The organism is Aeromonas sp. 600774, from assembly GCF_049175075.1.
Classification (GTDB): Bacteria; Pseudomonadota; Gammaproteobacteria; order Enterobacterales; family Aeromonadaceae; genus Aeromonas; species Aeromonas veronii_A.
In genome coordinates this window covers 1-57,671 of the sequence record NZ_JAAKUJ010000007.1, presented here as the reverse complement: position 1 = coordinate 57,671, position 57,671 = coordinate 1, and the positions used below count along the sequence as shown (strand labels likewise).

51 protein-coding genes are annotated in these 57,671 nt (G+C 54.8%); 38 read left to right on the top strand and 13 right to left on the bottom strand.

All coding sequences use genetic code 11. The features are described 5' to 3' along the window. Positions 1 to 65: 65 nt before the first annotated feature. On the top strand, positions 66 to 1,043 hold the full coding sequence (locus G5171_RS09255; protein ID WP_216979029.1) for an AraC family transcriptional regulator: 978 nt from the start codon (positions 66 to 68) through the stop codon (positions 1,041 to 1,043). Between the two features lie 95 nt (positions 1,044 to 1,138). On the opposite strand, the gene G5171_RS09250 is transcribed toward G5171_RS09255, so the two are convergent. From G5171_RS09250 to G5171_RS09240, 3 genes are all read right to left on the bottom strand, one after another. Beyond that, the gene (locus G5171_RS09250) at positions 1,139 to 3,520 is read right to left on the bottom strand and encodes a beta-glucosidase (RefSeq protein WP_421260078.1); all 2,382 of its coding nucleotides are present in this window, start codon (positions 3,518 to 3,520) and stop codon (positions 1,139 to 1,141) included. Between the two features lie 422 nt (positions 3,521 to 3,942). Next, positions 3,943 to 4,404 (bottom strand): serine protease chaperone, encoded by a 462-nt coding sequence (locus tag G5171_RS09245; protein WP_421260118.1) that lies wholly within the window; start codon positions 4,402 to 4,404, stop codon positions 3,943 to 3,945. A 15-nt stretch (positions 4,405 to 4,419) separates the two neighbouring features. Then, positions 4,420 to 6,297, bottom strand: coding sequence for a S8 family serine peptidase (locus G5171_RS09240; protein WP_421213346.1), 1,878 nt, complete (start codon positions 6,295 to 6,297; stop codon positions 4,420 to 4,422). 440 nt (positions 6,298 to 6,737) lie between these two features. Here G5171_RS09240 and G5171_RS09235 point away from each other — a divergent pair, with 440 nt between their 5' ends. After that, positions 6,738 to 7,550: a MetQ/NlpA family ABC transporter substrate-binding protein gene (locus G5171_RS09235; RefSeq protein WP_216979026.1), complete on the top strand. Its 813-nt coding sequence runs from the start codon at positions 6,738 to 6,740 to the stop codon at positions 7,548 to 7,550. Between the two features lie 90 nt (positions 7,551 to 7,640). Here the strand turns inward: G5171_RS09235 and G5171_RS09230 are convergent, their stop codons facing one another. Together G5171_RS09230 and G5171_RS09225 are read right to left on the bottom strand one after the other, a co-directional pair. Beyond that, positions 7,641 to 9,491 (bottom strand): DUF3413 domain-containing protein, encoded by a 1,851-nt coding sequence (locus G5171_RS09230; RefSeq protein WP_005344698.1) that lies wholly within the window; start codon positions 9,489 to 9,491, stop codon positions 7,641 to 7,643. A 48-nt stretch (positions 9,492 to 9,539) separates the two neighbouring features. After that, positions 9,540 to 9,767, bottom strand: a complete 228-nt coding sequence (locus G5171_RS09225; protein WP_005344699.1) for a YejL family protein — start codon at positions 9,765 to 9,767, stop codon at positions 9,540 to 9,542. A 73-nt stretch (positions 9,768 to 9,840) separates the two neighbouring features. Here G5171_RS09225 and yejK point away from each other — a divergent pair, with 73 nt between their 5' ends. The 5 genes from yejK (at position 9,841) to G5171_RS09200 (ending at position 16,303) form a co-directional block, all read left to right on the top strand. Continuing rightward, a complete protein-coding gene (gene yejK, locus G5171_RS09220) occupies positions 9,841 to 10,890 on the top strand; it encodes a nucleoid-associated protein YejK (RefSeq protein ID WP_337073030.1) in 1,050 nt (349 codons plus the stop codon). Between the two features lie 395 nt (positions 10,891 to 11,285). After that, a complete protein-coding gene (malE, locus tag G5171_RS09215; protein ID WP_005344703.1) occupies positions 11,286 to 12,467 on the top strand; it encodes a maltose/maltodextrin ABC transporter substrate-binding protein MalE in 1,182 nt (393 codons plus the stop codon). Positions 12,468 to 12,542: 75 nt separating this feature from the next. Further along, positions 12,543 to 14,195 carry a maltose ABC transporter permease MalF gene (gene malF / locus G5171_RS09210; RefSeq protein ID WP_005344704.1) on the top strand — a complete coding sequence of 551 codons (1,653 nt, stop codon included), beginning with the start codon at positions 12,543 to 12,545 and terminating at the stop codon, positions 14,193 to 14,195. A gap of 12 nt (positions 14,196 to 14,207) precedes the next feature. Beyond that, entirely contained in the window at positions 14,208 to 15,098 is an 891-nt protein-coding gene (malG, locus tag G5171_RS09205) for a maltose ABC transporter permease MalG (RefSeq protein WP_041209357.1), read from the top strand. A gap of 68 nt (positions 15,099 to 15,166) precedes the next feature. Beyond that, complete coding sequence (locus G5171_RS09200; RefSeq protein WP_164537072.1) at positions 15,167 to 16,303, top strand: ABC transporter ATP-binding protein; 1,137 nt, start codon at positions 15,167 to 15,169, stop codon at positions 16,301 to 16,303. A gap of 100 nt (positions 16,304 to 16,403) precedes the next feature. On the opposite strand, the gene ppk2 is transcribed toward G5171_RS09200, so the two are convergent. Then, positions 16,404 to 17,219, bottom strand: coding sequence for a polyphosphate kinase 2 (ppk2, locus tag G5171_RS09195; protein WP_164537071.1), 816 nt, complete (start codon positions 17,217 to 17,219; stop codon positions 16,404 to 16,406). A gap of 185 nt (positions 17,220 to 17,404) precedes the next feature. Here ppk2 and G5171_RS09190 point away from each other — a divergent pair, with 185 nt between their 5' ends. Further along, positions 17,405 to 18,205 carry an alpha/beta fold hydrolase gene (locus G5171_RS09190; RefSeq protein ID WP_216979024.1) on the top strand — a complete coding sequence of 267 codons (801 nt, stop codon included), beginning with the start codon at positions 17,405 to 17,407 and terminating at the stop codon, positions 18,203 to 18,205. Between the two features lie 85 nt (positions 18,206 to 18,290). On the opposite strand, the gene G5171_RS09185 is transcribed toward G5171_RS09190, so the two are convergent. Genes G5171_RS09185 through G5171_RS09175 form a run of 3 tightly spaced genes read right to left on the bottom strand, consistent with a single transcriptional unit; the run spans position 18,291 to position 20,462 of the window. Continuing rightward, positions 18,291 to 19,097 carry a MipA/OmpV family protein gene (locus G5171_RS09185; RefSeq protein ID WP_164537069.1) on the bottom strand — a complete coding sequence of 269 codons (807 nt, stop codon included), beginning with the start codon at positions 19,095 to 19,097 and terminating at the stop codon, positions 18,291 to 18,293. Between the two features lie 35 nt (positions 19,098 to 19,132). After that, positions 19,133 to 20,203: an AI-2E family transporter gene (locus tag G5171_RS09180; RefSeq protein ID WP_164537068.1), complete on the bottom strand. Its 1,071-nt coding sequence runs from the start codon at positions 20,201 to 20,203 to the stop codon at positions 19,133 to 19,135. A 25-nt stretch (positions 20,204 to 20,228) separates the two neighbouring features. Next, a complete protein-coding gene (locus tag G5171_RS09175; protein WP_005344720.1) occupies positions 20,229 to 20,462 on the bottom strand; it encodes a sulfurtransferase TusA family protein in 234 nt (77 codons plus the stop codon). A 121-nt stretch (positions 20,463 to 20,583) separates the two neighbouring features. On the opposite strand from G5171_RS09175, the gene G5171_RS09170 reads away from it, so the two are divergent. Continuing rightward, on the top strand, positions 20,584 to 22,038 hold the full coding sequence (locus G5171_RS09170; protein ID WP_367949397.1) for a M48 family metalloprotease: 1,455 nt from the start codon (positions 20,584 to 20,586) through the stop codon (positions 22,036 to 22,038). Positions 22,039 to 22,130: 92 nt separating this feature from the next. Here the strand turns inward: G5171_RS09170 and G5171_RS09165 are convergent, their stop codons facing one another. Then, positions 22,131 to 22,613: a TlpA family protein disulfide reductase gene (locus tag G5171_RS09165; RefSeq protein WP_216979022.1), complete on the bottom strand. Its 483-nt coding sequence runs from the start codon at positions 22,611 to 22,613 to the stop codon at positions 22,131 to 22,133. A 60-nt stretch (positions 22,614 to 22,673) separates the two neighbouring features. Between G5171_RS09165 and arsC the strand changes: the two genes are divergently transcribed. Then, positions 22,674 to 23,024 carry an arsenate reductase (glutaredoxin) gene (gene arsC / locus G5171_RS09160; protein WP_108612511.1) on the top strand — a complete coding sequence of 117 codons (351 nt, stop codon included), beginning with the start codon at positions 22,674 to 22,676 and terminating at the stop codon, positions 23,022 to 23,024. Continuing rightward, complete coding sequence (locus tag G5171_RS09155; protein ID WP_107684428.1) at positions 23,021 to 23,404, top strand: DUF2069 domain-containing protein; 384 nt, start codon at positions 23,021 to 23,023, stop codon at positions 23,402 to 23,404. The genes arsC and G5171_RS09155 overlap by 4 nt, the downstream gene beginning before the upstream one ends. 28 nt (positions 23,405 to 23,432) lie before the next feature. Here the strand turns inward: G5171_RS09155 and G5171_RS09150 are convergent, their stop codons facing one another. Next, the gene (locus G5171_RS09150) at positions 23,433 to 24,071 is read right to left on the bottom strand and encodes an ACP phosphodiesterase (protein WP_421243942.1); all 639 of its coding nucleotides are present in this window, start codon (positions 24,069 to 24,071) and stop codon (positions 23,433 to 23,435) included. A 386-nt stretch (positions 24,072 to 24,457) separates the two neighbouring features. On the opposite strand from G5171_RS09150, the gene G5171_RS09145 reads away from it, so the two are divergent. Then, on the top strand, positions 24,458 to 25,240 hold the full coding sequence (locus G5171_RS09145) for an ABC transporter substrate-binding protein (RefSeq protein WP_005344726.1): 783 nt from the start codon (positions 24,458 to 24,460) through the stop codon (positions 25,238 to 25,240). Between the two features lie 66 nt (positions 25,241 to 25,306). Further along, positions 25,307 to 26,437, top strand: a complete 1,131-nt coding sequence (gene iadA / locus G5171_RS09140; protein ID WP_421260077.1) for a beta-aspartyl-peptidase — start codon at positions 25,307 to 25,309, stop codon at positions 26,435 to 26,437. 103 nt (positions 26,438 to 26,540) lie between these two features. On the opposite strand, the gene G5171_RS09135 is transcribed toward iadA, so the two are convergent. Continuing rightward, positions 26,541 to 27,443, bottom strand: a complete 903-nt coding sequence (locus G5171_RS09135) for a lysine exporter LysO family protein (protein ID WP_338775000.1) — start codon at positions 27,441 to 27,443, stop codon at positions 26,541 to 26,543. Between the two features lie 532 nt (positions 27,444 to 27,975). Here G5171_RS09135 and G5171_RS09130 point away from each other — a divergent pair. The 11 genes from G5171_RS09130 (at position 27,976) to G5171_RS09080 (ending at position 38,979) form a co-directional block, all read left to right on the top strand. Next, positions 27,976 to 28,746, top strand: a complete 771-nt coding sequence (locus G5171_RS09130) for an ABC transporter ATP-binding protein (protein ID WP_005337310.1) — start codon at positions 27,976 to 27,978, stop codon at positions 28,744 to 28,746. 49 nt (positions 28,747 to 28,795) lie between these two features. After that, entirely contained in the window at positions 28,796 to 29,569 is a 774-nt protein-coding gene (locus tag G5171_RS09125; RefSeq protein WP_005337307.1) for an ABC transporter substrate-binding protein, read from the top strand. Positions 29,570 to 29,784: 215 nt separating this feature from the next. Further along, on the top strand, positions 29,785 to 30,525 hold the full coding sequence (locus G5171_RS09120) for an ABC transporter permease (RefSeq protein ID WP_005352911.1): 741 nt from the start codon (positions 29,785 to 29,787) through the stop codon (positions 30,523 to 30,525). A 3-nt stretch (positions 30,526 to 30,528) separates the two neighbouring features. Beyond that, positions 30,529 to 31,221, top strand: coding sequence for an ABC transporter permease (locus tag G5171_RS09115; RefSeq protein ID WP_040097462.1), 693 nt, complete (start codon positions 30,529 to 30,531; stop codon positions 31,219 to 31,221). Positions 31,222 to 31,382: 161 nt separating this feature from the next. Then, positions 31,383 to 32,045 carry a TIGR01621 family pseudouridine synthase gene (locus G5171_RS09110; protein ID WP_421251459.1) on the top strand — a complete coding sequence of 221 codons (663 nt, stop codon included), beginning with the start codon at positions 31,383 to 31,385 and terminating at the stop codon, positions 32,043 to 32,045. A gap of 26 nt (positions 32,046 to 32,071) precedes the next feature. Further along, positions 32,072 to 32,740 (top strand): HAD family hydrolase, encoded by a 669-nt coding sequence (locus G5171_RS09105; RefSeq protein ID WP_421251458.1) that lies wholly within the window; start codon positions 32,072 to 32,074, stop codon positions 32,738 to 32,740. 224 nt (positions 32,741 to 32,964) lie between these two features. Further along, on the top strand, positions 32,965 to 34,101 hold the full coding sequence (hppD, locus tag G5171_RS09100; protein WP_421260117.1) for a 4-hydroxyphenylpyruvate dioxygenase: 1,137 nt from the start codon (positions 32,965 to 32,967) through the stop codon (positions 34,099 to 34,101). After that, positions 34,094 to 35,245, top strand: a complete 1,152-nt coding sequence (locus tag G5171_RS09095) for a homogentisate 1,2-dioxygenase (protein ID WP_421251457.1) — start codon at positions 34,094 to 34,096, stop codon at positions 35,243 to 35,245. The genes hppD and G5171_RS09095 overlap by 8 nt, the downstream gene beginning before the upstream one ends. Positions 35,246 to 35,255: 10 nt before the next feature. Beyond that, positions 35,256 to 36,251 carry a fumarylacetoacetate hydrolase family protein gene (locus tag G5171_RS09090; protein WP_421251456.1) on the top strand — a complete coding sequence of 332 codons (996 nt, stop codon included), beginning with the start codon at positions 35,256 to 35,258 and terminating at the stop codon, positions 36,249 to 36,251. A 139-nt stretch (positions 36,252 to 36,390) separates the two neighbouring features. Beyond that, positions 36,391 to 37,026 (top strand): maleylacetoacetate isomerase, encoded by a 636-nt coding sequence (maiA, locus tag G5171_RS09085; RefSeq protein ID WP_421251455.1) that lies wholly within the window; start codon positions 36,391 to 36,393, stop codon positions 37,024 to 37,026. Positions 37,027 to 37,482: 456 nt separating this feature from the next. Further along, entirely contained in the window at positions 37,483 to 38,979 is a 1,497-nt protein-coding gene (locus G5171_RS09080; RefSeq protein WP_421260076.1) for a C69 family dipeptidase, read from the top strand. Between the two features lie 171 nt (positions 38,980 to 39,150). On the opposite strand, the gene G5171_RS09075 is transcribed toward G5171_RS09080, so the two are convergent. After that, positions 39,151 to 39,675 (bottom strand): acyloxyacyl hydrolase, encoded by a 525-nt coding sequence (locus tag G5171_RS09075; RefSeq protein WP_005344743.1) that lies wholly within the window; start codon positions 39,673 to 39,675, stop codon positions 39,151 to 39,153. A 1,233-nt stretch (positions 39,676 to 40,908) separates the two neighbouring features. Here G5171_RS09075 and G5171_RS09070 point away from each other — a divergent pair. From G5171_RS09070 to G5171_RS09005, 14 genes are all read left to right on the top strand, one after another. Beyond that, a complete protein-coding gene (locus G5171_RS09070) occupies positions 40,909 to 41,283 on the top strand; it encodes a hypothetical protein (protein ID WP_213388798.1) in 375 nt (124 codons plus the stop codon). Next, positions 41,270 to 43,078 carry a polysaccharide biosynthesis/export family protein gene (locus G5171_RS09065; RefSeq protein WP_421251453.1) on the top strand — a complete coding sequence of 603 codons (1,809 nt, stop codon included), beginning with the start codon at positions 41,270 to 41,272 and terminating at the stop codon, positions 43,076 to 43,078. The genes G5171_RS09070 and G5171_RS09065 overlap by 14 nt, the downstream gene beginning before the upstream one ends. A 63-nt stretch (positions 43,079 to 43,141) precedes the next feature. Next, positions 43,142 to 43,942 carry an ABC transporter permease gene (locus G5171_RS09060; protein WP_421251452.1) on the top strand — a complete coding sequence of 267 codons (801 nt, stop codon included), beginning with the start codon at positions 43,142 to 43,144 and terminating at the stop codon, positions 43,940 to 43,942. 11 nt (positions 43,943 to 43,953) lie between these two features. Further along, on the top strand, positions 43,954 to 44,604 hold the full coding sequence (locus tag G5171_RS09055; RefSeq protein ID WP_213388796.1) for an ABC transporter ATP-binding protein: 651 nt from the start codon (positions 43,954 to 43,956) through the stop codon (positions 44,602 to 44,604). 15 nt (positions 44,605 to 44,619) lie between these two features. Beyond that, positions 44,620 to 45,822 (top strand): sugar transporter, encoded by a 1,203-nt coding sequence (locus G5171_RS09050; RefSeq protein WP_421251451.1) that lies wholly within the window; start codon positions 44,620 to 44,622, stop codon positions 45,820 to 45,822. Between the two features lie 270 nt (positions 45,823 to 46,092). Beyond that, entirely contained in the window at positions 46,093 to 47,106 is a 1,014-nt protein-coding gene (locus G5171_RS09045) for a hypothetical protein (RefSeq protein WP_421260075.1), read from the top strand. A gap of 17 nt (positions 47,107 to 47,123) precedes the next feature. Next, on the top strand, positions 47,124 to 49,337 hold the full coding sequence (locus G5171_RS09040) for a glycosyltransferase (RefSeq protein ID WP_421260074.1): 2,214 nt from the start codon (positions 47,124 to 47,126) through the stop codon (positions 49,335 to 49,337). A 2-nt stretch (positions 49,338 to 49,339) separates the two neighbouring features. Next, positions 49,340 to 51,349, top strand: a complete 2,010-nt coding sequence (locus G5171_RS09035; RefSeq protein ID WP_421260073.1) for a hypothetical protein — start codon at positions 49,340 to 49,342, stop codon at positions 51,347 to 51,349. 2 nt (positions 51,350 to 51,351) lie between these two features. Next, on the top strand, positions 51,352 to 52,518 hold the full coding sequence (locus tag G5171_RS09030; RefSeq protein ID WP_421260072.1) for a nucleotide sugar dehydrogenase: 1,167 nt from the start codon (positions 51,352 to 51,354) through the stop codon (positions 52,516 to 52,518). Between the two features lie 95 nt (positions 52,519 to 52,613). Beyond that, on the top strand, positions 52,614 to 53,516 hold the full coding sequence (locus tag G5171_RS09025) for a glycosyltransferase family 2 protein (protein ID WP_421260071.1): 903 nt from the start codon (positions 52,614 to 52,616) through the stop codon (positions 53,514 to 53,516). Positions 53,517 to 53,759: 243 nt separating this feature from the next. After that, the gene (locus G5171_RS09020; RefSeq protein WP_421260116.1) at positions 53,760 to 55,625 is read left to right on the top strand and encodes a glycosyltransferase family 2 protein; all 1,866 of its coding nucleotides are present in this window, start codon (positions 53,760 to 53,762) and stop codon (positions 55,623 to 55,625) included. Next, entirely contained in the window at positions 55,613 to 56,638 is a 1,026-nt protein-coding gene (locus G5171_RS09015; protein WP_421260070.1) for a glycosyltransferase family 1 protein, read from the top strand. The genes G5171_RS09020 and G5171_RS09015 overlap by 13 nt, the downstream gene beginning before the upstream one ends. A 26-nt stretch (positions 56,639 to 56,664) precedes the next feature. Then, positions 56,665 to 57,594, top strand: coding sequence for a UTP--glucose-1-phosphate uridylyltransferase GalU (gene galU, locus G5171_RS09010; RefSeq protein ID WP_213388787.1), 930 nt, complete (start codon positions 56,665 to 56,667; stop codon positions 57,592 to 57,594). A 1-nt stretch (position 57,595) separates the two neighbouring features. Beyond that, on the top strand, positions 57,596 to 57,671 hold a 76-nt coding region (locus tag G5171_RS09005), incomplete at its 3' end, for an NAD-dependent epimerase/dehydratase family protein (protein WP_139060373.1).

The window sequence follows — 57,671 nt, the reverse complement described above, 5'->3', positions numbered from 1 at the left end:
TCCTGTCAGCACGGAGGCCAGAACGGCAGATGTCACAGAGCGTATCAAACCAGGTGATCAGACGAATGCTGGGAGCCTGCCAGCAGCAGGGGGGAGATCCCGATGCCATTCTGATGGCGGGCGGCCTCACGTCGTTCGACATCGAGCGGGAGCAGGGCCGGCTGCCGGCCCACAGCCACTACCGGATGCTGCAACTGATGCAGCCCTATCTGGCCAGTTTTCACGAAACCATCCTCTCCTACGACATCGGCCAGCTCTACCAGCACTATCCACCCCTCATCAGCCTGTGCCTGAACCAGCCCTCGCCGCGGGCGGCGCTCGAGGTGCTGTTGGCCTATCGCCCCATCATCGGCAGTTGTGACGAGCTGCGGGTGCGGCGGGGGGCGCAGGCCAGCCAATACCTGTATGTCAATCAGGGGCCTGCCAGCCTGGGGGCGAGTCAGGCCATCCCCAACTTCATCATCCTCTACCGGATTTTGCGGGTCTATCTGGCGGCTCCCCAGGTCTCGGTGGGCTTCACGGGGCGGCCGCCACCGCGCCATCAGCTGCTGGATCAATTCTTTGGAGCCCGCTGCCGCTGGGAGCAGGGGGAAAACACCCTGACCATCGACAACGCCCAGCTCGACTGCCCCAGCCACTGCTACAACGAACCACTGGGTCATCTGCAGCTGGCCCAGCTGGCGCAGATCTGCGCCGACATCGCCGAGCGGGCCCCCTTTGCCTATCTGGTGGGGGAGCGGATCCGCCACAAGATCCGGGAAGGGGAGCTGGAGAGCGACGAGAGCCTGCTCAAGGAGGTGTGCGCGGCCATGAATGTCAGCCGCTGGACCCTCAATCGCAAATTGCAGGGGGAGGGGAGCAGCTTCTCCACCCTGCTGAGGGAGGCGAGGGTGAACGAAGCTTGCCGCTTGCTGGGCGAGGGGGATCAACCGCTGCAGAACATCAGCGATCGGGTCGGCTTCTCGTCCCAGAGCGCCTTCAACCGTTTCTTCAAGGCCAACACCCGCATGACGCCGCTGGCCTATCGCAACGCCCGCCAATAACAACGGGACCGGCGCAAGGCCGGTCCCGTGGGCGGGTCATTGCTGGGCAATGTTCGAGCAAGGCCAGGCTGGGAGCCCGGCCGTGCCTGCCTCTGTTAGCGAGTGACGGTGGTGACGCTGGCGGGATCCACCCCGGTCGGCAGTGCCAGTGCCCCTGGCGTGGTGTTGCTCACCACTATCTCCTTGCTCACCGTGAAGCTGACCGGCGTGTTGGCGGAGACATCCGACGAGGGGCTGATGTAGGCGCTGTAGCGACCCGGCTCCACGATCCACTGGTTGCTGGCTTCATCGAAGCTGGCGAGGATGCTGGCCGGAATGGTGAAGCTCAGCTGTTCGCTGGCCCCCGGTGCCAGCTGCGCCGTCTTGGCAAAGGCCTTGAGCTCGATGAGCGGTTTCTTCAGCTTGACCTCGGGGGCGGTCACATAGACCTGGGCCGCCTCCTTGCCTGCCACGGCACCCGTGTTGGTGATGGTGGCGGTCAGCACCAGGCTGCCGGCACTGCCCCTCTCCAGGGTATTGCTGGCGATGGCGGGGCTGGTGTAGCTGAAGCTGGTGTAGGAGAGACCGAAGCCGAACGGGTAGGAGACCGTCTGCTCGAAGGTGCTGTAGTAGCGATAGCCCACGTAGATCCCCTCGTTGTAGTAGAGATCGTCCGGTTCGCCGTCTCCGTCGGTGTCCTCACCCGGGAAGGTGCCGGCGGAGGGTACGCTGGCGTAGCTTTGAGGGAAGCTCTGGGCCAGTTTGCCGCTCGGGTTGACCGCGCCGGAGAGCACGTCCGCCACCGCGTGGCCGGTCTCCTGGCCAGCCATGTAGGCCAGCAGGATGCCATCCACCTTGTCGCTCCACTGGGCGGTGTCGATGACGCCGTTGACGTTGAGCACCACCACCACCTTCTTGCCCTGGGCGTGGAAGGCGCTGCTCACCGCGTCGATGAGGGCGCGCTCGTCATCACCGAGCAGATAGTCCCCCTTGCCGCTGCTGCGATCCGCCCCTTCCCCGGCCTGGCGGCCGATGCTGATGACGGCGGCTTGCTGGGTAGCGGCCGCACTGGCGATCAGGGCCGCCAGCTCGCCGCTGATTGGCGCCTCGGCGCAGGTGTAGTAGCCCTTGGCGCCAAATTGCCCCTCGTGATAGACCTTGTTGTTCTCGTAAAAATCGCGGTAGTAACTCTGCAACGCCTCGTTGACCGGGAAGCGTGCCGCCAGTCCCTGCGCGATGGTGGTGGTGCTGGCGGCGTTCACATCCCCGCTGCCGGTGCCGCCCTTGTAGGTGTTGATCTGGTTGATGCCAAAACTGGCCAGCGTGCTGCTTGCCGCCAGCGGCAGGGCCGCGGCGTGGTTGCGCAGCAGCACCATGCTCTCGGCACCGGCCTGACGGGCCAGTTTGGCGTGGGCGGTCAGGTCCGGGCTGTTGCTGATGGCCAGCTGGTTGTAGGAGGGGCTCTTCATTACCTGGGTCAGGATGTGGATGGCGGCCTCGTTTACCTTGGCTTCGTCGAGCTGGCCCTGCTCGATGGATTGCTGCAACTGCTCCTTGACGTTGCCCGGCTCGATCAAATCCTGTCCCGCCAGCACCTGCTTGTAGGCGTTGTTGGCCACGTCGCCGGCAAACCAGTCGGACATCACCAGGCCGTCGAACTTCCACTCGCCGCGCAGCAGGTCGGTCACCGCATCCTTGCGCTCGTTCACATAGGTGCCGTTGACCTTGTTGTAGGAGGTCATCACCGCCCAGGGCTGGGCCTCGTCCACCGCTATCTGGAAGCCGCGCAGATAGATCTCGCGGAAGGTTCTCGGTTCGCCGATGTCGTTGATCTGGTTGCGGTTGGTCTCGGAGTTGTTGCCGAAGTAGTGCTTGATGGTGGTGCCTACCCCGTTGCTCTCCACCCCGTTGACCATGGCGGCGCCGATTTTGCCGGTGAGCAGGGGGTCTTCCGAGTAGTACTCGAAGTTGCGGCCATTGAGGGGGTTGCGCTGGATGTTCATGCCCGGGGCCAGCAGGATGTCGACCCCGTACTGGCGCACCTCGTCCCCCATGGCTTCGCCGACGGCCTTGACCAGCTTGACGTCCCAGCTGGAGGCGAGCAGCGAGCCGATGGGCCAGGCGGTAGCGTAGTAGCTGGCGCTGTCACCGTCGCGGTTGGCGTTGATCCGCACCCCGGCCGGCCCGTCCGCCAGTTTGAGGGCCGGAATGTCGATGCCGTCCGCGCTGCGCAGCACGCCGTTGATGTAACCCGCCACGCCGGGCACGTCCTGCTTGACGTTGATGGCGCCGTTGGCACTGCCGTAACCGGGGCCGGAGAGCAGGTCCAGCTTCTCGCTCAGGGTCAGCTTGGCCACCATGGCCTCGGCCTGGTCGTGGTAATAGGCATCGTCCTTGACCAGGGGATCCGAGTCATTCTGGTTGCAACCGACCAGCAGGCCGGCCAGCGCCAGGCTGACACCCAGTGAAACCGCTTTCAATTTTGTGGTGATAGGCATGAAGACGTCCTCGTAACTGTCTGAATAAAAATAAAAAGGAGATATCGACACCGGGTGGAAGGCATCCGCCCGGGCTGGGCCGCTCTGCTGGCGGCTGCCATTGGATATCGCAAGGAAGGCCGAACGGGCCCGTGGGCCGGCGTTTGGCTGCAGGCAGGTTAACAAGCCGGGCGAGGGCCGCCTTGCCCCGGGGGAGCGAGAAATGTGCCGGCGGGAGCAAGGGTGCCGAGTTGTGAGCGAGGTCGCATCGAAAGGCGGTGCCAAACCAGGGGCTGAAAGTGACAAGAGGGGAGAAGGGCAGGGGAGATGCGGAAAAAACGGGTGGCCTGATGGCCAATGAAGATGACCGCGGGCAACACGCGAGGGGGCCGGCGGCCCCCTCGAAGATCAGCTGATATGCCCGGGCAATGGCCCGGGACGGCTCACTTGGGCTGTTTGAGGGCCCCGGCGAGTTCAATCTGCACCTTGACCCCCTCCTGCTTGAGCGCCGTGGCGACGGCGTTCAGATCGGTACCCGGCTTGGCTTCCAGCAGGGCGATGCCGCCGCTGCTCTGCTTGAAGCGCAGGCCGTGACGGCTGGCCAGTGCGCTGGCCTGGTCGTCATCGGCTTCCACCAGCAGGGTGCCGCTGACGGTGAGCTCGGGGCTGGCGGCCCCCTGCATCAGCACATCGCCACGGTGCAGGGTCTGCAGCGGTTCCTTGCCATCGAGACTGCGGGGGGTTCGCGACTTGCTGCCATGGTCGGGGATGAGGTAAGTCTGGCCATTTACCTCTATAGTGCGGTACTGCTTGCCCTCCAGAGTCACGGCTTCTGCCGCCACAGCATTAAGCACGAGGGGGGCCAACAGGCTGGCCAGCAGTAAGGTAACCGGTTTGTTCATGATAAAATTCCTCGCTTGTTAGCTGTGGTTGGCGTTGTGGCCAAGGATCCGCAAGGACCACTCGATCAGCTTGCCTGGCTGGCGGTTGTTGCGCTCGGTCAGGGTGGTGCGCTCACGGGTCTGGAGACTGAGCAGAGAGACCTCGCGATTACCGTTGGCAACGTCGGTTACTTCCAGTCGCCAGGCTCCTTGTGCCGGTTCACCATAAAACTTGTGGGAGAGCAGGCGCATGTCACGCAAGCCCTTGGTGCGCACATAGCCCATTTTTTGCAGATCGAGCGACTGGCCAACCAGGCTGTTGAACGGGTTCAGCAGTATGCTGCGGGTACCGGCGGGGGAAACCAGTTCGATCAGCAGATCGGGCAGACGCTGGTGATCCAGGCTGACCGTGACCTGTACCGCTTCGACGGTCAGCGGGGTTGCGACTGTGGCGGTCGAACTGGTCGGGCTATTGCCCACATCGGCAATGGCAGAGGAGGCGCGATCCACCGGTTTGACCTTCAGCCATGGCAACTGAACCAGTGGCGGCAGTGGCTGGTGAGTGGCCGCCAGCGCGAGAGCCTTGTTGACATCGATCAGGCCAAAGCCATAGGTGGGACTGAACCACATGCCGGCGGCATTCCGCTCCCACCCTTCCAGTCCCTTGACCTCACGGCGTTTTCCGGTGCTGCTGGTGTAGCTCACCATGACCGGAGGGTGCGCAGCATCAACCCGGGTAGCACTGCGTGCCAGCAGATCCCGTTGGTCCCGCACCGACAGATCGGGATAGGCAGACATTAGCAGCGCCATGGCGCCAGCGGTGCTCGGGGTCGCCGAAGAGGTGCCGTTCATCACACCGTTGTAGTCACAGCTGGCATCCAGTTGCAGGTCGCCGTGCAGCCGGTTGCTACTGGGATCATCGGTACGGTTGTAGCCCATGTCGCAACCGGGTAGATCCGTGGTGACCATGGCGGGGGAGTCGGTGCCATATTCGCCACCGGTGGCGCTCAGGAAGACGTTGCTGCCGACGCTGGAGTAGGAGGATCTGACACCATCTGCGTTGAGCGCACTTACTACCAGGTTCCAGAAGTTACTGTTCGAGGGGTCGATATTGCTGTTTTCAAACGGCAATTTGGGGCCGCTGCCGGTGCGGTTCAGCACATAGCCACCTGCCGCTATTCTGTTGAAGCCGTTGCCGGCAGCCTTGATATAGGCCGCCCCTTGCCGCTTGAGGGTCTGTTGTTCGAACAGACGATCGAGTTGCACCTGATCGAGATCGTTGGCCGGACGGGGATCCACCAGGCTCATGCCGTAGCTCTGGTTGAAGACCCGATTGTCGCGGCTGGCCTCGCTGTCGCCAAGGGCGTAGAGCCAATCCTGCTGCAGCTGTTCACTCTCGTCATCAAGCAGATTGAATCCCTGCAACTGGGCGCGGGGGGCGATCCCCTTGGTGCCTATGGTGTTGTCCACCGCGGCGATAATGCCCGCCACCGAGGTGCCATGGGCGGTATCCGGATTGGTCGGGGTCGGGTCATCGCTGCCGGTTACCACATTTTTTGAACCCGGACGCACGTTGTCCGCCAAATCCGGGTGGCCGATGGCCAAGCCATCATCCACTACCGCGATATTTATACCCTGTCCCAGCACGCCGGTACGGTGTGCCCACCAGAGGTTGAGGTCATTGCCTGCGATTCCTGCCCTGGCACTGAAGCCATCCTGGCCGCTGTTGAGCAGATACCACTGCTGAGCCTGCAGCGGGTTGATGCCGGGCAGGCAGCGTTCCGTGCTGCTGCGGCCAGTATCCAACCCGCTCTCCTTACCGCTGAGCGGGACACAACTTTCACTTGCCTGAACGAGTGCAACTGGCAGTGTCGACAGCAGCGCTGTGACCGTCAGCGCTAACGATGTTTGCTTCATTATTTTTAAACTCCATCTTATAGGGCACCTTCCTGGGTGCGAATGGAATCTACACATGGATAATGAAGAGTCAAAAGAGCCCGTTTTCATAAGTTTGATAAGATTCAAAGAAATCTGATCTTTTTTGTGGTAGGTATTCCATTGAGGCTTTCAGTGTGCTCTATTGAGAGCATTTATCATTTGCAATTATTGATCTTTCTGTAATTAACTGGCGTGGGTTGCAACCTGCTTTCGTGACTGTCCGATGCGCCGGCTGTGTGGGCATCATCTTGGCTCCCTTCTCTTTATCACCTGGCTTATTACCTTTCTCGTTTTTGTTGCTTGGCACCGGGCGCTGACTCTGATAGCTTGCTTTAAATGGCCTTTTAGATGTCTGGATTTCCATTTTCGACTCTGACAATCCGGCATCACTCGATAAATCTGCAGACAGGGAGTCTTTTATGTTGCGTGGTACCTTCCGCTTTTGTTCCGTATTGTTGCTGGCAAGCAGTCAGGCCGGCATCGTCCTGGCAGCCGATCCGGCCAAACAGGAGATTGTGATTGGCACTACCGTGGGGGATTTTGCCGACATGGTGACCGACTCCATCAAGCCACAGCTGGAGGCCAAGGGGTACAAGGTCAAGCTGGTGGAGTTTACCGACTATGTCTCCCCCAATATTGCGTTGGCCGACGGGTCGCTGGATGTGAATTGTTTCCAGCACAAACCCTATCTTGAAAGCTTTGCCAAGGATCGGGGGTTGTCGCTGGCACCTATTACCCAGGTGCCAACAGGCCCGATGGGGCTCTATTCCGGCAAGCTGGTCGCTCTCGACAAGGTGAAAGAGGGGAGTACAGTGGCCATCCCCAACGATCCCACCAATCAGGCGCGGGCGCTGTTGATGCTGCAGGATCTCGGCTGGCTTACTCTCAAGGAGGGGATCAATCCGCTCAAGGCGAGCGAATTTGATGTAGTGCGCAATCCGCACAACCTCAAGCTGGTACTGCTTGAAGCTGCACAACTACCTCGCGCTCGGGAGGATGTGGATTTTGCGGTGATAAACGGCAATTTCGCCGCCTCCAGCGGTATCCCGTTCACTGAAGGTCTCTTCCTGGAGCGTAGCTACGACTTTATCAACTGGGTGGTGGTAAAAAGTGCCGATGCGGACAAGCCCTTTGCCAAAGATGTGGCAGCAGCCTACAACTCGGCGGCCTTCAAGGACTATGCGATAAAGCGTTTCGTCGGCTACAAGTACCCGCAAGGGTGGGGGGGCTAAAGCCGGTCAGGGTGGAACGATTACGATATGGCATAAAAAAACGCCCCGGATTCGGGGCGTTTTACTGGGACAAAACCATCAGTGCCAAGGTCAATGATTGCGATAGAATCGGTTCAGCTCGTTCATCACCTGGATCATAGCGCCCATATCGGGAGTGCCATGTTTGATCGGACGATAGCTGTTGCGCTCCAGCAGTTCGAAGTCACCCTGTTTGTTGAAGTGGGTGATGGTGTCGCCTTCATAAATAGCGAAGTCGTTCTGATCCCCGGCCAGTAGCCAGTTACGCGGGCTGGTGTCGAACAGAGAGCGCCCCACACTGTAGTCCCGTGGCGGGTTGCGCACGCCCAGCAGGCTCTGCATCAGGGTCGGGGCCAGATCGAGATGGCTGCTCGGTCGCTCCACGACCTGGCTGCCACGTCCCGGCCAGGCAATTACCATCGGCACCTGAACCTGATAAAGGGAGTAGTTGTTGCCAGCGCCCCAGCTGTTGCTATGGGTATCGTTGAACTCCTGGCCATGATTGGAGGTGATCACCACCACAGTATTGCTGTCCATCCCCTGCTGTTGCAGCTTGGTCAACATATCTTCCAGCAACTGATCGGTATAGAAGACCGAGTTTTTGTAGCGATTCTCCAGTTTCTGCAGGTTTTCCGGCCGATAGGCGGTGGCCGGGTTGAAGTTGGTCAGCTCAGGCTGGAACGGCCCCTTCATGGTCGCGGGAAGTTGATAGTCGCCCGGGCTGGAGAGGTAGACCAGCGAGAACCAGGGGCGCTCCGGGGTGCGCTTCTCCAGCCACTGCTGCCAGTCGATCAGCAGCTTGCCATCATCGACCTGTTCGGAGACAAACACCTGTTTACGCAGACCGGAGAGGATGCTCTTGCGATACTTCTGGGCATCTTCCATCGCACCGAACAGCCCGAACTGGTAATCCTGGCGCAACATCTCGTCAAACAGCACCGGTGGACGCTTGTCGCTGCTGATCTCTTTGTAGTAGTGGCCGGGCAGGCCGTAAAAGAGGCCGAACATGCCCATCAAGTCGTCGTTTCCGGCACTGAGGTGATTGCGGAACGTCAGATGCTGATCCGCATAGCGCTGCAGATTGGGCATGTTGATGTTGTTGAGCATGTCAAAGCGCAGGGAGTCGACCACCACAATCAGTAGATTGCTGTGGGTCTGGGGGGCATTGACATTGAGCGGGCGCAGTGGGTAGTGCATCCTGCTGTCGCCTTCATCTCGCTGGGAGGCCGCCTGCTTCTCGTACTGATCCAGATCCAGCCAGCCATGTTTGGCCAGGAAGGAACGGGCCGTCATGGGGTAGGAGAGCGGGAAGTTGGCGCGCTGCATGGTGATGGGCTGATAGAGAGTGGCATCCGCCCAGCTGTTGACCACGTGGGTCAGGATAAAGCAGATCAGCAAGGCCAGCCCCACCTGATTGCCGTACTGACGGCGTTTGCGCTTGTTGATCTTGCGCCAGACATAGGCCGACAGCAGCAGCTGCAGCAGGAAGATGGTGGGGACGGCAATAAAGATAATGCTCCAGATCGAGCCCTCTTCGGTCTGGGCTTGATCCAGCAGCAATTGCCACACCTGGGCATTGAGGTGGAACTTGAATAGCCGGAACACCTGGGTGTCGATCAGCAGCAGCACCAGTGCCAGTGTCGCCACAATGGCGGAGATGAAACGCAGCGGTTTCTCTTTGGGCAGCAGGAAGCTGAGTGGGAAGATCGTCAACAGGTAAGTGACAAAACTTAAAAAAGAGAAGTGGCCAATCCAGCTTACAACGAGATAGACCACGCCAAGCGTGGTCGACGGCCAGTTGATGGCACCCAGATAGCGGGTGGCAATCAGCATGGCCAGAATGATGTTGAAGAAGGAGAACCAATGCCCCCAGGTGATCAGGCGAGAGACATTATCACGATAGGGGTTACCGGTTTCGACCATAGTGATCCATCTGCGTTGAGAAACGTCAAATCAACAGAGTCGCAGGACTCAGTGTGTGTCATGGCGGTTATCGACCGATGCGGTCAGGGCCTGGACAAACTTTTCTGTGATGGCCTGGCGTTGTGCCGGAGCCATACCATTGATGATATTGGTGGTCAGGTTGCCGAGCACCATCAGACTGAGATCCACCGGCGCTTTATGCTTTTCCAGGGCGGTGATCAGGTCGTTCATCAGGGCGTCAAACTGCTCGTTATTGTACTTTGATACGATGGGCATAATCTTCAGTTCATCTCGGTTCAAAGCGCCTTATAATACTTCACCCTTTCGGCTAACACTATGGCTTTGTGACATGAGTCTCGATATCGACAAGATCATTCTTCACTCCCTGCGCCAGGGCGGCGATGGTCAACCTCACGCCGACACCCGCAGCCAGCTTCTGCCTGCTGACGAGGCAGTACAGGGGCTGATGGCGGAGCTGCACCGCATTTACAATGGCAAGGGGGGCAAGGGCTTTGGCTTTTTTGCAGACCCCGAGGCCGCCGTCGCCGAGCTGGCTGACGGTGAAGAGGCTCCCAAACAGCCTTCTCCCCTGTTTCGCATTGCGCTGGAAAAACTGCTCGACGAGCAGCTCGAATTCGTCCCCTTCTCGGTGGAGATGACCCAGCTGCTGGTCAGGCAACTGGTGGAGCACGCCCTTGACGAGCAGGGGGTACTGCTGTTTGCCAAGTACAACTACGTGGGGGTTGACTACCTGATGATCGCTCTGCTGGAAGGCAAGGAGAGCGTCACCGTCAGCGAAGCGCTGGAGTTGCGTCATATCCAGTATCTCGATATCGGCAAACTCAATCTGGTGGCTCGTATCGATTTGACCGAATGGAAAACCCAACCGGATTCGCGCCGCTATATCACCTTCAGCAAGGGACGTATCGGTCGCAAACTGGGCGATTTCTTTATGGATCTGCTGGGGGCCCGTGAGGGGATGGATGCCAAGGTGCAGAATAAAGGCTTGCTGCAGGCGGTAGAAGATTATTGCGACAGTCGCCAGCTCGAACCGACCGAGCGCAATGACTATAAAAAGCAGGTCTTCAAATATTGCTCCGAACAGGCGAGTGCCGGTGAAGAGATCGAGATCAAGGAGCTGTCAGCAGAATTGCCCGGCGATGGCGATCTCGATTTTTACAGCTTTATCGGTCAGGAGTATGAGCTGGAAGAGCGTTTCCCGGCTGACCGTTCCACCCTGCGCGGCTTGACCAAGTTTGTCGGCTCCGGGGGCGGCCTGACCCTGAGCTTCGAGCAGAAACTGTTGAACTGCAGGGTGTTTTATGACCCGCAGACCGATACCCTGACCATCAAGGGGGTGCCGCCAAATCTCAAGGATCAGCTGCTGCGCCAGTCATAATGTGATCCGGCCTTCATTTTTGGCAAAAAGACACCGCAGTTCGCTGCGGTGTCTTTTTATTTAATGGGGCAGGGGGCAGCGAAACCAACTCGGTGCTTTGTTAACAAATTAAACAGAATTATCCATGTGAAAGGGTTTTCAATGAGGTGAAAACCCTTTCAATCGTGTTTTTTTATTTCTATTTGGTAATTTAATTTCTTGCATTGGCGAGAAATATGCCAATAAATGGCGCTAACCCCCTGAAATAAGAAAATGTTTTCAAAACTTTCTGGAAGGAAATACGTAATTGCATTTCAAAAATGCGAGTTGCGTCATGTGAGCCGTTTGCCGCTTGGGATAATATTCATCTCGCACACAATGCTCTTACAGCGCGGAACTAATACAAGGAAAGGCTCATGAAAAAGAAATTGCTGTCATCCCTGATCGGTCTGGCCACTCTTGGCGTCGCTTGCTCTGCTACTGCTGCCATCGATGAAGGCCAGCTGACCATCTGGATCAACGGTGACAAGGGATACAACGGTCTGGCTGAAGTGGGTAAGAAGTTTGAAGCAGAAACCGGCATCAAGGTTACTGTGGCTCACCCGGATCAGGTTGAAGTGAAATTCCAGCAAGCCGCAGCCACTGGCAACGGCCCGGACATCTTCTTCTGGGCTCACGACCGTTACGGTGAGTGGGTCAAAGCCGGTTTGCTGGTCCCCGTGACCCCGAACGCTGCCACCAAAGGCAAATTTGAACAGCTGGCATGGGATGCCATGACTGTTGATGGCAAAACCTATGGTTACCCGGTTGCCATGGAAGCGGTCAGCCTGATCTATAACAAAGACCTTCTGCCCGAGCCGCCGAAAACTTTCGAAGAGATCGCCAAGATTGACGAGACTCTGAAGAAAAACGGCAAGCGCGCCATCATGTGGGCTTATGACACCCCGTACTTCAGCTACCCGCTGGTGGCTGCCAACGGTGGTTACGCCTTCAAGAAAACCGCTACCGGTTATGACGTTAAAGATACCGGCGTGAACAATGCGGGCGCCAAGATGGGCGTGGGTTACATCTCCGAGATGATCAAGTCCGGTCACCTGGAAAAAGGCATCGACTACGGTGTGATGGACGCCAAGTTCAATAAGGGCGAAGTGGCCATGATGATCAACGGTCCCTGGGCCTGGAGCAACCTGGACAAGAGCGGCATCAAGTACGGTGTAGCACCGCTGCCGACCTTGAATGGCAAACCGGCTAAAGCCTTCGTTGGCGTACTGGGTGCCACCATCAACGCCGCCAGCCCGAACAAGGATCTGGCCATCGAGTTCCTGGAAAACTACCTGTTGACCGATGCCGGTCTGGCGCCGGTTAACGCCGACAAGCCGCTGGGTGCAGTCGCGCTGAAATCCTTCCAGAAGACCCTGGAATCCGATCCGCACATCAAGGCCACCATGCTGAACGCCCAGGCTGGCGAGCCGATGCCGTCCGTTCCCGAGATGAGCCGTTTCTGGTCCTCCTTCGAAACAGCCCTCAAGAACGTGACCTCCGGTCGTCAAAGTGTTGATGAAGCACTGGATACCGCTGCCAAGCGTATCGTTCAGTAAGCTTGCACCACCCGGGAGGCCGCAATGGCCTCCCACTCTCTCAAATCTCTCTTGGCGTTATAAAGGTTAATTGGCATGGAAGTAGTACCTTCTGTTGAGTCCTATGCCGGTCCGAAGGATAAGCACACCTGGCTTAAGTGGACCATCGCGGCCCTGGTCGCCATCCTCAACGGCTATGCAGCCGTGATGATGTACGCCAGTGGCGAGTGGGTATTCGCGCTGCTGGATCTGGTGGTGGTATCCGTCGGTCTGTATGTCTTCATGAACAAGAAGACCTATGCCCATCGCTACATCTTTCCGGGTGTCGCGGGCATGGTTGTATTTATCATCTTCCCTCTTGCCTACACCATTGGCATTGCCTTCACCAACTATTCGGGATCCAACTTGCTCTCCATTGAGCAGGCGCGGGACTACCATCTGAAGAAAACCTACAAGGTGGCGGGCGGTGAATTCGATTTTACCCTGCTGGGTGGCGACAACGGCCAGTTCCAACTGCTGCTGACACAGGAGCAGCAATCCTATCTCAGTCAACCGCTGGCTCTGATGAACAACAAGGCTCGCGAGTTGGCAGTGCGTGAGGGTAGGGTTCAGAACCTTGCCCAGGAAGTCCGGCTCGAGCCCGTTACCGGCGACGTCACCGGTAAAGCGGCACCGATCCGCGCCATCGTTGACCATCGCACCCATCTGAGCGCGCTCGATCTGGTGCTGCCTGATGGTACCACTCATCTGACCCTGAGCAGCCTGCGCAAGTTTGCCGCCCAGAAGCAACAGTACAGCCGTCTGACGGATGGCGCCGTGCTCAAGTCCGGCGTGGTGATCAAGGACAGCAACTTGCTGCGTGACAACCAGAGCGGTGAGCTGATGCTGCCCAATGGCGAGACCGGTTTCTATCAGTACATCGATGAACAGGGACAGTTTGTCGGCAAAAGCGTGGCTCCGGGCTTTGTGGTGAGCGTGGGGTGGAAAAACTTCGCCCGCATCGTGACGGACCCGGGTATTCAGGCGCCGTTCCTGCAGATCTTCGTCTGGACCGTGATCTTCTCTGCCTGTTCCGTGGCGTTCACCCTGGCTATCGGCATGGTGCTGGCCTGCCTGGTGCAGTGGGAATCTCTCAAGGGACGCGGCTTCTATCGGGTCATGCTGATCCTGCCCTACGCGATCCCGGCGTTTATCTCCATCCTGGTGTTCAAGGGGTTGTTCAACCAGAACTTCGGTGAGATCAACATGTTCCTGGAAGCGGCGTTTGGCATCAAGCCGGACTGGTATACCAACCCCTTCCTGGCCAAAGTGATGATCCTGATTGTCAATACCTGGCTCGGCTACCCCTACATGATGATCCTCTGCATGGGCCTGCTCAAAGCCATTCCGGAAGATCTCTATGAAGCGTCCGCCATGGACGGTGCCGGCCCGGTGCAGAACTTCTTCAAGATCACCGTGCCGCTGTTGATGAAGCCGCTGACACCGCTGTTGATTGCCTCGTTCGCCTTCAACTTCAACAACTTCGTGCTTATCCAGTTGTTGACCAACGGTGCGCCCGACATCATCGGCGCCAGCACCCCGGCCGGTACCACCGACTTGCTGGTGAGTTATACCTACCGGATTGCGTTCCAGGGATCGGGTGGTCAGGACTACGGTCTGGCCAGTGCCATCGCCACAGCCATCTTCCTCATCGTAGGTGCGCTGGCGCTGCTCAACCTGAAATTGTCCAAAGCCGACAAGCAGCTGTAAGGAGGCTTCAACATGGCAATCGTACAACCCAAATCAGTCAAATACCGGGTGTGGGCAACCCACCTGGTCATGTGGGGCTTCCTGGCGTTGATCATCTTCCCGTTGATCATGGTTATCGCCATCTCGTTCCGTAACGGTAACTTCGCCGTAGGGGAGATCATCCCCTCCAATCCGACGCTGGATCACTGGAAGCTGGCACTTGGCATCTCCATCACCAACGCCGACGGCAGCATCACGCCGCCGCCGTTCCCGGTGCTGACCTGGTTGTGGAACTCCATCAAGATCGCCGGCATCACTGCCCTGATGATCGTGACGCTCTCCACCACCTGTGCCTACGCCTTTGCCCGCCTGCGTTTTCGTGGCAAGTCCACCATCCTGCAGGGCATGCTGATTTTCCAGATGTTCCCGGCGGTACTGGCGCTGGTGGCTATCTACGCGCTCTTTAACAAGATTGGTGACTATATCCCCTGGCTCGGTCTCAACACCCACGGTGGCCTGATCCTGGCGTACATGGGCGGTATTGCCCTCCACGTCTGGACCATCAAGGGCTACTTCGAGACCATCGACTCCTCCCTGGAGGAGGCGGCGGCCATCGACGGTGCGACCCCGTGGCAGGCATTCCGTCTGATCCTGTTGCCCCTGTCGGTACCCATCTTGGCGGTAGTGTTTATTCTGGCCTTTATCGGTTCCATTACCGAGGTGCCCATGGCCTCCATCCTGTTGCAGGATGTGAACAATCTGACCCTGGCGGTCGGGGCCCAGCAGTACCTCTATCCACAGAACTACCTGTGGGGTGATTTCGCGGCGGCCGCAGTGCTCTCCGGTTTCCCCATCACAGTGGTGTTCCTGTTGGCACAACGCTGGCTGGTTGGCGGTCTGACTGCCGGTGGTGTGAAAGGTTAAGTTTATGGCCGGGGGAGCTGACTCCCCCCGCTATCACGATTTGCAAAGATTCAAGAGCGGAGCTCGTCATGGCTGAAGTAGTACTCAACAACGTTCGCAAAAATTACGATCCGGCTGTTCACAAGGACACCCTGCGCAACATCAACCTCTCCATCAAGGAGGGCGAATTCATTGTCTTCGTCGGCCCGTCCGGCTGTGGTAAATCCACCCTGCTACGGATGATCGCGGGTCTCGAGGACATCACCAGTGGTGAGTTGACCATCGGCGGTCGCTATATGAATGACGTGCCGCCAGTCGAGCGTAACGTGGGCATGGTATTCCAGTCCTACGCCCTCTATCCCCACATGAACATCTACGAGAACATGGCCTTCGGTCTGAAGCTCAAGAAGATGGACAAGGAGAACATCCACAAGCGGGTGATGCGCGCCGCCGAGATCCTGGGTCTTGAGCCGCTGCTGGACAGAAAGCCCAAGGCGCTCTCCGGTGGTCAGCGTCAGCGGGTTGCCATCGGTCGCTCCATTGTGCAGCAGCCGCAGGTGTTCCTGTTTGACGAGCCGCTCTCCAACCTGGATGCCGCGCTGCGGGTCAAGATGCGGATCGAGATTGCCAAGCTGCACAAAGAGCTCAACTCCACCATCATCTACGTGACCCACGATCAGGTGGAAGCGATGACCCTGGCAGACAAGATTGTGGTGCTAAGCCCACTCAAGGCTGATGCGGCCAGTAACCTGGAGCAGTTTGGTTCACCGCTGGATCTTTACCATAACCCGGACAACAAGTTCGTGGCGGGCTTTATCGGCTCTCCCAAGATGAACTTCCTGGCAGGCGAGTTGCTAGAAATTGGCGAGCAGGAGTGCGTGGTTAAGCTGACCTCTGGCGATACCGTGCGTGCCCGGGTCGATGCCCGCAGTGGCGCGGTCGGTGACAAGGTGGAGCTGGGTATACGTCCCGAGCATCTGGTACCGCTGAGCCATGCTCATGCCGACAGCAAGCTGAGCGGTCTGGTGCAGGTGGCCGAGCATCTGGGGGCCGAGTCTTTCGTCTATATGGATGTGGATGGCCACGACTTCACCGTCAAGACAACCTCGGATGTGGATGTGGCGACCGGTCAGACCTATAGTGTGGGTATTCCGGCGGAAGCCTGCTACCTGTTCGATGCCAAGGAGCAGGCGTTCCCGCGCACGGCCAAATATATCCGTACCTGATTTTTGTTGTGCCGGTTTTCCTTTCTTAATAATCAATGCCTTTTTGCCGGTCGTCAGACCGGCTTTTTATTATCTGCTCGCCGCAAATGGCGAGTGTCTGTCAGGTCTCGAGGTCGGCAGTGATATCCGGTACGAAGTGCTGGCTGGTCAGGGGCGGGCGCTCATACCCTTCGGTCTTGATGGGGGGGAGGCTGATGGGCTCATAGTGGATCACCTCATAGGGCACCTTGCCCAGCAGGTGGGCGATGCAGTTGAGGCGGGCACGGCGCTTGTCGTCCGCTTCTACCACGAACCAGGGGCAATCCTCGGTGTCGGTGTAGGTGAACATGTCATCCTTGGCGCGTGAGTACTCCACCCAGCGCGAGCGGGACTGCAAATCCATCGGGCTGAACTTCCAGCGCTTGATGGGGGTGTTGATCCGCTCCTTGAAGCGCTTCTCCTGCTCCTCATCGGAGACCGAGAACCAGTATTTGATCAGTGTGATGCCGGAGCGGATCAGCATTCGCTCAAACTCGGGGCAGGCGCGCAGAAACTCGCGATACTCGGCGTCGCTACAAAAGCTCATCACCCGCTCGACCCCGGCCCGGTTGTACCAGGAGCGGTCAAACAGCACCATCTCGCCAGCGGCGGGCAGGTGGGCCACATAACGCTGAAAGTACCATTGGGAGCGCTCACGATCGGAGGGGGCGGGCAGCGCTGTAACCCGGCAGACCCGGGGATTGAGGGGCTCGGTGATCGCCTTGATGACGCCCCCCTTGCCAGCTGCGTCCCGTCCCTCGAACAGTACCACTACCTTCAACCCCTCCTGTTTGACCCACTCCTGGAGCTTGACCAGCTCCTCCTGCAGATGGGCAAGGTGGTGCTCATAGCATTTCTTGTCCAGACGTGGCTGCTTCTTGCTCTTGTCCTTCGGCATCTTCTTCTCCTTTTTGAGTCCCTTCTTGCCGTCACTTCAGCTTGCACCAGGGAGAGTCGACTGCCAAGTAGGACGTGTTACACTGCCGCCCCGTTAGTTGGCAACAGAAGCCAACATGAAGCCATTTATGGCTATGGTGATTTGCACTGCCGTCTAATCATCAGAAGTTGGCAACAGGAGAGAACATGAAGCAATTTATGGAGATAGCGGGTCGCCGGATGGCCTATCTGGATGAAGGGCAAGGGCCGGTACTGCTGTTTGGTCACAGCTATCTGTGGGACAGCGCCATGTGGGCGCCGCAAATCGAGGCGCTCAAGGGCAGCTATCGCTGCATCGTTCCCGAGCTGTGGGGCCACGGTGATTCTGATCTGCTCCCCGAAGGTGCCTGCACGCTGGCGACGCTGGCGCGGGATCACCTGGCGCTGCTCGATGCCCTCGGAGTCGATGAGTTCGTGCTGGTGGGTCTCTCCATCGGTGGCATGTGGGGTGTGGAGCTGGCGCGCATGGTGCCAAACCGCCTTAAGGGGCTGGTGCTGATGGACAGCTTCGTTGGCCTCGAGCCGCAGATCACCTGCGAGCGTTACCTCGACATGCTGGCGATGATCGAGCAGCTCGGCACCATTCCGGCGCCCATCGTCGAACAGGTGGCGCCGCTCTTTTTTGCCAATCAGCCCGATGAAGCGCTGATGAGCGGTTTCAAGGCGCGCCTTGAAACCTGGCCAAAGGATAAGATTGCCGCCATGGTGGCGGTGGGCCGCAGCTTTGTGACCCGCGAAGATCGCATCGAGTGGCTGGAGGAGATCACCACTCCCGCGCTGGTGATGACCGGCTGCGAAGATAAAGCCCGTCCAGTGCTGGAGGGCTATCTGATGGCCGAGGTGCTGGGTTGCCCGTTCAAGGAGATCCCGGCGGCTGGCCACATCTCGTCGCTGGAAAATCCGGCCTTCGTTAATCAGCAACTGAGCGAATTTCTGGCTGCGCTATAAGTCTGAATTGGCAGCCTGACGATGGTTGTGAAAAAGGGAGCCGAGGGCTCCCTTTTGTTTGGTCTTGTTTCACAACTCCTCAGCGTTACCAGATATAGCCGAGGGCAAATCCTGCGTATAGTTCGCCATCGTGCTGGACGATGGGGCTGTTTTTGATGTCCCGATCATACCATTCGTAGTTCATGGCAAACATGCCAATCCAGTTGGGGCTGAAGCGGTAGCTGGTGATGAGGGCCGCCATCGGGGAGAGGGTGGTACCGGTATCCCAAGCGGGCCGCTGGGCGGTGGCCTCGCTCTCGGAGATGCCGCCGAAGTAGTAGTTGGCCATCTTGTCGCTGCGCAGCATCAGCCCCATCCCCGGCATGATCAGCAGGTTGTCACGCAGGATGGGGAAATCGGCCCACAGCAGCAGCTCCTGTCCCTTGCTGCGGCCGGTGACATCGCTGTTAGCACGCACGGTCAGCAGGGCGTAGGGGGTGATGATGTTGCCACCGATCCCGCCTTCCAGCTGCCATTTTCGCTGCTCCATACCACTGAAAGCGAGCGAATCCTCGGGATCCAGATTGCCAAAACGGACCCGGCCATAGCCGTAGAGGGCCACGTTCTCATCCTTGTGGAAGTAATAGCGGGCCCGATCTCCCAGAAACATAAAGTCGTCGCCGAAGTAGATAAAGCCCGGGATGGCGTAGAGGGCGTTGTCCTGCGCTTCATAACGGGCCTGTCCCCCGATGAGCGCCGCACCGGCGACAAAGCCCTGTGGCACCGGGCTGGTAGGGCTGTCGCTGGTGAGCAGATCCATGGCGCCAAGATCGATATCGGCACGCGCTGGCATGGCGGCAGCGAGGAGCAGGGCCGTTAGCCCTGCCGCTCTGATTTGACGAAAAAAGGTCATGGACACTCCGTTGTCACGATTGCAGGGGAAGCCAGTTATTTTGCGGCACTGGGCATATCTTCACGTTTTGGCCAGGCATTGATCACCGCCTTGACCAGGGTGGCGAGGGGAATGGCGAAGAAGACTCCCCAGAATCCCCACAAGCCGCCGAAGACCAGCACGGCGATGATGATGGCCACCGGATGGAGGTTGACCGCTTCCGAGAAAAGCACCGGCACCAGCAGGTTGCCATCAAGAGCCTGAATGACCAGATAGGCCACCATCAGCCAGGCAAACTCCGGGGTGAGCCCCCACTGGAATAGGGCGACCATGGCTACCGGTACGGTCACCACGGCGGCGCCGATATAGGGGATCAGCACCGAGAAGCCGACCGCGACCGCCAGCAGCACCGAGTAGCGCAGCCCCATCAGGGCGAAGGGGACATAGGTGGCGATGCCGACGATCAGGATCTCGATCACCTTGCCACGGATGTAGTTGATGATCTGGTTGTTCATCTCGACCCACACCCGGTTGACCAAGGTGCGGTTGCGCGGCAGGAAGCGGCGCAGGCTGCCCATCAAGACCCGCTTGTCCTTGAGCATAAAGAAGACCATCAGCGGCACCAGAATGAGGTAAATCATGATGGCGACCACGTTGACCAGTGAACTGAGGGAGGCGCTTACCAGATGCTCGCCGCCACTGAGGATGCGCTGGCGAATATTGTCGATGACGGTCTCCACCAGACTGACGTCGATGAGCTCGGGGTATTTGTCAGGCAGGGTGCGCACATAATCCTGAGCGTGGGTCAGCATGGCCGGCGCCTCTTTGGCCAGATTGATCCCTTGGCTCACCAGCGTCGGGATAAGACCCAGCAAGGAGGCGACTGCTACCGCAATAAAGAGGATCAGAATGACGCTGGTGGCCAGGGTGCGCGACAGCCCCGCTTTTTGCAGCCGGGCGACCGGCCACTCCAGCAGATAGGCCATTACCAGCGCCACCAGCAGGGGGGCCAGCAGATCGCCAAACAGCCAGATGATGGTGAAGCAGAACACCAGCAACAGGAAAAGGGTAACGGCATCGGGATCGGAAAAACGGGTCTGATACCAGCGCTTCAATACTTCTAACATGACGGCATCCTTACATCACTGGGGCTCAAGATGGTTGTTTCGCCCCGACAACCAACTGCAAAGAGAGGGTATTGTCCGCTTCTTGCTGCATCTCGACATGGTGGCCCTGACGGTGCAGATAGGCTGGAATATCCTGCCGAGAGCCCGCATCGGCCAGCCGGATGGTGACGGTTTGACCGCTTTGGGCCTTCCTTAACCAGAGCTTGAGCCGGATCAGCGGCTCGGGGCAACGCCAGGGGGTCAGGTCGAGAACTTCCATGGGGACTCCATCAGGCAGGTGGCCGCTATTATGGCCGTGATAAGGGCGTGAAACAACGCTTGTAGCCCTTGATGGGCAAGGGTATTCTGCCGAGGCCCTTTCTGATGGAGATAGAGATAACGTGGCACGCTTTTCCCCCCTGATGGCATCGCTTCCCCTGTTGGCTTCCCTGATGGGCGCCACGTTTCATGCCGAGGCCAACAATCAGCTTCCCGACATCGGCACGGCCGGGGTGGCGGCCCTGCCCATCGAGCAGGAAGTGCGTTACGGCAACGCCTTTATGCGTTTTGCCCGTGCCGGCTTGCCGATCATCGATGATCCGGTGCTGAGCCAGTACATCGACGATCTGGGCCAGCGACTGCTGACCAACGCCGATGGGGTGCGTTTCCCGTTTACCTTCTTCCTCATCAATGATCCCAGCATCAACGCGGCCGCCTTCCTCGGCGGGCGAGTCAAGGTGCACACTGGTCTATTCCTCTACGCCGACAGCGAGAGCGAGCTGGCCTCGGTACTGGCCCACGAAATCACTCACGTGACCCAGCGCCATATCGCCCGTTACATGGAGGCGCAGGCGAGTAGCTCGGCAGTGACCCTGGCCGGTCTGGTGGGCTCCATCGCGCTGGCGGTGATCAACCCGACCGCCGGTATCGCCGCGCTGCAGACCACGCTGGGCCTCTCCATGCAGTCCGCCATCAACTACACCCGTGACAACGAATATGAAGCGGATCGCATCGGCATGAAGACGCTCTATGATGCCGGTTTCGATCCCATGGGGATGGCCAATTTCTTCCAGAAACTGGCTGCCGAGTACCGTTACGCCAGCAAGCCGCCGGAAATGCTGCTCACTCACCCGCTGCCGGAGACCCGGATCAGCGAGGCACGCGCTCGGGCGGGCAGCTATGGCCGCCGCGACTTGCCGCCCAGCCTCGACTTCTGGCTGGCCAAGGTACGTATTCAGGTCCGTTTTGGTACCGATACCCCGCAGGGGCTGCTGAGCTACTTCGATACCCGGATCCAGAAGGGGGATTACCCGCTCAAGGATGCCGCCATCTATGGCAAGGCGCTGGCGCTGATCCAGCTCAAGCGCACCGACGAAGCTGATACTCTGATGCAAGAGCTGGCGGCCCGTCATCCGGAAGATCTCTTTATCGTCGATGCCCAGACCGACATCGATCTGGCCAAGGGACGCAGTGCCCAGGCCATCGCGCGCCTCGAGAAGTTCCGCAGCCGGATGCCGGATAACGAAGTGGTGGTGGTCAACCTAGGTAACGCCTACCTCGAGAGCGGCAACTACAAGAAGTCCATCGCCATCCTCGACCCCTATGCCCGTGCGCATGAAGAGAACAATCTGGCCTGGAACCTGCTCTCCGACGCCTATCGCAAGGCGGGCAGAATGACCGAGCTGCATATGGCGCGGGCCGAGATGCTCTCGCTGCGCGGGGATTATCAGGCGGCCATCGACGAACTGATCGTGGCGCGCGGTACCACCAGCGACCGGATGACTCTGGCTCGTCTGGAGGCGCGCATCACCGAACTGGAACGCGCCAAGAAGGATCTCGACAGCCTCAAGGGCTAACGACAGCTGGCATTGGCCAATCCAACAAGGGCGCACCACGGTGCGCCCTTGTTGTTTATGGCGGTGTGGGTAACAGTGATAGCTGCGATGGGCTAGTGACTCACGCTGCTGGCGGCCGCCTTGAGCATCTCGATGTTCGACGGGTCCAGTTCACCGATCAGCGTCTGCTTGAGCTTGCCCTCGCTATCGAGCAGATAGCTGGTAGGCAGGGCGCCCGGACGAGGGAAGGGGAGGCTGGCCTCCGCATTGGCAATCAGCAGCGGCACCTTGATCTCATATCGGGTTGCCAGTTGCCCCAGCTCTGCCGGCGTGGTCGGGTCGTAGTTGATCGCTACCACAGCGATCTCGCCTTCCTCCGCCAGCGCGTTGAGGCGCGGCATCTCCCGCAGACAGGGGGCGCACCAGGGGGCGAAGTAGTTGACCAGCAGCGGCTTGCCGGCAAAGTGGCGCAGGCTGACCGACTGCCCTGTTGCATCGGTAAATTCGGGGGCGGGCGTGCAGGCGCCCAGCAGGCCAGCCACAATCAGCCAACAAATTCGTTTCAATTCCTTTCCAATGCCGCTTACCCTGACCATCACTTTCCCCTACAATAGCGCCGTTTCTAGTCCCATCTTGCGATTAATCAGGGAGTTACCATGAGCGAGACCCAAATCTACCACAATCCGCGCTGCTCCAAGAGTCGCGAAACCCTGGCCCTGCTGGAACAGCACGGGATCGCCCCTGATGTGGTGCTCTATCTGGAGCAGGCCCCGAGCGAAGATGAGATCCGCAACCTGCTCTCTCTGCTCGGTTTTAGCGATCCGCGCCAGCTGATGCGCACCAAGGAAGATCTCTACAAGGAGCTGGGCCTCAGTGAAGTGAACGGCGACGCCCTTATTCGTGCCATGCACCAGCATCCCAAGCTGATCGAGCGCCCCATTGTCATCAAGAATGGACAGGCCCGTATTGGTCGCCCGCCGGAGCAGGTGCTGGAGATCCTCAAGTGAGCACCCGCTTCGCACGTTGGCTGACCCTGGTCGGCTTCTTCGGCCTGCTGGGCTGGGTCATCCTCTGGCATCTGTGGCTGTCACCCCATCCTGACCTCAACCCCTGGCTGCTGCCGGTGATCTGGACGGTGCCGCTGCTCTTCCCCCTCAAGGGGATAGTGCAGGGCAACCCCTACACCCACGCCTGGGGCAACTTCGTGTTGATGCCCTATTTCCTGCACGCACTTACCCTGATCACTACAGATGAGGGGGAGCGGTGGCTGGCGGTGGTGGAGCTGCTGTTCACCACCCTCGCGTTTGTCGGCACCATCTATTACGCCCGACTGCGTGGTCGGGAACTTGGCCTCAGCATTCGCAAAAAGAAAGACGAAGCCAACTGATGACAAACGCCCCGCAAGGGGCGTTTTTTTATGGGGAAGCAGGCCTATCCAGAGGGATCACTGTGCCCCTTTGCGCTGCCCGATATTGGGCCAGCTGTTGCTGGCTAAAGTCCATCAGCTGGGGATAGAAGCGCAGAAACCCCGCCTCGCATGTTTGCCACTGCGATTCATCGAGGGTCAGCAGCGCCTCTCCCAGTGGTACCGGGCGGCGCAGGCGGCGACCGATGCCATTCAGCGCTTGCCCCAGCCCCTCCCTGTTGCGGTAGGAGGCGATCCAGTTCTGCTCGGCCATCCGCTTGAGGGGGCGTGGCAGTCCATCCGGCAGGCGTGGGTGATCCGCCAATAGCTGGTCATAACTGCGTTGCAGGAAGCGGGGCAGGGGCTCGGTGCTGAACAGCCCCCAGTGCTGGCTCAGCCAGTGGTCGTAGATCATATCCACCACTATGCCGCCAAAGCGGCGCCAGGGGGCCTCGAAACAGGCGACGGCCGCCTTGTGCTCGAGATGACCATCGGTGAAGGCGTCAATTTTGCGGTGCAGCCAGATCCCCTCATCAAAGTGGGTGGCAAGCCCCGTGGGCAGCGTGCCTTTGACGAAATCGCCGAGCAGATTGCCGGTGAGGGAGCTTCGGGTGTGGGCAGCCAGATGGAGATGGGCCAGAAAATTCATCGGTAGCGGTGGGTCTGTTATGGAATGGCAAGGTGCTTCGAGCCTAACGGATCCCGCCCGCCTTGGCCATGATCGGGATTTTGCTACTGCCCGGCGGCTGCCTCTTGCCGGGCAAAATTCGGGCGTGCTAAGGTGATGCCATCTTTGTCACAGGACGCGACAAACCACCATGATGCGCAAAGCCAGAGGCTTTTTTCTGGCCTTCTACTTCAAGCCTTTCTACCTCTCCGAGTGGTTCGACGAATAGATCGACCCCCTGGAGCAGTTCACTGACGCCCGCTCGGGCGTGATCTCGCTCATCCAGATTTTGCCGCTTTTGGTCATCGCATGCATTCGCCTGCGGTGCCTTGTCCGCGCCTGTGCGCTTTTTATGTAATGGAGTACTCATGATGAAGATCAGACTGACCCTCTCAGCCCTGTTTGTTGCCAGCCTGCTGGCCACCCCCGCCATGGCCAAGGAGTGGAAAACCGTGCGCTTCGGGGTGGAGGGGGCCTACCCGCCCTTCTCCTGGACCGATGCGTCGGGTGAGATCAAGGGGTTTGATATCGATCTTGCCAACGCCCTGTGTCAGCAGATGGCGGTCAAGTGCGAGCTGGTGGCGCAGGATTGGGATGGCATGATCCCGGCCCTGCTGTCGCGCAAATACGATGCCATCATCGCTGCTATGTCGATCACCGACGAACGGCGCCAGAAGGTCGATTTCACCGAGAAATATGCCCATATTCCCAATCGCTTTGTGGCGGCCAAGGGGACCGAGCTGACGTTGACCCCGGAAGGCATGGCGGGCAAGCGCATCGGGGTGCAGCGGGCCACCACCCACGACAAGTACCTGACCGACAATTTTGGCTCGAGTGTTACCATAGTCCGTTACGGCAATGCCGATGAGGCCTATCTCGATCTGAAAGCGGGTCGGGTACTTGCCCTGTTGGCCGATGCCTCGGCCATCGAGCAGGGGCTGCTTGGCAAAGAGGGGGGCGACAAGTTCGACTATGTGGGGCCCGCCCTGACCGATCGCCAGTGGTTTGGGGATGGGATGGGGATCGCCGTGCGCAAGAGCGATAAGGAGCTCAAGGGCAAGCTGGATGAGGCGATCAAGGCCCTGCGCGCCAACGGTACCTATCAGCAGATCAACCAGAAGTACTTCAAGTACGATATATATGGTGGTTGACGGGGGGAGGGAGCTTGCTCCCTCTCTTTTCATTGGGCAAGCGACAACCGAGCAAGGAGAATTGTCATGTTGACCCTGATCGAGGGAGCCGAGATCTTCAGCCCCACCCACCTTGGCCAGCAGGATCTGCTGGTGGCCGATGGCCGTATCGCCTGGATGGGCAAGGGGTTGACGGTACCCGCAAACTGGCCGCTGCATCGGGTCGATGGTCGAGGCCGCTATCTGCTGCCCGGGTTGGTGGATCCGCTGGCCCATATTACCGGTGGCGGCGGTGAGGGGGGCTTTGCCTTTCGCACCCCGGAGCTGGCGGCGAGCGAGGCGCTTATGGCCGGTGTCACCACCCTGGTGGCGGCGCTTGGTACCGACAGCCTGACCCGCACTCCCGCGCAGGTGCTCGGCAAGGTGCGCGAGTTTCGCGCCGCCGGGGTGAGCGCCTTTATGTATACCGGCTCCTACCATCTGCCGGTCAAGACCCTGACCGGCACGGTGGAGTCGGACATCATCCTGATCCCCGAGGTATTGGGGGTGGGGGAGGTGGCCATCAGTGACCACAGATCCAGTGCGCCGACCCACGATGAGCTGGCCAGGCTTGCCAGCGAGGCGCGGGTGGCCGGGCTGCTTGCGGGCAAGAGCGGGGTCAGCTTCTTTCATGTCGGGGATGGCAAGGGGGCATTGGCCCCCCTGCGGGCCCTGCGCGATAAGACCGACATTCCGCTGCGCCAGCTCTATCCTACCCACTGCAACCGCAACCCCTGGCTCTTCGCCGAGGCCATCGAGTGGGGCAGGGCGGGAGGCTGGGTAGATCTCACCACCTCGAGCTTTCCCGATCTGCTGGAGGATGGCGAGCGGCTTGCCGCCGATGCGCTCCTCGAGCTGTTGGCCGCCGGTGTGCCTGCCGAGCGCATCACCTTCAGCTCGGATGCCAACGCCAGCCTGCCGCGCTTTGATGGCGAAGGGCGGCTAATCGAGATGCGCTGCGGCCAGATTGCCAGCCTGTGGCAGCAGTGCGTGCGCGCGACCCGGCTCGGTGTCTCGCTGGAGAAGGCATTGGCCGCGGTGACGAGCAATCCGGCACAGGCGCTGGGGCTCGGCAGCAAGGGGCGTATCGGGGTCGGGCAGGATGCGGATCTGCTGCTGGTGCACGACCGGACGTTTGCTATCGAACGGGTGATGAGTGGCGGCCAGTGGCGCGAATAAGGCTGCGGGCAATATCGCAGCCAGTGCGAGTGCGTGGTTGCTCCAAACAGCAAAAGCCCGACAACAAGGTCGGGCTTTTTTATCTGCAATGTGGGAATCAGGCTTAGATCGCCAGAAACCCGAGGATCAGGATGGGGCCGAGCAGGCTCAGGATAAAGCCGGAGACAATGGCCACCGGCACCACCTGAATGCCCCCTGATTTCTGGATAACCGGCAGGGTGAAGTCCAGCGCCGTGGCGCCGCCGTAACCGATGGCCGCCGAAGGGTGGCGTCGCATCAGGACCGGGATGATCAGAATGGCGATAAGCTCGCGCCCAAGATCGTTGATAAAGGCAGCAGAACCGAGCACCGGCCCCAGTTTGTCGGCCACCAGAATGCCGGAGAGCGAATACCAGCCGAAGCTCGAGCTCATCGCCAGACCATGGGTAAAGGGCATACCCAGCAACTGGGCCGCCAGCAGGCTGCCCAGCCAGCTGCTGAGGATGACGGTGGCGGCTATCTTCATCCCCCAGGGGTTGAGCAGGATCTGGCGCAGCCGCATGCCGGAGTTGCGCATCTGCACCCCGATGAGAAACAGCAGCAGCATCAGGGCCCACTCACTCCACTTGTCGATGGGCAGTGCGCGCAGATCCACCAGTAGACCCAGCAGCACGCCGCCGAGCACCACAAAGCAGAGCTGCAGGGATTCCCACAACAGGTGCAGCTTGCCCGGCATCTTGGCATCGCTCGCCTCGTGGGTCGGCGGCGTGCGCTTGTCGAGCCACCAGAGGGCCAGCAGGTTGCAGAGCGTGATCGCGGTGAGCATCACCCCGGCGACCTTGAAGATCACCGCTAGATTGCTGCCCAGGTTCTCCACATAGGCAAGCCCGAGCCCCATCAGAAATAGAATGAGGTAGACCATCTTGCCCAGACTCTGGTTGACCAGCTTGATCAGCCGGGCAGAGGAGAGGGGAATCAGATAGCCGATTGCCAGTGGCAACAGGATCAGCAACACATTGAGCAGCATCGAGGCCTCGATCACAAAAACTGATAAAAACGCCACCTTATCATTACTTATTGGCTCTGTGTCACATATCTCTCGCTTTCATGGCCAAAAACAGCCCTTTTAGGGGCGGATTGTTACTTTTTTGCCACAACCTCTCTGTTTGAAAAGGTTCTGTGCGAGCCCGAGTGCACCAATGAAATCAAGTTGATCCAATCGGGGTGCCGATATTTCGCTCTGCAAGGGTCTGCATAAAGCCATTTTGGTGCCGGTTTGGCACACATCACGCTTTTCTCTTGCCACTGATATGATTGGGGTATAAAAAGGCGGTATCGGAACAGCCATTGAAACGGCTGTTTATGCAAACAAAGTGCTGAAAAATACGCAAAGAGCGAATAAAAATAGAGCGAATCCTCTGAAGACCCTCGTTCTGTATTGTTTTTTCACTATCCGGGTGATATTTTCGCTGAAGGTTGCCATCGGTTAACTTTTTGTTAAATGGACGATGGTTGAGTCACGCCCCTGCGGCGTCTAGGGACAGACAAGGTTGTAATGGATGAGCGACGTTGCCGCACTGGAAGTACGTGATCTGCACAAATATTTTGGCACCCACGAAGTGCTCAAGGGCATCGACATGACCGCCCACAAGGGGGATGTGATCTCCCTTATCGGCTCCTCCGGCTCGGGGAAGTCGACCTTTCTTCGCTGTATCAATCTGCTCGAAACCCCCTCATCCGGCACAGTCTCGCTCCATGGCGAGCTGATCCGGATGAAAACCAGCCGCGCCGGCGAGCGGTTGCCCGAGGATATGCGTCAGGTGGAGCGGATCCGCAGCCGACTGGCCATGGTGTTTCAAAGTTTCAATCTCTGGTCACACATGACCATCATGCAGAACATCATCGAAGTGCCGATCCAGGTGCTCAAGGTGCCTCGCGCCGAAGCACTGGCCAAGGCGGAGCAACTGCTCAACCGGGTTGGACTCTGGGAGCGGCGTGACTACTATCCTGGCCACCTCTCCGGTGGTCAGCAGCAGCGGGCCGCCATTGCCCGTGCGCTGGCGGTAGAGCCCGAGGTGATGCTGTTTGACGAACCCACCTCGGCGCTGGATCCCGAGCTGGTAGGGGAGGTGCTCGGCCTGATGCGCGAGCTGGCCGAAGAGGGGCGCACCATGCTGGTGGTGACCCACGAGATGTCGTTTGCCCGGGATGTATCTAACAAGGTGATGTTTCTGCATCAGGGGCGGGTGGAAGAGGAGGGCAACCCCAAGGAGATTTTCGCCCATCCCAAATCCGAGCGGTTCAAGCAATTCATCTCCTCCATCTACTGATGGCGGGATGCCTGGTTACCCAATCAACTGTTTTATCAAGGAGAGATACATGAACAAGCTGATGCTGGCGACAGCCGTAGTTACTGCCCTTGCGTCCGGTAGCCTGATGGCCAAGGAGTGGAAAGAGGTCCGGATCGGGGTTGAGGGTGCCTATCCCCCCTTCTCCTGGACCGAGCCCAGTGGCGAGGTGAAAGGCTTTGATATCGACATCGCCAACGCCCTGTGCGAAGAGATGAAAGTGAAGTGCACCCTGGTCAAGCAGGACTGGGACGGCATCATTCCGGCGCTGCTGTCACGCAAGTTTGACGCCATCATCGCCACCATGGACATCACAGAAGAGCGCAAGAAGAAGGTGGACTTCACCCAGAAGTACCAGCACATTCCGGCCCGCTTCGCTGCCAAGAAGGGCACTGATGTGCAGCTCGACAAAGCCTTTATGGAAGGCAAGTCCGTCGCGGTGCAGCGTGCGACCTCTATGGATACCTTTATTACCGACAACTTCCCCAACGCCACCATCAAGCGTTACGGCACCGCCGATGAAGCCTATCTCGATCTGAAATCCGGTCGTGTGGACTATGTGCTGGCCGACTCTGCCGCCATTACCGACGGTCTGCTGAAGAAAGAGGGCGGTGATGCCTTCGAATTCGTCGGCCCGAAACTGACCGATCCCAAGTGGTTTGGCGAGGGTGCCGGTATTGCGGTGCGCAAGGCTGACAAGGATCTGAAAGAGAAATTCAACGCCGCCATTCTGGCGCTGCGTGCCAACGGCAAGTACAAGGAAATCAACGACAAGTACTTCGAGTTCGACGTATACGGCGAGTAAAAACCGGAACCGTGTACGGTGAGTCATTCGCCACATAGATAGCGAATAACAGGCCGACCGGCTCACCTCGTCAGTCGTCATCGGGCCCGTTCTCTCCGTGTGGAGCGATGGGCCCTATTAATTGCAATGGAGCTGCATCTGACCGTGTTAGGGATGTGGGTTCTCTTGTTGTTCAGAGGCATCAGCCCACTCGATAAGTTGCAATGGAGCTGCATATGTTTGATTTGAAAGGATACGAAGCCTCGCTGCTGGAGGGCGCCTGGGTCACCCTGGAAGTGGCGCTGGCCTCCCTGCTGCTGGCACTGCTGCTCGGCATGCTGGGGGCGCTGGCTAAACTCTCCCCCTACAAGTGGGCCAGGGCTATTGCCACCGGTTACACCACCATTATTCGCGGTATCCCTGATCTGGTGTTGATGATGCTGCTCTTCTTTGGCGGCCAGGTGCTGATCAACGGCATCTGCACCTGGGTCAACGAGACTTACAACAGCTGGTTACTGGAGAGTAATCCCAATCAGGAGTGGGTCTCCCTGCTCCCGGACTATATCGACATCAGCCCCTTTGTGGCCGGTGTCGCGACCATCGGCTTTATCTTCGGCGCCTACATGACCGAGACCTTTCGCGGTGCCATTCTGGCGGTAGACAAAGGTGAGCTGGAGGCAGCACGGGCCTTTGGCATGCGGGCAACCCAGGTGTTTGTGCGGATCCTCTTCCCCCAGATGATGCGCCACGCTTTGCCGGGGTTTGGCAATAACTGGCTGGTACTGCTGAAAACTACCGCGCTGGTCTCCATCATCGGCCTTGATGACATGGTGCGTAAAGCCTCGCTGGCTGCGGGCTCGACCCAGCAACCCTTCACTTTCTACATGGCCGTGGCGCTGATCTTCCTGATCTTCACTGCCGTCTCCACCTCGGCGCTCAAGTGGGCCGAGCGTCACTATGCCATCAAGACGAGGTAAGCCATGGATTTCTCAATCATTCTCAAAGAGTGGCCCACCTACTGGGAGGGGCTCTATACCACCGTCTGGCTGGTGGCCCTCTCTCTGATCCTTGGGTTGATGCTGGCGGTGCCCATGGGCATCCTGCGCAATAGCCGCAACTGGCTAATCAAGGGACCGATCTGGGCCTATATCTACTTCTTTCGCGGCACCCCGCTGCTGGTGCAGCTCTTTATCATCTACTACGGCGCCGCCCAGTGGGAGTGGCTGAAGAACAGTGCCGCCTGGTCGCTCTTCTCCGAAGCCTGGTTCTGTGCCCTGCTGGCCTTCACCCTCAATACCGCCGCCTATACCGCCGAGATTGTGCGCGGGGCGGTACACAATATGCCGCGTGGCCAGATTGAGGCGGCCAACGCCTTTGGCATGACCCGCTGGCAGACCCTGACCCGGATCATTTTGCCCAACTCGTTTCGTCGGGCGCTGCCGGCTTACAGCAACGAGGTGATCTTCATGCTGCAGGGCTCGGCGGTGGCGGGCATCATCACCATCGTCGATCTGACCGGCGCGGCGCGGATCATCAACTCCCGCTACTACAGTCCGTTCGAGGCCTTTTTGACCGCGGGGCTGCTCTATATGCTGCTCACCTTTGTCATCGTCTGGCTGTTCAAAAAGTGGGAAGCGCGCTGGCACGCCCACCTGCGCCCGCGCAGCGTTTGACTGGTCATCGCGCATGAAAAGCCCTGCCACAGTCGGCAGGGCTTTTTTCACCCGGCAATGGCCATCGGCCGTTTGCCAAATGGTGGCCGAGCAGGGACAATGCCTGCCCGAGAGCAGCCGGCGTACCGGTTGCAGGCCTTTTTCCTGTCCCCCGAGGTGTTATGTACCGGATCCTGTTTCAACACGCCGATTTTCTGGTTATCGACAAGCAGCCCGGCATCGGCATGCATGACGAGAAGGGAGAAGAGGGAGGAGAGACTGAGCCCGGGCTGGTCAATCGCGTGAAGGCCGATACGGGTCTGACCCTCTATCCGGTACACCGACTCGACAAGATGACCTCCGGGCTGGTGCTGCTGGCTCGCACCACGGAGGCGAACCGTGAGCTGAGCATGGCTTTTGCGGCCCGTGAGGTGAGCAAGCAGTATCTGGCGCTCTCCGATCGCAAACCCAAGAAGAAGCAGGGTTGGGTGAAGGGGGATATGCAAAAGGGGCGCGGCGGCAGCTGGATGCTGGTGCGTACTCTGGATAATCCTGCCATCAGCTGGTTTGATTCGGTGTCGGTGCGCGAGGGGCTGCGGCTCTATCGCATCAAGCCACAGACCGGCAAAACCCACCAGATCCGGGTTGCCCTCAAAAGTATCGGCGCCCCCATTCTCGGGGATGAGCGCTATGGCGGTACGCCAGCCGATCGCGGCTATCTGCACGCCTGGCGACTGAGTTTTACGCTGGCGGGCGAGCCGTTCGACTTTGTCTGCCCGCCCGATGTGGGGAGTGAATTTGTCACTCCCGAGCTCACGGCCGCCATCGCAGCCCTTGCGCCCTGATGCTTATGCGCCCAGCGTCTGACACAATGATCCATTCAGCGAAAGAGCGTGATCCTGACGGACGTGCACCGCGCTGGATCCTGGCCGACTTTGACGACACCCTGGCCCCCGGCGACAGCCACGCCGGTCTGCTGCGCTATATCTTGCGCCGCCGGATCTGGCCGTTGTTGCTGTTGCCAGTAATCGCGCTCGGTGGCTTGGTCTATCTTGCTCCCAGTCAGCGGCGGCGCGGTATCTCCCTTATCTGGTGGGCCATCACCTTGGGGCTTTCCTCTTTGGGCTGGCGCAAGCTGGTGCGTGCCTATTGCCGCACCAGGCCGGGGCTGTATCGTCAGGCTCGCGAATTGCTGCAAAGCGAGGGCGCGCGCTGCTGGGTGATCTCCGCCAGTCCCTGCGCGCTGGTGCGAGCCCAGCTCTATCAGCAACTGCCCGGCCAGTTGCCCCACCGGATCATTGGCTCGCAGATGTACTACCGTTTTGGCGGCCTGATGCCGCGCTTCTATTGCCACGGCCAGCACAAGCTGCTGCCGGAGATCTGCGCCCTCGATGCCGAATTGGCCTTGAGCGACAGCCTGCACGATCTGCCGCTGCTGGGGTTGGGGAAAGAGGCGTGGTTGATCAATCCGACGCCCACGCGACTGCAAAAAGCCCGGGCCCGCTTGCCCCATCTGCTGGTCAAAAACTGGCAACTGTAAGCCAAAGCTGACAGCCATGCGGGTCGTCACCGTTTGATCCGCAAGGCTGCGACTTGAATGTCACAATCCATTTACATTATTTGCTGCCAGCTGCGAAAAACTATCTGCAACCCGCCTCTTCTCTTCCTGCTACGCCCTGCTTCTAATGAAACAAGTTGTTAACACTTGCCGCGCCGCTGGGTGCCGCAATCCGTTTTAACCGAATCAAGAGCAAGGAGCGCCCGATGAATGCCACCTCTTCCGCCACCCATACCATCAATCCTTTAGGCACAGACGGTTTCGAGTTTGTCGAGTACACAGCCCCCGATGCCAAAGGGATTGCTGCCCTCAAGAGCCTGTTCGTTTCGCTCGGGTTTGCCGAGGTCGCCAAGCACAAACACAAGCAGTGCTGGCTCTACCGGCAGGGGGATATCAACTTTGTGGTCAATGCCGAGCCTCACTCCCAGGCGGAGCAGTTTGCCAGCCTGCACGGGCCGAGCGTTTGCGGCATGGCATTTCGGGTGAGCGATGCGGGCAAAGCCCAGCAGTACGCCATCGCCAAGGGGGCCAAGCCCTTTGTCGGCAAGATTGGCCCGATGGAGCTCAATATTCCCGCCATCTACGGTATCGGCGAGAGCACGCTCTCCTTTGTCGACCGCTATGGCGACAAGGGCTCCATCTATGACGTGGATTTTGTCTTCTACCCCGACTGGCAGTCCCGGATGGCAGAGGTGGATGCCGGTCTTATGGAGATCGATCACCTGACCCACAACGTCCATCGCGGCAATATGGATGTCTGGTCCAACTTCTATGAGCGGATCGGTAACTTCCGTGAAATTCGCTACTTCGATATCGAGGGCAAGCTGACCGGGCTGCACTCCCGTGCCATGACCGCGCCTTGTGGCAAGATCCGCATCCCCATCAACGAGTCGGCGGATGACAAGTCCCAGATTGAGGAGTACCTGCGTCAGTACAAGGGGGAGGGGATCCAGCACATCGCCATGGCCTCCAGCGATATCTACCACACCATCCGCACCCTGCGCAGCCGCGGTACCGGTTTTATGCCGACCCCGGATACCTACTACGAGAAGGTGAACAGCCGGGTCGAGGGGCATCAGGAGGATCTGGCGGCCCTCAAAGAGCTGCGCATCCTCATCGACGGCTCCCCCACCAAGGATGGCATTCTGCTGCAGATCTTCACCGATACCGTGATAGGCCCGGTCTTCTTCGAGATCATCCAGCGCAAGGGTAACGAAGGGTTTGGCGAGGGCAATTTCAAGGCGCTGTTTGAATCGATCGAGCTGGACCAGATCCGCCGTGGCGTGCTGGATGGCGGCGAGGATGAGAAGGGTACCCGCAAAGAGGGAGCGAGCGATGCGTAACTGGATTAACTTCCCCCATCGGGAGGGGACCCACTCCCGGCAAGCCCATGCCGACCTGCCGGAGCAGGCCATCTATGAGCGCGAGCTGGGGCGAAGCGGCTTTTTCGGCCCAGCTACCCACATGCACCACAAGCATGCCCCCACTGACTGGATCAGTTGGGAGGGACCGCTGCGGCCACGGCTGTTTGACCTCAATGCCCTGCAGGATGAGGTGAGTTCCCTCTCCCCTTGGGTGGCCCCCGATATTCTCAGCAACCCCCACTGCCGCTATCGCATCTGGCGGCTCTCCGAGGCGATGCCGTTTCTGGTGCGCAACGCCGACGGTGACGAGCTGCTCTTTATCCACGAAGGGAGCGGAGAGTTCTTCTGCGACTACGGCCACCTGACTCTTCGCGATGGCGACTACGTAGTGATCCCCCGCGGCACCATGTGGCGCATCGAGCCGACAGCACCCCTGTTCATCCTGATGATCGAGGCGACCAACGACAGCTACCAGCTGCCGGATAAGGGGCTGGTGGGCAATCACGCCATCTTCGACCCGGCGGCGCTCGATGTGCCCGCCATCAATGAACGCTTTTTAGCCCAGCAGGATGAGAATCCCTGGTCGCTGCAGGTGAAGCGTCACGATCAGGTGTCGGTCATCACCTGGCCCTTCAACCCGCTTGATGCGCAAGGTTGGCACGGGGACTTGTGCGTGGTGCGCCTCAACTGGCGGGATATCCGCCCGCTGATGAGCCATCGCTACCATCTGCCGCCGTCGGCTCATTCGACCTTTGTGGCGAGCCGCTTCGTGATTTGTACCTTCGTGCCGCGCCCCATCGAGAGCGATCCCGGCGCCCTCAAGGTGCCCTTCTATCACAGCAATGACGATTACGACGAGGTGCTCTTTTACCACGCGGGGGATTTCTTTAGCCGGGACAATATCGAGCGGGGCATGGTCACCTTCCATCCCGCCGGTTTCACCCACGGCCCCCATCCCAAGGCGTTTGCGGCAGGGCAGGCCTATGCCAAGAAGTTCACCGACGAGGTGGCGGTCATGCTAGATACCCGCGATGCGCTGAACATCGGCAGTCTGTGCGAAGGGATCGAGAACACCCGGTATGTCTCCAGCTGGCAGCGCCCGGACGCTGCTGCCGGCAAATAAGGAATCGCTTATGAAATTGGCAACATTGAACAATGGCAAGCGCGATGGCGCTTTGGTGGTTGTGAGCCGGGATCTGGCCCGGGCGGTGCGGGTGAGCGAGATTGCCCCGACGTTGCAGACCGCCCTCGACGAGTGGGCCGAGGTTGCCCCCAGGCTTGAGGCTGTCTATCAGCAGCTTAATGAGGGCCGCGTGGCCGAGGCGTTCCCCTTTGACGAAGCATCTTGCCTCTCTCCGCTGCCGCGCGCCTATCAGTGGGCCGATGGCAGTGCCTACGTCAACCATGTGGAGCTGGTGCGCAAGGCACGCGGCGCCGAGATGCCGGAAAGCTTCTGGCACGATCCCCTGATGTATCAGGGAGGCTCGGACAGCTTCCTCGCCCCCCGTGGGCCGATTGTGATGGGCTCGGAGGAGTGGGGGATCGATTTCGAGTCGGAGGTAGCCATCATCACCGACGATGTGCCGATGGGGGTGAGTGCGCAGGGGGCCGCCAGCCACGTCAAATTGCTGATGCTGGTCAACGATGTGAGCCTGCGCAACCTGATCCCGGGGGAGCTGGCCAAGGGCTTTGGCTTCTTCCAGTCCAAACCGTCCAGCGCCTTCTCGCCGGTGGCCATCACTCCAGATGAGCTCGGCGATGACTGGCGTGATGGCAAAGTGCATCTGCCGCTTCTGACTCACCTCAACGGTGCCCCGTTTGGTGCGCCAGAAGCCGGGGTGGATATGACCTTCAGCTTCTTCGAGCTGATTGCCCATGCCGCCAAGACCCGTCCCCTAGGCGCTGGCTGCATCATTGGCTCGGGCACCGTCTCCAACTACGATCGCAGCGCCGGTTCATCCTGCATCGCCGAGCGCCGCATGCTGGAAATTCTTGATTGTGATCAAGCTATAACCCCCTATTTGCAGTTTGGTGATAGAGTGTCGATCGCGATGGAGGATCGCTCTGGCCAAAACCTGTTTGGCACCATATCTCAACAGGTGGTGCCAGCGAGCGGTCAGGGAGGTTGATGGCCAGCGCCGGTTGGCGGCAAGGATTTTCGGGATATGTCCGGATCACGACGAGCCCTCAACCGGTGCCGGATACACAAGGAGGCAGGTGGCGAGCACCTGCCGGGCTTCGGGCCCAGATAAGATGCAGGGACAGATTATGTTGCAGTTGTTTGGCTATTGGCGTTCGTCGGCAAGTTTTCGGGTGCGGATCGTGTTGCAGCTCAAGGGGCTCGCCTACGAGCAGCATCCCATCAATTTGCGGCAAGGCGAGCAGAGCGAGAAGGCCTATCGCCGGATCAACCCGCAAGGGCTGGTGCCGTTTCTGGTGGATGGCGATGTGCAGATCGGTCAGTCGGTCGCCATCATGGAGTACCTTGACGAGACCTATCCCGCCTATTCTCTGATGCCCTCTTCCCCCGACGCGCGGGCTCGGGTGCGCCAGATCGTCAACATGATCGCCTGTGATATTCACCCGCTCAACAATCTGCGGGTGCTCAACTATCTGGAAGAGCACTTCAGGGCCAACAACGAGCAGGAGGCCCGCTGGTATCGCCACTGGATTGACGAGACCTTCACCGCCCTCGAACAGCTGTTGATGACCACCGCCGGTGTCTACTGCGTCGGCAACGAAGTGACCCTGGCCGACTGCATGCTGGTGCCCCAGGTCTACAACGCCCGGCGCTACGACATGACCCTGGAGGATTACCCCACCATCCGTCGCATCGTCGCCAACTGCGAGCAGTTGCAAGCCTTTATCAAGGCCGCCCCCGCCAACCAGCCGGACGCGCAGTGACCTACTGACTTGAATCGCGGGATGGCATCAACACGCCATCCCACGCGTCACATCTCCTCATCTCTCTATTCCCCTCTCTGTGCGCTTTTTGTTCTTCGTGTTGACGGCTGAATGTCGCCAATAATCCTTCGCTTGTCACACTTATCAACATTTTGCATCGACTGAGTCTTTGTTATTGGTGCTTTGGGCTGCCAGTCACACTCAAGTCAGTGGATTGGGCCTAGTATCGCCACGCCAGCGGGACAACGGAAAGCAGAGATGTGAACAGGTCGTCTATCAGGGGGCCTTGGCTACCTCTCTGGTTTCCACGGTTTATCCGCACTGCTTTTTACGTGTTTACGGTTTGATGGCCCGCACTGCCCGGCCCGTGTCACCGCGCAGATCCCTTGTGACAGCGGCAGGTTGACTGGCGAGCCACCGCTTATTTGCAACCACTCTGTGCAACAAGGAGATCTCATGCATTCCTTCAAAAAGTGCGTCGTCGCACTCTCCATCAACCTTGCTCTCTTCTCGTCGGCGTTCGCCTGTACCACCTTGCTGGTCGGCAGTGAAGCCAGCGCCGATGGCTCCATGATGGTGGCCCGCAGCGCCGACAGCGATGCCCTGAAAGCCCAGCATTTCGTGATCCATCCGGCCAAGCAGGGTCAGAGCGGAGTCCATAGTTCCAAGGCCCACAACGGCGCCAATGATTTCAGTTATCCCTTGCCGAAAAACTCCCTGCGCTATACCACAGTGCCGAACTGGAAGACCCAGCTGCACGGCGCCACCGGATTTAATGAGAAGGGGGTCGGGGTGAGCGGTACCGAGTCTATTTTTGCCTCACCCGAAGCGCTTGCCTTCGACCCCTATGTGGAAGAGAAGGGGATCACCGAGGATGATATTCCCGATGTGCTGCTCTCCCGGTCTACGTCGGCACGCGAGGCGGTCGCCTTGCTTGGCAACATCATCGAAACCATAGGGGCAGGAGAGGGATTTGGCGTCGCCGTGGTGGATGATACCGAGCTCTGGTATCTGGAGACCGCCACCGGCCACCACTGGATGGCGCAGCGTCTGCCGCAAAATCACTATTTCGCTACCGGCAATCAGGGCCGCCTGCAGCAGTACGATCCCGCCAGTGCCGACATGATGGGCTCGAAAAATCTGATCGAATTTGCCACCGAGAAGGGGCTCTACCATCCGCAAAAGGATGGGGCATTCAACTTCTCGAAAGCCTATACCCGCGATGACGAGCGGGACCGCACCTATAACGATCCGCGAGTCTGGACTATCCAGCAGATGTTCAACCCCTCGCTCAAGCAGGCGGTGGATGCCGGTCGCCAGTTCCCGGTCACCCTCTCCCCCGAGAAGAAGATGACGCTGGAGGAGGTCAAGGCAGTGCTGCGCAATCATTATGACGGTACCGAGCATGATCCCTACAGCAAGGGGTTGAACGGTCAGGAGCCGTGGCGCCCTGTCAGTGTGTTTCGTACCTATGAGTCCCATGTGATGCAGGTTCGCCCCTGGATGCCGCGTGAGGTGGGGGAGGTGACCTATGTTGGACTCGGCATGGCGGACTTGACCGCCTTCGTTCCCTACTACAGTGGTCTGGAAGCCTATCCGGCCCACTATGCCATGGGCAGCGACAAGGCCGACAGCGACTCCATCTACTGGAAATATCGCAAACTGCAGACTTTGGTAATGACCGATTACCCCAAACTGGCCCCCATGGTGAAGCAGGCTTACCAGAGCTGGGAGGCGAAGATCGCCAAAGAGCAGAAAGAGATGGAAGCCAACTATCTGAAAACGGTCAAGACCGACAAGGCCGCAGCCAACAGCCTGCTCAACGACTTCAATCTGCGAGTCATGAAGGAGGCCGAGGCGTTGACTGAAGAGCTGACCAACCAGATCTTCACTGTGCGCACTCAGGATATTCAGGCCGATATCTTCTTCGCCAACAAGGCGAAAAAGGACTGATTGCCCCCCCATGATGTGGTGAAGCGGCAGAGCGTGTCGTCATCCATTTCCTGAGTGTGGTGATCCTCTCACGGCCACCCCGGTTATCAGAAGACGACATAACGAAAAGCCTTCACGGAAGTGAAGGCTTTTTTGCAGAGTGTTCCGGTGATAGCGACAAAGCCTGTCTGGCTAAAAACGGTACTCGATATGGAGGGTATGGCTGTCCAGCCCCGGGTTCTTGTCATACATATAGGCGTTGGACATGTGCTCATATTGATAGCCGATCAGCCAATTCTTGGTGATGGCGTAGCCGAGACCGATGCCCAGAGCGAACTGGAAGGGGCCGCCATAATCCTTGAAGCCGTGGCCGCGTGTGCCAAATTGATGTTGATTGAGCCAGACCATTTCGCCGGGTATCCAGGTCACCCAGTTACCCCATTGGCATTCGATACGGGCGCCGCCTCCCAGTCTTGCGGTCTCTTCATCTTCTACCTTGAGTGTTCCTCCACGCACCCCCAGCCCAAATTGGCAGCCTGAGTCTCCCCAGCGCCAGAACATATGGTGAAACTTGGCGTCGGCGAATTTGATGTCGAGCTTTTCATTGCTGAATGCCTTGCCTAGTTGCAGGGTAAGAATATTGTCATTGGCTATCGCTCCTGCGCTGGTGAGCAACGAAACCAGCAGGCCGATCCTTGATAGAGTGTTAGCGTCCATGCCCCCTCCAATGTCGTTGTGACCCTGTGTCGCTGATTCAATCGGACACATATCAGGCATAGTCAACGGACAATAACCCTGTCAATCACGGCCAGAAAAACTAAAAAAAATCATGTTGGTCGATAAATGGGCTATCGCGTTGATGCCCTTAATAAGGGGAGGTCATCAGCATCCCGGCTTAGTTCGTTATTTGAACAAATGTGTAACATGTGACGTGATGATGCTCGCTGGCGTGGACTGGTTTATCGCGCAGGGTGAGGAGTTTGAGAGGGATGTCGGATATGACTTCCTGGGTAAATCAGATTTCTCCTATTTCATTTTCATTGAAAAATCAATATTGTGACTTCACAAAAATTAATTTTTTCTGGAAGGGAAGAGGAATAATTTAGACGTTTCTAAATTAATCTGGAGCATCATCAAAATTATTTACACCATGTGAATACATTTTTTGCCAATGAAAAATGAAATAAAAAATTCTTAAAAAACAGTATTTTGCTGATTTTTTCATCGGGTGGGGATTGCAGGTGAAATTTTTGATTGTTGACCCAATTGCGGCTTATTGGTAGCATTCAAAAAAAACGAGAATAAGTATGATATACGTCACATTGTGACGCTTTCATGCACGGGTTGGGTGCTTGCATTATAATCTATCTGCTGGCTTTTTGAGCTGGCAGTCCACGTATTTTGTCCCTCCTGTATTTATTTCACATCCATTTTGTATGCTTTTTATCCGGCAGGATGTCATCGCCGTGCGGTAGCTATGTCTAATTTTCCCGGCACCTCGTGTTGTGCGGTAGCTATGGCCAAACAAGAGATGCTGGCATCATTTGTGTAACACTTTGCCAACATTTGAACTGTGTCACCCGTCTTGAGGCTTATGACTGCTCTGAGCAATACAGACGGTGTACAGCCTGATATCCATCATAACTATTCGCGTTTTACTCGATTTGTTCAGAGCATTCTGCAATGTACGCAGTAAACGCTCATATATTGAGCAAATCACGCTGATCCAGCTTGCATCAACCGCTTTTTCAAGTCTTGACTGATTGCCTGTTAATGAGGTACTTCATGGCCCACTTTGGCATATAGAGGATATGAAAATCTTCGTAATGCTGAATATTGCAGTTCTTCTTGGGTCGCAAAGATAACCAGCAAATCGGTAAAAAATTACCAGAGCATAAGACTGTAAAGTTTTAAAAGATTAACATTTGACTCCATGGAAAATATTGACACATGAATTATGCAACCCGGTTATTGGCGATTTCATTAGCCATACAAGTTGGTGGCTGCGCATATGAGCCAAAGCAGGTAGAAGCGTCTCGTCCTCTCGTCAACCCCTCGATTGCTACCGAATTGCATGTCATGCCTCCCGATCTGCAGCAGGCGCTGAATACGCTGCCACAGGGGGCAGCATTCAGTAGAAACAATGTGACCTATACCCTGGGGCAACGTTATGTTTCTGCTCTGGGTCTTGAGTGCGTTGAGTTGTTGTTTAACAGTGTGCAAGGCCACTCGCAAAGACGTGCGGCATGCAAGACTGAAGAACAATGGTATCTGATACCTCAACTGGAACAGACCTCTGTCAGCAACCTTCTTGCTGAGCAATAAAATGAAGGCAAATGGTTTGAAAAAAATGAAAATATATCAGCTTGGCACACTTCTGTTCCTCATCAGTACATCCTGCACAACCATGACCCTTGCCGCACCTGATTTAGCGCAAGCAAATGGATCATCATTTGGTTACACCCTTTCAGGAAAAGCTGCAGAAAACACCGGCCCCCAGCTTGGTGGTCAAGCTGCACTGAGTGGGCAGGCAAACACAAGTTCAACGACCGGGAGTTTTACTCAACAGAATCGTCAAGGGATGTTGTTACCCGGTGAGGCAGACGTACGAAAATTACTGCCCCTGGCAGAGGCAGGATTACCTCCTCCTTATGGCGCCAATCTGTTTGCAGGTGGGTATGAGACTGAACGCAGTGATGGTTTGAATGACAATTATCTGATAGCTCCGGGTGACAAACTTAATATCTGGATCTGGGGAGCCGTCAACTTTTCAAATGTAGTGACGGTAGATAATCAAGGTAATATCTTCATCCCTGATGTCGGCCCGATCAATGTCAAGAATGTACCTGCCAGCCAGGTCAATAATCTGGTGACCAGCAGGATTGGTGATGTTTTTACAAATAATGTCAATATCTACGTCAACCTGTTGACAACAACTCCCGTGAGTGTGTTTGTCACTGGCCCGGTAATACGGCCAGGCCAGTATGCGGGTCAATCCTCTGACAGTGTGCTCTATTTTCTAAAACGGGCTGGGGGGATCGATTCGGAGCGCGGCAGCTATCGTCAAATAAAGGTATTACGCCAGAACCAGGTCATCCAAAAAATCGATCTGTATGAATTCATGCAGCAGGGCAAAATGCCCAAGCTCTCTTTTAAAGATCAGGATGTCATCCTGGTAGAGCCACAGGGCCCGATGATAAATGTCGCGGGCAAGGTTCGTAATCCCTTCCGTTTCGAATTGACTCAGCGTAATACGCTAGGCTCGGAGCTGGTCAACTACGCACTGCCGCTTGCCAAGGTGAGTCATGTCGGGGTGATAGGTGACCGTCCAAGTGGTCCATTCTCCATCTATTTACCTTACAAGGATTTCGCCAGCCTTCAGCTTAAGGATGGTGACAAAGTCTTGTTCAATGATGATATGCATGCTCAGGTTTATGATGTGCAGGTCGCAGGTAGCTATATGGGGCCCTCATATTTCACTGTGCGCAAGCAGACCAAGCTGCATGAGCTGCTCAACCATATTCCCATTGACCCACAGCTTGCCGATTACCAATCCATCTACCTGATGCGCAAGAGTGTCGCTGCACGGCAAAAAGAGATGTTGGAAGAGTCGCTCAACCGGTTGGAACGCAGTGTGTTTACTGCTCCTGCCAGCTCGGATGGTGAAGCGGCGATCCGTGCCAAAGAGGCAGAACTGGTGATGCGCTTTGTCGAAAAGGCCAGAAAAATTCAGCCACTTGGCAAGGTGGTGGTCGCAGACAAGGGGATTGTTGCGAACATTCAGTTGGAACAGGGTGACCAGATTGTCATACCGAACAGAACCGACCTGATCCAGGTCGGTGGGGAAGTGTTGATGCCACAAGCTGTGGTCTATAACGCCAATGCGACTCTCGATGACTATGTGGCCTGGGCGGGCGGATTCACCGAGCGTGCGAATGACCAGCGGATAGCCGTGGTTCATGCCAACGGATTGGTGGAGTTTAAAGATAAGGGGAGTGTCCAGCCCGGTGATCAGATCCTGGTGTTGCCCAAGGTCGACAGCAAAACCATGCAATCGGTCAAGGATATTACTCAAATTATCTATCAGATCGCCGTGGCTGCTAACGTAGCAATTAACTAAGCCGCTGATTGCGGCGTAAGACAGACTCGCCTCGGCGAGTCTGTTATACGGTAGAGCGACTTAATGAATAAACCGATTCTTAATCAAACGCCGCGCACATCCCTGCAGGTGTTGCGAGATGTTGTATTTGGCCTGCTTATTCGCGAGCTTAAAACCCGCTTTGGCAATTATCGGCTGGGCTATGCTTGGGCATTGCTAGACCCATTGTTGATGATAAGCGCATTTAGTTTGATCTTTGGTTTACGAGGTTCGAGTGGTTTTGGCGGCGCACCTGCGCCACTATTTATTACTGCGAGTTATTTACCTTTTCTTTTTTTTAGAAATGTCGTCAGTAAATTGCAATCAGCAGTTAGTGCCAATATGGGCTTGTTCTGCTATAGACAGGTAACGCCGTTTTCTACCTTTATTGCTCGCTTCATGCTTGAAACCATGATTGGAATCATCGTCGGCTGCATTTTAGTCATGGGACTTTTGTGGTTTGGTTTTGATGCCATCCCTGATGACCCGTTGCAAGTCATACTCATTTATTTCTTATTGATGGCATTTTCATTTTCACTTGGTATTATTTTTTGTGTTGTTTGTAATTTGTTTCAAGAGGCCGACAAATTTCTCGGTTTGTTGATGATGCCGTTGATGTTCATCTCATGTGTCATGTATCCACTTATGACAATTCCTGCCCAGTATCAGCACTGGTTTTTATGGAATCCGCTAGTGCATGCAGTTGAATTGATCAGAAGTGGGTGGCTTGCTGGTTACAGTAGTCCAAATGTTAGCTGGATATACTTTTCAAGTGTGACACTGATATTGTTAACATTTGCTATGAGCTGCTATCGTTTGAATCATCGTCGATTAATTTCCAGTTAATGTGAAATAATATGATCATTCTTGATAATGTAACCAAGTATTATCCGACAAAATTTGGACGCAACTATGTACTACGGGATGTCAGTATTGAATTGCCGCGGGATCGTAACATTGGCATTTTAGGTGTCAACGGGGCTGGTAAATCTACCTTGTTACGCTTGTTGGGGGGTATGGATGCGCCTAATGAAGGGCGTGTTATTCGTCAATGCCGTGTATCCTGGCCGTTAGCATTAAGTGGTGGATTTCAAGGCAGTATGACCGGACGAGAGAATACGCGCTTTGTCTGTCGTATTCATGGTGTACGGGATACCAAGACGGTTGAAGAGTGGGTGAAGGAGTTCTCAGAGATCGGTCAGCACTACGAGTTACCCATCAAAACCTATTCCAGTGGTATGAAGTCAAAATTCAATTTCGCCGTCAGTATGGCCTTTGATTTTGATATTTATCTGACGGATGAGATCACCTCGGTAGGCGATGCGCGCTTTAAACAGAAATGTATTGATGTGTTTAATCAAAAACGCGAAACAGCCAGTCTTATCATGGTGTCGCACGATATGAAAAACCTTCGTCAGCAGTGCGATATGGGTATTCTGTTGCGTAATAGCAGACTGGAAGTATTTGACAATATCGACGATGCCATCCGTATCTATCAGAATCTATAATAAGCCAAATTCAACATGACTCAACTTATCAAATCAGAAAAGTCCTCACGCTTTGTGCGCAAGTTGCGCAAGTTAAGTAAAGCGCCGAAACAGTTTTTTATTGACTCCAGCGGTTATCAGATTGCTCATCGTTCTTGGCAAAGTAGTCTCAAATTAGGTAGCTTCTTGTGGGTGGTACTTTGCTTTGCGATCGCGACAGTCTATTTTGGTTTTATGGCATCTGACCGTTATGTCAGTCGTGCCGAGTTGATCATCAAGCAAGCTGATCAAATCAAGATGTTACCCGACGCCTTGTCCATGCTGGGTATTGGGGGTAGCAATCATCAAGATGTGTTGTTAATTCAAGACTATTTAAAATCATGGGATATGCTAGCCAAGCTGGATAAAGAGCTCGCCCTCAAATCACACTACCAAAGTGGTGCGGCAGATTATTTTTCACGCTTGTCTGATGATGTCAGTCGAGAGGATTTCATCAAGTACTATCGCCAGCATCTGGGATTACATCTTGATGAGTTGTCCGGTGTACTTACCATCGAGTTGCAGACATTTGATCCCCAATATGGCCAACAGGTTGTGGCCCTGATGCTTAAAGAGTCAGAACGCTTTATCAACAAGTTGGGGCATCAAGTGGCTCTCGATCAGCTTGCTTTTGTCGAAAAGGAAGTCGATCGGGCTTATCAACGGTTGCAAGATGAAAAAGCCAAGGTGCTGGCCTTTCAAAACAGCCATCAACTTATCAGCCCAGAGTCGACCAGTAGCGCACGCTTGGGAGTGGTCAGCCAGATTGAAGGCGAACTGGTGCGCCAACAGGCCGAGCTGAAACAACTGCGCAGCTATATGAAGGATTCCGCTCCCGCCGTTGTCTCGGTACAGAGCCGGGTTGATGCCTTGACCAGGCAACTTGAGCAGGAACGAGCCAAGTTGACCGGTCAGGACAAGGACGCCATGAATGAAATCACCGCCGGCTATCTGGATGTGCAAACCCAGGCAACCCTGGCGGCAGATCTCTATAAAACCGGTCTTATCAGCCTGGAGCAAGCCAGGGTTGAAGCGTATCGCAAGTTGAAGCACCTGTTGGTGATCACTCAGCCTACACTGGCGGAAGATGCCGAATATCCGCGTCGCCTTTATAACCTTGCTACCGTGGGTGTACTGCTTTGCCTCTTCTATGGTCTGATCGTGATGGGGTTAGCGACATTACGTGAGCACCAGGATTAATCACTGCATGATAAAGATGATATTGGGATTTTGATATATTTTGAAATCAGGGCATACCTAATGCTTTCGGCAATTATTGCTACCTACTGAGCGACAGTTAATAAATCTAACAAGCTATACATTTTATTTTCATGATTATGGAATAAGTTTTTTTGGGAAAAGTATCTATTTACCATGGCAGCAAATCTATTGGTAGTAGATAGAGAGGATGTCATCTTTTTCCAAGTTGATATCCATTCACTATAAGTTAAACCAACAAGAGCATGGGATATGCGAAAAACAATACCTCGAGTAACAAATAATAACTCATTGCACGAAATTAAAAATGAGCTGGCAGTGCTGAAACAGGCGTTAGTTGAAAAAGATAACCTTCTGAATACAGTAAATGAGAGCTCGTTTGCCTTGCAAGTTCAATTAGAGATCTGTCAAGGCAAGTCAGCTCGACTCACCGCTGATAATGTGGCATTGAAGGCCCGCATTAAGGGGCTTGAACAAGATCATCAAACTAGAAACGCTGAACTGGCCACGCTCAGCAAGTTGATCATGAAATCTGATGAGACCGCTCAACAGAGTGCTGCACAGTTGAAAAAGAGTCATCTTGAACTGGATAGTTGTAAAAATGAACTCAGCAAGACTAAAGCCGCTTTAGATATATCTCAAACAAAATTAAAGAAAGCTGAGTCAGAACTTGGTCTATTGAAACAGTCACACAACAAGACCAAGCAGGAACTTGAGAACGAACTCGGTAAATTAAAGTCTCAATTAGTTAAAGAGAAAGAGTTAAATCATTCACTTTCCTCCCAGCTAACTAATCTGCAAGATAATTTGAATGTCAGATTCAGTGAGCTGGCTAAACTTAGTAATATTTTAGAAGTAAAAGAGCGGAAGCTGCTGGCTAAGGATAATGAACTGTCTATATACAAGGAACAGCTAGATAAACTGAAAGCCTCCTTTGCATGGAAAGCGGCAGCTCCCGCACGTGCATTGAGTAACAAATTTAAAAAGAAAAATACTAAAAGTATGTTACGTCAGCATGCCGAGGTTGTTCAAAACTCAGGCTTGTTCAGCGTCGACTGGTATAGAAAAAACTGTCCTGAGATTGATGAACTTTCCATTTCTCCGGTCGAGCATTATTTGACCATAGGTTTTAAAGTGGGTTTGACTCCCAGTGAGCGTTTTGACGGAAATGATTATTTAGCGAGGTATCCCGACGTACAACAAGAAGGGGTAAATCCTCTTTTACATTATCTCATGTTTGGCAAGAATGAAGGCAGAACGATCTAATTTTTCGGGATTAAAAAATGAATAACTTCGATGCTCAATGGTATTTGAATAATTATAAAGATGTCGAACTGTCCGGCATGGACCCGTATCAGCATTATCAAAAAATCGGTAAACTGATCGGCCGTCATCCTATGGACCCAAATAAAATAGCGGCCAACACGGCACAAATTGCCAAGAGTGCAGCAAAGCCAGCCCCTGTCGGTAATAAAGCTATCCGCGGTGATTTCAACCTGAAAGCGGGCGGGAGTGGCGAACTCTATGGCTGGCTGGCCGAAATCGGTGATCCGGCCCCCCGTGAAGCGTTAATCAGCATAGATGGTAAACAGTATAAAGTGCTGGCCGATGTCAAACGTGAGGATTTGGCCAAGAACAAGATCAACAATGGTCAACATGGTTTTCGCTGGAGCGTACCTGCTGAATTTATCGATGGTAAAACCCATCAACTAGAACTGGTTGATGCCAAAACCGGGCAGTTGCTCAAGCAGACAACTACCTCCTGGCAGCATAATCGCAAGTTTACCTGCTTTGATGAGTTTTTGGCCGAGTCAATGGTCAACCCGATGATCTATGCCCCCTATCGGGAAGAGGACAAACGCTGTTTCGCCATGATGGAGAATACGCGTCGTTCGCTGGTCGCCTATACCCAAACAAATAATCTCGATGCGTTAGTCAGCATCATCATGCCGGCATACAACCGGGAAGATACCATTCCTGCCGCCATTACCTCTGTTCTGGCACAAACGTACCCATATTTTGAACTGATCATTGTCGATGATGGCAGTACGGATGGAACCATCCAGGTGGTTGAGGAGTTTATGGATGAACGGGTTCGTCTGATCCGCGGGCCTGGTCGTTCTGGCGTCTCTGAAGCTCGTAATATCGGTTTACGGGCAGCGAAAGGTGAGCTGATTGCCTATCTGGATTCCGACAATACCTGGCAACCTGAATACCTCAGCGCCATGGTCGCCGCCCTGCACAAGAGCCCTCATGCCCAGGCTGCCTATTCTGGCCAATATCTCTATCGTGGCACGCATCCGGAACCGTTTGCGATCCGCTTTGCCAGTTTCAATAAGGGTCTGCTGGAAAACCGTAACTATATTGACCTGAACTGTTTTATGCATAACAAGCAGGTCTTTAAAAAGACGGGAATGTTTGACACCCAGTTGAAGCGGTTTGTCGATTGGGATCTGATCCTCAAGATCAGCAGTGAATTCACCATTATTTCGGTGCCGGTGATCCTCTCCAACTATTTTTATGAGCTGGCAGAAAATGCCATCACCAATGACCATTCGTTAAACGGTTTTATCGATATTGTGCGAGAACAGCACAACACCCGTGAATTTATCAAGGGGCGGGCCCTGTTGCGTTATGGCCAGAGCGAACCGGTCAAGCATCGCTTGCCCAAGCCAAAATTGGCACATCACGTCACCATCATTATCCCGAACTATGAATCGCTGGAGGATATTCAGGATTGTCTCTCTTCCATTCGCAAGTATTACGATAGCAAGCAGGTCGATATCATAGTGGTCGACAATGCGTCAGCCATGGCAGTCAGAACCTATTTGCGGGAGCAGGCGGTCAAAGAGTTTGATATTACCTATATCGAGAATGAGTTTAATGCCGGTTTTACCTATGCGGTGAATCAGGGGATCAAGGCGGCCAAGGCCGGCAGCGATATCGTATTGCTTAACAACGATGCCTTGCTGACGCGTACCGCACTGGTAGCCATGCAGCAACTGGCCTATCAGGATCCCAATATCGGCCTGGTGGTTCCTCGTCAGGTACTGTTTGCCAATACCAAGACCATTACGACCCATGTGCCGTTTGCCAACCCCGGCATAGATTGCGATGTCAACCTCTCGCAGCATCACAAGAATATTGCTCGGGTGCCCTTGCTGCACGACGGAGAGCAGGTGGAGATCAGCTTTGCCCCCTTCTTCTGTACCTATATGCGCCGCGAGATCGTCGATCAGGTTGGTGGGCTTGATGCCGAATTTGGGCGCCACTATCGCTCGGATCGGATTATGTGTGACTATCTGCGCCACTTGCTGGGAATGAAAATTCTCTATACCAGCCAGGCGGTGGTCTACCATAAATTGCAAAAAGCGACCGACGGTATGCGTAAAAGTGATACAAAAAGTGCCGAATTTGAGCTGATGTTCAAAAAGAATCAATGGGATCATGAAAGCCTGATCAAGTTTTCATTCTCGAAAGCGATGTGGGATATATGAGCATGATGAGTAATATTATGGAGTCAATTGCCAATAATGATTTTTTCATCCCTGAAAAATATGCTGATATTACTGGGCTTACATTCGAATCAGAAATGGATGCTTTTACACATTTCTTGAGTCATGTAACAAATGAAAAGACATCAGAACAGCTGGCATCTTCAACAAATTTTGATGTTGACTTCTACCTGAATAAATACAGAGATGTTTCAAGCGCCAAAGTAAATCCGTTTATGCATTATATTCGCCACGGTTGCTTTGAAGGACGATATTTCAGAGCTTGGAGCAGAGATGAAAATGAAATTATCAATAAAGCAAGAGTGTACTATAGAAATGGTAACTTTAAAAAAGCACTTGAGATAATTATTGATTCAACTGTTCTGAAAACACGTCACCCAGAAATCTTGTTATTCCTTGCTGAAATATATGAAGCTCTTTCATTATTTGAAAAGCAAAGAGAAATCATTCTTGAATCTTTTAAAAAATACCCAAGACATCTATCTACATTAATATCATATGGCCGGTTATTATTAAAAGATAAAAGTGTTTGTTCTTATGATTATTGGCTAGACTTTGTAACGAAATACCCAAGGGTAGAGCAAGGCTATTTGTATTATGCTGAGTCAATAAGGTTTCACAATAAATTTAATTCAGATGATTATTCTAAGACAATATCTTACTATCCTCAGGCTACCAGAAAAAAGTTAATTGCAGATGCAATACAAGTACTGAATGAATCTTTGGTTGATAACTCTAGTAGAGTAATAAAATCAGTTGTATTTACAGACGCTAATATAGACCTAATTCGACACTGTAATGAATCGCTAATAATAGCAACGAATCCTGATTACGTTAACGTTGATTTTATTAATTTTGATGTTATTTTTAGCCCAATTGAAAATAACTTCAAGTTATTAGATGTTCTCTTTAAAAAATACGGAAAATTAAACTCTGTTACAATTAACATAAGTGATTTGCATTCTATTTCTGAGCGTGAAGCTAGGAATATAATTGCAAAAGCTATAGATATATCTGAGCTTGTTCAAATTGCCGGTATTGATTTTAGGACTGATATCAAATCACTTGTTATTTTGCGTCGAATAACAAAATCTATAGATATAACTAGTCTTGAGTATCAAGATGATAGTGTCAAAATTATAAAGTCAAAAAACTCTTTCCCTTTCAGTATTTTTGGCGATGGTTTGAAAAATATTGTTGACAGTGTCTGGATTGATGAGCTCAAACTTTTAAATAAATTAAAAGAATCCATTGATAGTAAAACTCCTTTTAGTTTTGTAAGGTTGGGGCATGGTGAAAATCGTATTCTAGGTTATTCCTATTCTTTTTCAAAAGAGGATGCGGACCATACAACACAGATACTTTTTGGTGAAAAATTAAATCATCAATCTCTGGAGCATCTTTCATATTTATTAAAGCAATCTTTTTCAAATGCAGATGTTGTCGGAGCTCCAATATTTAGAGGCTTTGATGCTAGAAGTGATTTAAAGATCGTAGATAACTCAACCTATATACATCTTAGAGACTTTACGTGTTTTGAAAAAATATTATTGTGTGATGTGAATGCACATTTGAAAAGTTTTAGAACTAATCTGTTTGGTAAAATGTTATCCAATGCTGGACATGTCAATATAATCGCATCAAGAAAAGTGGACGATATAATATCAGATTCGCTGGGTATATCAACACATCAGATATTTATTCCGACTGAATTTGCTTTTTCTGATAATGATATAAAACGAACACCTGTTAAAGGAAAACATTACCCAGATTATTTCTCCAGAATAATGATGGAGATAAATGATAGGGTTGAATTAGGGGCGGTTTATTTAGTTGGTGCCGGGATTCTGGGTAAGATTTATTGTAATGAAATCAAAAAACATGGTGGAATTGCTATTGATGTAGGTTCATTAATAGATGGCATTGCGGGGTTGAAAACACGAACAATACCTCAAGAAGTAGAATGGCTGAATTTTAATAGCGAGCTGAGATAACTATGAATATAACAATTGCAGGCACCGGCTATGTCGGTCTTTCCAACGCGGTATTGCTGGCCCAGCACCATCAGGTCATTGCACTGGATGTGGTGCCAGAAAAAGTCGAACTGCTTAATCGCCGTCAATCTCCCATCGTCGATAAGGAGCTGGAAGAGTATCTGGCAACCAAGCGGCTAAATCTTAAAGCGACGCTTGATAAATACGAAGCGTATGAGGCGGCCGAGTTTGTGATTATCGCCACGCCCACCGATTATGATCCCGAGACCAACTACTTCAATACCAGCACGGTCGAGGCGGTGATCCGCGATGTGATGAGCATCAACCCCAATGCGGTGATGGTGATCAAGTCCACCATTCCGGTGGGCTTTACCGAGCGGATGCGCGAAGAGCTCGGTACCGAGAATCTGATCTTCTCACCTGAGTTCCTGCGCGAAGGCAAGGCATTGTATGACAACCTGCACCCTTCCCGTATCGTGGTGGGGGAGTGCAGCGAACGGGCCCAACGTTTTGCCGACCTGTTGCAAGAGGGGGCCATCAAGCAGGATATTCCGGTATTGCTGACGGGCAGCACGGAGGCGGAAGCGATCAAGTTGTTTGCCAACACCTATCTGGCGATGCGGGTAGCCTATTTCAACGAGCTGGATACCTATGCCCAGTCTCACGGTCTCGACAGTCGCCAGATTATCGAAGGGATTGGCCTGGATCCCCGTATCGGCAGCCACTACAACAACCCCTCCTTCGGTTACGGTGGTTATTGCCTGCCCAAAGATACCAAGCAGTTGCTGGCCAACTACAACAAGGTGCCCAACAACCTGATCCGCGCCATTGTCGATGCCAATACCACCCGCAAAGACTTTATCGCCGACAGCATTATTCGCCGCAACCCCAAGGTAGTGGGTATCTATCGTCTGGTGATGAAGGCGGGCTCGGACAACTTCCGCTCCTCCGCCATTCAGGGGATCATGAAGCGGATCAAGGCGAAAGGCATCGAGGTGGTGGTGTTTGAACCGACCATCAGGGAGGAGCATTTCTTCCACTCTCGTGTTATTCGCGATTTGAACGAGTTCAAGGCTGTGAGTGATGTGATTTTGTGCAACCGGATGGCCGCTGAATTGAGCGATATGGCGGACAAGGTTTACACCAGGGATCTATTCGGTTCCGACTGATATCTGCAATAGCGTATGGGGCTGGGGTCTGTTTTCCCAGCCCCGACATCATGATGTATAATCCTGCAGTTTTTCATCCTGATTGAGAACCCGCCTTGAAATTATTTATTGCTGCAATTGTCAAAAATGAAATAGATGGATTGCTCGAATGGATCGCTTTTCACCGGGTACTCGGTGTCAGTGGATTTATTATTGCAGATAATGGGAGTAACGACGGTTCGCGTGAACTGCTCGGCTCTCTGGCCAAATTAGGGGTGGTTACTGTATTTGACCATCCAACGGTGGGGCTGCAGAAACCGCAGTTGCCTGCATACGATAAAATTTTGCGCACTTGCCCGCGTGATGTAGATCTGTTGGCATTTATCGATGCTGACGAGTTTTTGTTGCCATTGGAGTCAAATGATTTGCGTCCGGTGGTCACACAATGGTTTGCAGATAATAGTGTCAGTGCCGTTGGATTGAATTGGTCTAATTTTGGCTCCAATGGTGAGACCTTTGCAGGTGAGGGGCTGGTGATTGAACGCTTCACGCAGCGTGCACCCCTTGGTTTCAATGTGAACCACAACTTCAAGAGTATTGTGCGCCCCTCCCGGGTTGACAGTTTTTTCAACCCTCATTTTGCCAATTTGCGTTATGGGCGTTATATCGATGCCAATGGTAGTGACATGGTATTACATGCCAAACACGGTAATGGTGTGAGTGCTCAGGTCATCTGGAATGGCATACGAGTCAACCATTACGCAGTTAAATCATTGGAAGAGTTCCTGCTTGGGAAGCATTTGCGTGGTAGTGCGGCAACGGCCAATCGAGTCAAACATAAGGCTTATTTTCAGGCGCATGATCGCAATGACGAGCAATGTCTGCTGGCCGCGGCACTGGCCCCCCAAGTGAAGGCCGAGATGATGATACTGAGTGAACAATTAGCCGCCCTGCCCGCAGAAAGAGAGGTGTCCAATCACTCCTGGTTAGCGAGCAGCATTAAAAAGCTGATTAAATAACTGCTGTTACTTATTAATTCTATTCTTCACGGTCTGTCACTGGTGTGGCGGACTATTTCAATGTCCCCTCAGGTTGTAAATTCATATATGTATAACGATGGTCATTGGCAACCTCTGGCATTGCCTGACGCTTTTTCATGCCACTCTGGCTGGCTCCTGATCCGGGGGACAATCGTGGCGAGCCAACCACGAGGGGAGACTCGTCTGTGCTGGCAGTGCGGACAGGGAAGATGGCATGAGCAGGTGTTGCCAGTCACACGTCGTGGCACCTTGCAGGAGCTGGTCTATCTGCCCACAGGAGCCAGCCATCTCTCTTTACTGGCCAGCAGCAAGGGCGCGGATTGCCATGTAGAGATTAGCGAGCTTCGTTGTGTCTCTCCTATTGAGAGTATCTGGCGTCGATTGCGCCGGGTCCTGCCCTTTTATCGACGCCTGACGAACATCAAACGCAAGAGATTGGGTCTCTCATGGCATTTGTGGCTCACGGATCTGCAGCAGGCTTACCAACTTGTCGGCAGAGTACGTGACGACAAACCGCTCGATAGCTATGAAGAGTGGCTGGCAAACTTCGACGCTCTGGAACCCGCAGAGTACAAGCTGATTGAACGCCTGTTGGCACGTTGGGACTCATTGCCACGTGTCTGTTTTCATCTTGTTGGCGAAAAGAGTGACCAGAGCCGCCAGCAGACCCTTGATAGCATCCAGGCACTCTGTTATCCGGCAAGTCACATCAGGCTGCAGGAGCATGGCGCATCCTCAGATATCCCCAGTCAGCCTGGCGGCGAGTGGCAGTGGGCGTTGCCTGCGGGTGCCCTGGTGTCCCCCAGCGCCCTATTCTGGGTGGCCCATCAGTTACGCCAGGATCCGGATTGTTTATGGCTATACGGGGACCACGACCTGCTTGACGAGAGAGGCAAACGTCACTCTCCCAACTTTAAACCTGACTGGAATGAAACGCTGCTGCAGAGCCAAAACTATATTGGCTGGTGTGGCTTGTGGCGTGAACAAGGCGCAAGCCAAATCCCCTTTGATGCGGCGGCATGCTATCAGTGGTGGCTACAGTTGGCACAACAGTGTGAGCCAAACCAGATTGCCCATATTCCGTCATTGATGATGCATCTGCCTACAAGTGCGTTGCTTTCAAATGATTATGACTCACTGAAAGCGAAAGAGAATTTACTGCCATCAGGAGTGAGCATTGGGGCTGCACCTCATGGTATATGTCGTTGGCACTGGCCATTGCCAACGCAATTGCCATTGGTCTCTGTGATTATCCCCACCCGAAATGGTCTCGCTCATTTACGCCCCTGTATTGAAAGCCTGATCAACAAAACCCATTACACCAATATGGATGTCATGGTGATGGATAATCAGAGCGACGACGAGGAGACCCTTGCTTACCTTGCCCATATCGAACAGGTTTATGGTGTCCGAGTGATTTCTTATGATCATCCGTTTAACTATTCAGCCATCAATAACCTGGCGGTAAGCAAAGCACGTGGTGATCTGGTCTGCTTGCTGAATAACGATACCGAGGTGATCAGCGCTGACTGGCTGGATGAAATGGTTTCCCATTTATTGCGCCCTGGAGTGGGCGTAGTCGGTGCAAAGCTCTATTACGGAAATGGTGTGATTCAGCATGCTGGCGATGCTGTCGGACCTGGCGGTTGTGCAGATCACCTTCATAATGGTTTGTCCGCAAACGATCCCGGATACCAGCGGCGGGCTGTCAGTGCTCAAGAGTTGTCAGCTGTGACGGCTGCCTGTTTATTGACTCATAAAGATTTATATATTGCGCTAGGTGGACTTGATGAAACGCATTTGCCGATAGCGTTTAATGACGTCGATTATTGCCTCAGAGTGCGAGAGGCCGGCTGGCGAGTAGTCTGGACGCCTTTTGCTGAACTGTATCATCATGAGTCTATTTCCCGCGGTAAAGATGTATCAAAACAACAGCAGAGACGAGCAAAATCTGAGTTGCGATATATGAGAACGCGATGGGATGGTGTGCTTAAACACGATCCTGCCTATAACCCTAACTTGAGTTATGAACGTCCTGATTTCTCTCTAAGCAGAGCTCCTAATATGGTGTTGCCATGGATGAATTAATTCGCAGGAAACTATTCAAGCCCTATCTTAAACTCAATAAACAGAGTTATGGCAGCCAGCAAAACTCTGAAATTGACAGTGAGCGATTGTTTATATTGCATGAAGGGAGATCCCCTACATTGGCCTATTTTGAATCGGCTATTGCCAGTCGATTTTCTGATGCAAGATGTCAATGCGTTGATATTCTTGTTTCACCTGAAATCCCTATTCCGGAAGGATCTGCTCTTGTCATTATTCGATTTATCTCTCCTAAGTGGCAACAGCATATAGAAAGATATATCGACAGATGCTCCCGAATAGTTTATTTCATGGATGACGATCTGTTTGACCCGACGGCGCTATCTACGCTGCCCAAAGAGTATCGCAGCAAGATAATAAGGCGCTCGGCGGCTCAACATCGATGGATCACGCAGTACTGTGATGATATCTGGGTATCTACAGCATACTTGGCTAAAAAATATTCCCACCTTAATCCGGAAATTGTTTCCGCAAAACCATCACCATTACTTCTTGAAAAAAGAAAACCAGTAAGAATAGCTTATCATGGTTCAAGCTCTCATCGGGAAGAGAAGTACTGGCTGCGGCAAATCGTCGAGGGGGTATTGGAAGCCTGCCCTAGTGCCAGCTTTGAAATTTTTGGCGAGCATGATATCTATAAATATTATCGCGACCTACCAAGAGTTTCAGTGCTGCATCCAATGAGTTGGCAAAATTATCTTGCGTATACCAAGACCCATCAGTTGGATATCGGATTGGCGCCTCTGCTTGAATCTGATTTTAATTTGGCACGTGGTCCCGTAAAATTTTATGATTTTGTCAGAATGGGCGCTGTGGGTGTATATAGCAATTGCGCTCCCTATAACGATTTTATCGAACAAAACATCAACGGCATTCTGTTGGAGAACGACCCCCAACGCTGGGTTGATGCAATAACATTACTGATTAATAAAGAAAAGAAACGAGCTGAGCTAGCCAATAATGCGAAACTATATGCTTATTCTTTAGCAAACTGATAACTATAACCTGCACGAGATAATACATGCCTAATAATAATTTTTTAGTGCGAAAAGCTGTTATACCTGTAGCCGGTCTTGGCACCCGAATGTTGCCTGCCACCAAGGCTATTCCGAAAGAGATGCTGCCGATCGTGGACAAGCCGCTGATCCAATATGTGGTCAATGAGTGTGTGGCAGCGGGTATCAAAGAGATTGTACTGGTGACCCACTCTTCAAAAAATGCTATCGAAAACCATTTCGATACTTCGTTTGAACTGGAGGCGACCCTCGAGTCTCGCGTTAAACGAAAGCTGCTCGACGAGATACAGAATATTTGTCCGAAAGATGTGACCATCATGCATGTGCGTCAAGGAGAAGCCAAAGGATTGGGCCATGCCATTTTGTGTGCCTATCCGGTCATCGGTGACGAACCGTTCGCCGTTGTTTTACCCGATGTCATTCTGGATGAATATACTGCCGATCAACACACCGAAAATTTGGCTGCCATGTTGGTGCGTTACAAGTTGACTGGACAAAGCCAGGTAATGGTTGAACCCGTGCCACTGGCTGATACCGATAAATATGGGATAGCTGATTGCAATCAGGTCAAGTTGCAGCCAGGTCAGTCCGCACCCATTACTGGGTTGGTTGAAAAACCGGATATTGATGAAGCCCCCAGCAACCTGGCCGTCGTTGGTCGTTATGTGTTGAGCAATAATATCTGGCCCTTGCTCAAAAAGACGCCTCCCGGAGCTGGTAATGAGATCCAGTTGACCGACGCGATTGCCATGTTGATTGAGCAAGAAACGGTTGATGCATTCCATATGACAGGGCTGTCCCACGACTGTGGCAATAAGGCTGGTTATATGAAGGCCAATATTGCCTATGGCATGAGGCACCATGAAATTGGTCAGTTTGTGACTGACTATATCAACTCCCTGACCTCACAAAAAATCGAAAAGGCTAGTGTTTAATATGAAAATCCTCGTGACCGGCGGTGCCGGCTTTATCGGCTCTGCCGTGGTGCGCCATATCATCCGTGATACCCAAG

Excerpts from the sequence above, each read along its gene's own strand:
- G5171_RS09125 (WP_005337307.1), top strand. The coding sequence starts at position 28,796 with ATGAACAAGCTGATGCTGGCGACAGCCGTAGTTACTGCCCTTGCGTCC.
- G5171_RS09030 (WP_421260072.1), top strand. The coding sequence starts at position 51,352 with ATGAATATAACAATTGCAGGCACCGGCTATGTCGGTCTTTCCAACGCG.
- G5171_RS09070 (WP_213388798.1), top strand. The coding sequence starts at position 40,909 with ATGAATTATGCAACCCGGTTATTGGCGATTTCATTAGCCATACAAGTT.
- G5171_RS09180 (WP_164537068.1), bottom strand. The coding sequence starts at position 20,203 with ATGTTAGAAGTATTGAAGCGCTGGTATCAGACCCGTTTTTCCGATCCC.
- G5171_RS09075 (WP_005344743.1), bottom strand. The coding sequence starts at position 39,675 with ATGGACGCTAACACTCTATCAAGGATCGGCCTGCTGGTTTCGTTGCTC.
- G5171_RS09130 (WP_005337310.1), top strand. The coding sequence starts at position 27,976 with ATGAGCGACGTTGCCGCACTGGAAGTACGTGATCTGCACAAATATTTT.
- malF (WP_005344704.1), top strand. The coding sequence starts at position 12,543 with ATGGAAGTAGTACCTTCTGTTGAGTCCTATGCCGGTCCGAAGGATAAG.
- G5171_RS09050 (WP_421251451.1), top strand. The coding sequence starts at position 44,620 with ATGACTCAACTTATCAAATCAGAAAAGTCCTCACGCTTTGTGCGCAAG.
- G5171_RS09150 (WP_421243942.1), bottom strand. The coding sequence starts at position 24,071 with ATGAATTTTCTGGCCCATCTCCATCTGGCTGCCCACACCCGAAGCTCC.
- G5171_RS09045 (WP_421260075.1), top strand. The coding sequence starts at position 46,093 with ATGCGAAAAACAATACCTCGAGTAACAAATAATAACTCATTGCACGAA.
- iadA (WP_421260077.1), top strand. The coding sequence starts at position 25,307 with ATGTTGACCCTGATCGAGGGAGCCGAGATCTTCAGCCCCACCCACCTT.
- G5171_RS09190 (WP_216979024.1), top strand. The coding sequence starts at position 17,405 with ATGAAGCAATTTATGGAGATAGCGGGTCGCCGGATGGCCTATCTGGAT.
- G5171_RS09120 (WP_005352911.1), top strand. The coding sequence starts at position 29,785 with ATGTTTGATTTGAAAGGATACGAAGCCTCGCTGCTGGAGGGCGCCTGG.
- G5171_RS09105 (WP_421251458.1), top strand. The coding sequence starts at position 32,072 with ATGATCCATTCAGCGAAAGAGCGTGATCCTGACGGACGTGCACCGCGC.
- G5171_RS09250 (WP_421260078.1), bottom strand. The coding sequence starts at position 3,520 with ATGCCTATCACCACAAAATTGAAAGCGGTTTCACTGGGTGTCAGCCTG.
- G5171_RS09110 (WP_421251459.1), top strand. The coding sequence starts at position 31,383 with ATGTACCGGATCCTGTTTCAACACGCCGATTTTCTGGTTATCGACAAG.
- G5171_RS09200 (WP_164537072.1), top strand. The coding sequence starts at position 15,167 with ATGGCTGAAGTAGTACTCAACAACGTTCGCAAAAATTACGATCCGGCT.
- galU (WP_213388787.1), top strand. The coding sequence starts at position 56,665 with ATGCCTAATAATAATTTTTTAGTGCGAAAAGCTGTTATACCTGTAGCC.
- G5171_RS09090 (WP_421251456.1), top strand. The coding sequence starts at position 35,256 with ATGAAATTGGCAACATTGAACAATGGCAAGCGCGATGGCGCTTTGGTG.
- arsC (WP_108612511.1), top strand. The coding sequence starts at position 22,674 with ATGAGCGAGACCCAAATCTACCACAATCCGCGCTGCTCCAAGAGTCGC.
- G5171_RS09235 (WP_216979026.1), top strand. The coding sequence starts at position 6,738 with ATGTTGCGTGGTACCTTCCGCTTTTGTTCCGTATTGTTGCTGGCAAGC.
- G5171_RS09040 (WP_421260074.1), top strand. The coding sequence starts at position 47,124 with ATGAATAACTTCGATGCTCAATGGTATTTGAATAATTATAAAGATGTC.
- G5171_RS09015 (WP_421260070.1), top strand. The coding sequence starts at position 55,613 with ATGGATGAATTAATTCGCAGGAAACTATTCAAGCCCTATCTTAAACTC.
- ppk2 (WP_164537071.1), bottom strand. The coding sequence starts at position 17,219 with ATGCCGAAGGACAAGAGCAAGAAGCAGCCACGTCTGGACAAGAAATGC.
- G5171_RS09165 (WP_216979022.1), bottom strand. The coding sequence starts at position 22,613 with ATGGTCAGGGTAAGCGGCATTGGAAAGGAATTGAAACGAATTTGTTGG.
- G5171_RS09175 (WP_005344720.1), bottom strand. The coding sequence starts at position 20,462 with ATGGAAGTTCTCGACCTGACCCCCTGGCGTTGCCCCGAGCCGCTGATC.
- G5171_RS09055 (WP_213388796.1), top strand. The coding sequence starts at position 43,954 with ATGATCATTCTTGATAATGTAACCAAGTATTATCCGACAAAATTTGGA.
- G5171_RS09135 (WP_338775000.1), bottom strand. The coding sequence starts at position 27,443 with ATGCTGCTCAATGTGTTGCTGATCCTGTTGCCACTGGCAATCGGCTAT.
- maiA (WP_421251455.1), top strand. The coding sequence starts at position 36,391 with ATGTTGCAGTTGTTTGGCTATTGGCGTTCGTCGGCAAGTTTTCGGGTG.
- malG (WP_041209357.1), top strand. The coding sequence starts at position 14,208 with ATGGCAATCGTACAACCCAAATCAGTCAAATACCGGGTGTGGGCAACC.
- yejK (WP_337073030.1), top strand. The coding sequence starts at position 9,841 with ATGAGTCTCGATATCGACAAGATCATTCTTCACTCCCTGCGCCAGGGC.
- malE (WP_005344703.1), top strand. The coding sequence starts at position 11,286 with ATGAAAAAGAAATTGCTGTCATCCCTGATCGGTCTGGCCACTCTTGGC.
- G5171_RS09145 (WP_005344726.1), top strand. The coding sequence starts at position 24,458 with ATGATGAAGATCAGACTGACCCTCTCAGCCCTGTTTGTTGCCAGCCTG.
- G5171_RS09225 (WP_005344699.1), bottom strand. The coding sequence starts at position 9,767 with ATGCCCATCGTATCAAAGTACAATAACGAGCAGTTTGACGCCCTGATG.
- G5171_RS09240 (WP_421213346.1), bottom strand. The coding sequence starts at position 6,297 with ATGAAGCAAACATCGTTAGCGCTGACGGTCACAGCGCTGCTGTCGACA.
- G5171_RS09095 (WP_421251457.1), top strand. The coding sequence starts at position 34,094 with ATGCGTAACTGGATTAACTTCCCCCATCGGGAGGGGACCCACTCCCGG.
- G5171_RS09060 (WP_421251452.1), top strand. The coding sequence starts at position 43,142 with ATGAATAAACCGATTCTTAATCAAACGCCGCGCACATCCCTGCAGGTG.
- hppD (WP_421260117.1), top strand. The coding sequence starts at position 32,965 with ATGAATGCCACCTCTTCCGCCACCCATACCATCAATCCTTTAGGCACA.
- G5171_RS09185 (WP_164537069.1), bottom strand. The coding sequence starts at position 19,097 with ATGACCTTTTTTCGTCAAATCAGAGCGGCAGGGCTAACGGCCCTGCTC.
- G5171_RS09115 (WP_040097462.1), top strand. The coding sequence starts at position 30,529 with ATGGATTTCTCAATCATTCTCAAAGAGTGGCCCACCTACTGGGAGGGG.
- G5171_RS09035 (WP_421260073.1), top strand. The coding sequence starts at position 49,340 with ATGATGAGTAATATTATGGAGTCAATTGCCAATAATGATTTTTTCATC.
- G5171_RS09080 (WP_421260076.1), top strand. The coding sequence starts at position 37,483 with ATGCATTCCTTCAAAAAGTGCGTCGTCGCACTCTCCATCAACCTTGCT.
- G5171_RS09255 (WP_216979029.1), top strand. The coding sequence starts at position 66 with ATGCTGGGAGCCTGCCAGCAGCAGGGGGGAGATCCCGATGCCATTCTG.
- G5171_RS09230 (WP_005344698.1), bottom strand. The coding sequence starts at position 9,491 with ATGGTCGAAACCGGTAACCCCTATCGTGATAATGTCTCTCGCCTGATC.